General features: G+C 40.0%; 45 protein-coding genes and 4 tRNA genes. 22 read left to right on the top strand and 27 right to left on the bottom strand.

Features of this window, described 5'->3' with window-relative positions; genetic code table 11:
- Positions 1-206 precede the first annotated feature (206 nt).
- The 3 genes from I6F44_RS16840 to I6F44_RS16830 all read right to left on the bottom strand — a co-directional run bounded on the left by I6F44_RS16840 (position 207) and on the right by I6F44_RS16830 (position 4564).
- Positions 207-947: a phosphoadenylyl-sulfate reductase gene (locus tag I6F44_RS16840; RefSeq protein WP_007582191.1), complete on the bottom strand. Its 741-nt coding sequence runs from the start codon at positions 945-947 to the stop codon at positions 207-209.
- Between the two features lie 43 nt (positions 948-990).
- Entirely contained in the window at positions 991-2688 is a 1698-nt protein-coding gene (gene cysI, locus I6F44_RS16835) for an assimilatory sulfite reductase (NADPH) hemoprotein subunit (protein WP_007582193.1), read from the bottom strand.
- A gap of 61 nt (positions 2689-2749) precedes the next feature.
- A complete protein-coding gene (locus I6F44_RS16830) occupies positions 2750-4564 on the bottom strand; it encodes an assimilatory sulfite reductase (NADPH) flavoprotein subunit (protein ID WP_197174231.1) in 1815 nt (604 codons plus the stop codon).
- A gap of 303 nt (positions 4565-4867) precedes the next feature.
- Here I6F44_RS16830 and I6F44_RS16825 point away from each other — a divergent pair, with 303 nt between their 5' ends.
- Positions 4868-6493, top strand: coding sequence for an endonuclease (locus I6F44_RS16825; RefSeq protein ID WP_197174230.1), 1626 nt, complete (start codon positions 4868-4870; stop codon positions 6491-6493).
- 87 nt (positions 6494-6580) lie between these two features.
- Here the strand turns inward: I6F44_RS16825 and I6F44_RS16820 are convergent, their stop codons facing one another.
- Entirely contained in the window at positions 6581-7567 is a 987-nt protein-coding gene (locus I6F44_RS16820) for a hypothetical protein (protein WP_197174229.1), read from the bottom strand.
- A 419-nt stretch (positions 7568-7986) separates the two neighbouring features.
- On the opposite strand from I6F44_RS16820, the gene I6F44_RS16815 reads away from it, so the two are divergent.
- Both I6F44_RS16815 and I6F44_RS16810 read left to right on the top strand, forming a co-directional pair.
- Positions 7987-9486: a DUF3360 family protein gene (locus I6F44_RS16815; protein ID WP_197174228.1), complete on the top strand. Its 1500-nt coding sequence runs from the start codon at positions 7987-7989 to the stop codon at positions 9484-9486.
- 193 nt (positions 9487-9679) lie between these two features.
- Positions 9680-10147: a hypothetical protein gene (locus tag I6F44_RS16810; RefSeq protein ID WP_197174227.1), complete on the top strand. Its 468-nt coding sequence runs from the start codon at positions 9680-9682 to the stop codon at positions 10145-10147.
- A gap of 31 nt (positions 10148-10178) precedes the next feature.
- On the opposite strand, the gene leuD is transcribed toward I6F44_RS16810, so the two are convergent.
- The 5 genes from leuD to fabR form a co-directional block, all read right to left on the bottom strand.
- The gene (gene leuD / locus I6F44_RS16805; protein WP_024610322.1) at positions 10179-10778 is read right to left on the bottom strand and encodes a 3-isopropylmalate dehydratase small subunit; all 600 of its coding nucleotides are present in this window, start codon (positions 10776-10778) and stop codon (positions 10179-10181) included.
- On the bottom strand, positions 10778-12178 hold the full coding sequence (leuC, locus tag I6F44_RS16800) for a 3-isopropylmalate dehydratase large subunit (protein ID WP_121954607.1): 1401 nt from the start codon (positions 12176-12178) through the stop codon (positions 10778-10780). The genes leuD and leuC overlap by 1 nt, the downstream gene beginning before the upstream one ends.
- A gap of 60 nt (positions 12179-12238) precedes the next feature.
- A complete protein-coding gene (gene leuB, locus I6F44_RS16795) occupies positions 12239-13315 on the bottom strand; it encodes a 3-isopropylmalate dehydrogenase (RefSeq protein ID WP_024600010.1) in 1077 nt (358 codons plus the stop codon).
- The gene (gene leuA / locus I6F44_RS16790; RefSeq protein WP_008171909.1) at positions 13312-14865 is read right to left on the bottom strand and encodes a 2-isopropylmalate synthase; all 1554 of its coding nucleotides are present in this window, start codon (positions 14863-14865) and stop codon (positions 13312-13314) included. Before leuA ends, leuB begins: the two co-directional genes overlap by 4 nt.
- Before the next feature lie 406 nt (positions 14866-15271).
- A complete protein-coding gene (gene fabR, locus I6F44_RS16785; protein WP_010555448.1) occupies positions 15272-15895 on the bottom strand; it encodes an HTH-type transcriptional repressor FabR in 624 nt (207 codons plus the stop codon).
- A gap of 126 nt (positions 15896-16021) precedes the next feature.
- Between fabR and I6F44_RS16780 the strand changes: the two genes are divergently transcribed.
- On the top strand, positions 16022-17155 hold the full coding sequence (locus tag I6F44_RS16780) for an acyl-CoA desaturase (protein WP_197174226.1): 1134 nt from the start codon (positions 16022-16024) through the stop codon (positions 17153-17155).
- A gap of 13 nt (positions 17156-17168) precedes the next feature.
- Complete coding sequence (gene sthA / locus I6F44_RS16775) at positions 17169-18599, top strand: Si-specific NAD(P)(+) transhydrogenase (RefSeq protein WP_024600008.1); 1431 nt, start codon at positions 17169-17171, stop codon at positions 18597-18599.
- A 97-nt stretch (positions 18600-18696) separates the two neighbouring features.
- Here sthA and hemE read toward each other — a convergent pair whose 3' ends face one another.
- Positions 18697-19761: a uroporphyrinogen decarboxylase gene (gene hemE / locus I6F44_RS16770; RefSeq protein ID WP_002961084.1), complete on the bottom strand. Its 1065-nt coding sequence runs from the start codon at positions 19759-19761 to the stop codon at positions 18697-18699.
- Between the two features lie 530 nt (positions 19762-20291).
- On the opposite strand from hemE, the gene I6F44_RS16765 reads away from it, so the two are divergent.
- Positions 20292-20762, top strand: coding sequence for an Rsd/AlgQ family anti-sigma factor (locus I6F44_RS16765; protein ID WP_007582240.1), 471 nt, complete (start codon positions 20292-20294; stop codon positions 20760-20762).
- A 65-nt stretch (positions 20763-20827) separates the two neighbouring features.
- Here the strand turns inward: I6F44_RS16765 and fkpA are convergent, their stop codons facing one another.
- Complete coding sequence (gene fkpA, locus I6F44_RS16760; protein WP_024595253.1) at positions 20828-21574, bottom strand: FKBP-type peptidyl-prolyl cis-trans isomerase; 747 nt, start codon at positions 21572-21574, stop codon at positions 20828-20830.
- A 215-nt stretch (positions 21575-21789) separates the two neighbouring features.
- Here fkpA and I6F44_RS16755 point away from each other — a divergent pair, with 215 nt between their 5' ends.
- Entirely contained in the window at positions 21790-22788 is a 999-nt protein-coding gene (locus I6F44_RS16755; RefSeq protein WP_197174225.1) for a WD40 repeat domain-containing protein, read from the top strand.
- Entirely contained in the window at positions 22775-22990 is a 216-nt protein-coding gene (locus I6F44_RS16750; RefSeq protein WP_007378900.1) for a SlyX family protein, read from the top strand. The genes I6F44_RS16755 and I6F44_RS16750 overlap by 14 nt, the downstream gene beginning before the upstream one ends.
- Positions 22991-23022: 32 nt before the next feature.
- On the opposite strand, the gene I6F44_RS16745 is transcribed toward I6F44_RS16750, so the two are convergent.
- Complete coding sequence (locus tag I6F44_RS16745; protein WP_007378899.1) at positions 23023-23226, bottom strand: YheV family putative zinc ribbon protein; 204 nt, start codon at positions 23224-23226, stop codon at positions 23023-23025.
- Positions 23227-23358: 132 nt separating this feature from the next.
- Here I6F44_RS16745 and I6F44_RS16740 point away from each other — a divergent pair, with 132 nt between their 5' ends.
- Together I6F44_RS16740 and I6F44_RS16735 are read left to right on the top strand one after the other, a co-directional pair.
- Positions 23359-25281 (top strand): ATP-binding cassette domain-containing protein, encoded by a 1923-nt coding sequence (locus I6F44_RS16740; protein WP_197174224.1) that lies wholly within the window; start codon positions 23359-23361, stop codon positions 25279-25281.
- Entirely contained in the window at positions 25268-25681 is a 414-nt protein-coding gene (locus tag I6F44_RS16735) for a TIGR02444 family protein (RefSeq protein ID WP_121954605.1), read from the top strand. The genes I6F44_RS16740 and I6F44_RS16735 overlap by 14 nt, the downstream gene beginning before the upstream one ends.
- 136 nt (positions 25682-25817) lie before the next feature.
- Here the strand turns inward: I6F44_RS16735 and I6F44_RS16730 are convergent, their stop codons facing one another.
- The gene (locus tag I6F44_RS16730) at positions 25818-26084 is read right to left on the bottom strand and encodes a hypothetical protein (protein ID WP_121954604.1); all 267 of its coding nucleotides are present in this window, start codon (positions 26082-26084) and stop codon (positions 25818-25820) included.
- Positions 26085-26138: 54 nt separating this feature from the next.
- Positions 26139-26987 (bottom strand): hypothetical protein, encoded by an 849-nt coding sequence (locus tag I6F44_RS16725; RefSeq protein ID WP_145990813.1) that lies wholly within the window; start codon positions 26985-26987, stop codon positions 26139-26141.
- Between the two features lie 613 nt (positions 26988-27600).
- On the opposite strand from I6F44_RS16725, the gene I6F44_RS16720 reads away from it, so the two are divergent.
- The 3 genes from I6F44_RS16720 to I6F44_RS16710 all read left to right on the top strand — a co-directional run bounded on the left by I6F44_RS16720 (position 27601) and on the right by I6F44_RS16710 (position 30093).
- Positions 27601-28581: a hydrolase gene (locus I6F44_RS16720; protein ID WP_197174223.1), complete on the top strand. Its 981-nt coding sequence runs from the start codon at positions 27601-27603 to the stop codon at positions 28579-28581.
- Positions 28578-28832, top strand: a complete 255-nt coding sequence (locus tag I6F44_RS16715; RefSeq protein WP_121954601.1) for a YheU family protein — start codon at positions 28578-28580, stop codon at positions 28830-28832. Before I6F44_RS16720 ends, I6F44_RS16715 begins: the two co-directional genes overlap by 4 nt.
- Before the next feature lie 64 nt (positions 28833-28896).
- Positions 28897-30093 carry a dipeptidase gene (locus I6F44_RS16710; RefSeq protein WP_121954609.1) on the top strand — a complete coding sequence of 399 codons (1197 nt, stop codon included), beginning with the start codon at positions 28897-28899 and terminating at the stop codon, positions 30091-30093.
- A 378-nt stretch (positions 30094-30471) separates the two neighbouring features.
- Here I6F44_RS16710 and tuf read toward each other — a convergent pair whose 3' ends face one another.
- The 8 genes from tuf to murB form a co-directional block, all read right to left on the bottom strand.
- A complete protein-coding gene (gene tuf / locus I6F44_RS16705) occupies positions 30472-31656 on the bottom strand; it encodes an elongation factor Tu (RefSeq protein ID WP_024596766.1) in 1185 nt (394 codons plus the stop codon).
- Between the two features lie 128 nt (positions 31657-31784).
- Positions 31785-31860: transfer RNA gene (locus I6F44_RS16700), tRNA-Thr, on the bottom strand.
- A gap of 11 nt (positions 31861-31871) precedes the next feature.
- Positions 31872-31946, bottom strand: a tRNA-Gly gene (locus I6F44_RS16695).
- 44 nt (positions 31947-31990) lie between these two features.
- A tRNA-Tyr gene (locus tag I6F44_RS16690) sits at positions 31991-32075 on the bottom strand.
- Between the two features lie 40 nt (positions 32076-32115).
- Positions 32116-32191, bottom strand: a tRNA-Thr gene (locus I6F44_RS16685).
- A 126-nt stretch (positions 32192-32317) separates the two neighbouring features.
- Positions 32318-33028, bottom strand: a complete 711-nt coding sequence (locus I6F44_RS16680) for a type III pantothenate kinase (RefSeq protein WP_182197737.1) — start codon at positions 33026-33028, stop codon at positions 32318-32320.
- Positions 33025-34017 carry a bifunctional biotin--[acetyl-CoA-carboxylase] ligase/biotin operon repressor BirA gene (gene birA / locus I6F44_RS16675; RefSeq protein WP_197174222.1) on the bottom strand — a complete coding sequence of 331 codons (993 nt, stop codon included), beginning with the start codon at positions 34015-34017 and terminating at the stop codon, positions 33025-33027. The genes I6F44_RS16680 and birA overlap by 4 nt, the downstream gene beginning before the upstream one ends.
- A complete protein-coding gene (gene murB / locus I6F44_RS16670) occupies positions 34014-35024 on the bottom strand; it encodes a UDP-N-acetylmuramate dehydrogenase (protein WP_197174221.1) in 1011 nt (336 codons plus the stop codon). Before murB ends, birA begins: the two co-directional genes overlap by 4 nt.
- Positions 35025-35168: 144 nt before the next feature.
- On the opposite strand from murB, the gene I6F44_RS16665 reads away from it, so the two are divergent.
- On the top strand, positions 35169-37010 hold the full coding sequence (locus tag I6F44_RS16665; protein ID WP_197174220.1) for a M1 family metallopeptidase: 1842 nt from the start codon (positions 35169-35171) through the stop codon (positions 37008-37010).
- Positions 37011-37069: 59 nt separating this feature from the next.
- Here I6F44_RS16665 and I6F44_RS16660 read toward each other — a convergent pair whose 3' ends face one another.
- On the bottom strand, positions 37070-37669 hold the full coding sequence (locus I6F44_RS16660; protein WP_121955040.1) for a DUF2057 domain-containing protein: 600 nt from the start codon (positions 37667-37669) through the stop codon (positions 37070-37072).
- A 92-nt stretch (positions 37670-37761) separates the two neighbouring features.
- Here I6F44_RS16660 and I6F44_RS16655 point away from each other — a divergent pair, with 92 nt between their 5' ends.
- From I6F44_RS16655 to I6F44_RS16645, 3 genes are all read left to right on the top strand, one after another.
- On the top strand, positions 37762-38130 hold the full coding sequence (locus I6F44_RS16655; RefSeq protein ID WP_007579887.1) for a histidine triad nucleotide-binding protein: 369 nt from the start codon (positions 37762-37764) through the stop codon (positions 38128-38130).
- 220 nt (positions 38131-38350) lie between these two features.
- On the top strand, positions 38351-39007 hold the full coding sequence (locus I6F44_RS16650; protein ID WP_004334929.1) for a helix-turn-helix transcriptional regulator: 657 nt from the start codon (positions 38351-38353) through the stop codon (positions 39005-39007).
- Positions 39008-39173: 166 nt separating this feature from the next.
- Positions 39174-41330: a response regulator gene (locus tag I6F44_RS16645; protein WP_121955039.1), complete on the top strand. Its 2157-nt coding sequence runs from the start codon at positions 39174-39176 to the stop codon at positions 41328-41330.
- Positions 41331-41360: 30 nt separating this feature from the next.
- On the opposite strand, the gene I6F44_RS16640 is transcribed toward I6F44_RS16645, so the two are convergent.
- The 3 genes from I6F44_RS16640 to I6F44_RS16630 all read right to left on the bottom strand — a co-directional run bounded on the left by I6F44_RS16640 (position 41361) and on the right by I6F44_RS16630 (position 44755).
- Entirely contained in the window at positions 41361-42776 is a 1416-nt protein-coding gene (locus tag I6F44_RS16640) for a mannose-1-phosphate guanylyltransferase/mannose-6-phosphate isomerase (protein ID WP_121955038.1), read from the bottom strand.
- A 75-nt stretch (positions 42777-42851) separates the two neighbouring features.
- Positions 42852-43625 carry an amidohydrolase gene (locus tag I6F44_RS16635; protein ID WP_197174219.1) on the bottom strand — a complete coding sequence of 258 codons (774 nt, stop codon included), beginning with the start codon at positions 43623-43625 and terminating at the stop codon, positions 42852-42854.
- Complete coding sequence (locus I6F44_RS16630) at positions 43613-44755, bottom strand: methionine aminotransferase (RefSeq protein WP_197174218.1); 1143 nt, start codon at positions 44753-44755, stop codon at positions 43613-43615. Before I6F44_RS16630 ends, I6F44_RS16635 begins: the two co-directional genes overlap by 13 nt.
- A 108-nt stretch (positions 44756-44863) precedes the next feature.
- Here I6F44_RS16630 and I6F44_RS16625 point away from each other — a divergent pair, with 108 nt between their 5' ends.
- From I6F44_RS16625 to I6F44_RS16610, 4 genes are all read left to right on the top strand, one after another.
- A complete protein-coding gene (locus tag I6F44_RS16625; RefSeq protein ID WP_121955035.1) occupies positions 44864-45493 on the top strand; it encodes a methylthioribulose 1-phosphate dehydratase in 630 nt (209 codons plus the stop codon).
- Complete coding sequence (gene mtnC / locus I6F44_RS16620) at positions 45490-46176, top strand: acireductone synthase (RefSeq protein ID WP_121955034.1); 687 nt, start codon at positions 45490-45492, stop codon at positions 46174-46176. Before I6F44_RS16625 ends, mtnC begins: the two co-directional genes overlap by 4 nt.
- Positions 46173-46715 (top strand): 1,2-dihydroxy-3-keto-5-methylthiopentene dioxygenase, encoded by a 543-nt coding sequence (locus I6F44_RS16615; RefSeq protein ID WP_121955033.1) that lies wholly within the window; start codon positions 46173-46175, stop codon positions 46713-46715. The genes mtnC and I6F44_RS16615 overlap by 4 nt, the downstream gene beginning before the upstream one ends.
- 129 nt (positions 46716-46844) lie before the next feature.
- Positions 46845-47909, top strand: coding sequence for a RelA/SpoT domain-containing protein (locus tag I6F44_RS16610; protein ID WP_121955032.1), 1065 nt, complete (start codon positions 46845-46847; stop codon positions 47907-47909).
- Here I6F44_RS16610 and mtnA read toward each other — a convergent pair.
- Positions 47898-48926, bottom strand: coding sequence for an S-methyl-5-thioribose-1-phosphate isomerase (mtnA, locus tag I6F44_RS16605; RefSeq protein ID WP_121955031.1), 1029 nt, complete (start codon positions 48924-48926; stop codon positions 47898-47900). The genes I6F44_RS16610 and mtnA overlap by 12 nt on opposite strands.
- Before the next feature lie 129 nt (positions 48927-49055).
- Here mtnA and mtnK point away from each other — a divergent pair, with 129 nt between their 5' ends.
- On the top strand, positions 49056-50273 hold the full coding sequence (gene mtnK / locus I6F44_RS16600) for an S-methyl-5-thioribose kinase (RefSeq protein WP_197174217.1): 1218 nt from the start codon (positions 49056-49058) through the stop codon (positions 50271-50273).
- Positions 50274-50417: the final 144 nt, after the last annotated feature.

The raw sequence follows: 50417 nt of genomic DNA, 5'->3' as shown, positions 1-50417 counted from the left end.
GCGAGTGTTTCAACGTCATTAGGTTTGATGTTGTTAATAATATCGAGAGCATTAGAAAGTTGCATAAAAAAATCCGAATTCTACAAAAGAATTCGGATTCTTACATACCTAGAAGATCGTTGAAGTGCTATTAACTAATTCTTAAATGATCGGCATTACAGCCGAAGCTGCGTTTTTATTTGCAATTTAACTACACCGTAGTCGCGTTAAATACCGTCACCATCCATGTGTAGTCCGCATTCTCGGTTTAAACCAAAAAAGCGAGTTTCTTCCTCTGTCATTCCTGGTTCTAACTTACGTGTTGTATGTACGTCTCCCATAGACACATAACCTTGCTCCCATAATGGGTGGTAAGGTAAATCGTGCTTAGTAAGATACTGATACACGTCGCGGTTAGACCATTCAATAATCGGGTACACTTTAACGGTACCACGGCTAATTTCTACAAACTGTTTATCAGCACGTGTAGATGATTGATCGCGGCGCAAACCACTAAACCACGTGCCCGCTTCTATTTCTTTTAACGCACGGGTCATCGGCTCTACTTTATTAAGCTGATTATATTGCTTAATGCCGTCTTCGCCTTTCTCCCATAGTTTACCAAATTTAGCCTCTTGCCATGCTGGGCTAAGCGGCGCTCTATACACCTTTAAGTTAAGTGATAAACGCTCACTCATTTGCTCAATAAACTGATACGTTTCAGGAAACAAATAGCCTGTATCGGTTAATACAACGGGAATATCTGGACGTTGTGAGGTCATTAAATGCAGCATTACTGCCGCTTGAATACCAAAGCTAGATGATAAAAAAGCCGTATTAGGCAAGTTATCAAGCGCCCATGCAACACGCTGTTCTGCGCTCATATTCGCTAGTAAACCATTAGCATCAGCTAACATAGCCGTTTGGCTTTGTTTATCTAGCTGTAAAATGTTTTTAAATTCACTCATGGTAAATTCCAAACCTCACCAGCGGCAAAGCGCTGGTATTTAATTAAGCGTGAAAATCGGTTACTGATACTTTTACTTCAGCAACAATGCCTTTGCGTATAACAAAGTCACCAAAACACTCACCGTCATTGCGCTCGCTTGCCCATTGGCCAATGAGCTTATCGAATGCTTCTAGGTAAACGTCTTCGCCTACGTTCTCAAGGTACAATTTAGGAATACGTGTGCCTTCTAAATTACCACCTAAGTAAACGTTGTACTTACCTGGGCCTTTACCTACTAAACCTGCTTCTGCAAGCATTGCGCGGCCACAGCCGTTCGGGCAACCTACAACGCGCATAATAATGCTGTCATCGGGTATACCGTGCTTAGCAAGTAATGCTTCAGTTTTTTCTACTAGGCTTGGTAAGTAACGCTCTGCTTCGGCCATTGCAAGCGGGCACGTTGGCAGTGAAACACACGCCATAGAATTTTTACGCTGCTGCGAATCTGTGTCATCAATCAGGCCATGGCTACGAGCAATTTCTTCAATCACGGCTTTTTGATCTGCAGGTACGCCAGCAATAATTAAGTTTTGGTTTGCCGTCATACGCATGTCACCTTGGTGAACTTCTGCAATTTTACGACAACCAGTTTTAAGCGGTTTGCCTGGGTAGTCTAAAATACGACCACTTTGAATAAATAGCGTTAAGTGGTGCTTACCATCAATGCCTTCAACCCAACCAATGCGGTCGCCACGATGAGTAAACTCAAACGGACGGCTTGGTGCAAACGTAACGCCTGAGCGTTTTTCTACTTCGGCTTTAAATACATCAACGCCTACACGGTCTAATGTGTATTTAGTTTTTGCATTTTTACGGTTTGAACGATTACCCCAATCGCGCTGCACAGATACAACATGCTCTGCAATTTTTAAGGTATCTTCTAGCGTAATAAAGCCAAAGTCATCAGCCTTACGCGGATAAGTTGCTGTATCGCCGTGCGTCATGGCAAGGCCACCGCCCACTAATACGTTAAAACCAACAAGTTTGCCGTTATCAGCAATTGCCACAAAGTTTAAATCGTTAGCGTGTACATCAACTTCGTTGTTAGGTGGAATAGTCACCGTGGTTTTAAACTTACGCGGTAAGTAATTAGATCCTAAAATTGGCTCTTCTGTGGTTTCTGCTTTTTCGCCATTTAACCAAATTTCGGCATACGCTTTCGTTTTTGGTAATAAATGTTCAGAAATTTTTGCAGCCCAGTCGTAAGCTTCTTGATGTAGCTCAGACTCAACGGGATTAGTGGTACAAAGCACATTACGGTTAACGTCACCCGCTGTAGCAATAGAGTCTATACCTACGCTATCAAGCATTTGGTGCATGCCTTTAATATTAGGCTTTAACACTCCATGAAACTGAAACGTTTGACGCGTTGTTAAACGAATGCTGCCGTAGCTTGTTTTGTCATCTGCAAACTTGTCGATTGCTAACCACTGCTCTGGCTTAATAATACCGCCAGGCATACGTGCACGTAACATTACATTATGTAGCGGCTCTAGCTTTTGCTTAGCGCGCTCACCACGTATATCGCGGTCATCTTGTTGGTACATACCGTGAAAACGAATTAGCTGAAAGTTATCGGCTGTAAAGCCACCGGTAATTTCGTCTGTTAAATCTTTTTCTATGGTGCCACGTAAAAAGTTACTTTCTCTTTTCAAACGTTCGTTATCAGAAAGTTTTACGTTTTTATCTTGTTCGCTCATTTTAAATCCTAAATTTGTTACAGTGACGGCTGCTAGCTGTTAAATAAAATAAGAAACGTGATTAATACACGTCTTTCTGATAGCGGTTTGCGCTACGCAAATCTTTTAAATATTGCTCTGCGTCTTCATTGCTCTTGCCTGTGTTTTCTTTAACAATATCAAGCAAGGCGTTGTGTACATCTTTTGCCATGCGATTTGCATCGCCACAAATATAAAAGTGAGCGCCAGCTTCTAACCATTCAAACACGTCTTTACTGTTACTGCGTAACTTATCTTGTACGTATACTTTTTCTGCTTGGTCGCGGCTAAATGCAACATCTACTTTGTTAAGTAAACCCGATTTTAAATAACCCTGTATTTCTACTTGGTATAAAAAGTCTTGAGTGAAATGTGGGTTACCAAAAAACAACCAGTTTTTGCCTTGCGCTTCACGCGAATCACGCTCTTGTAAAAATGCACGGAACGGCGCAATACCCGTACCTGGGCCTACCATAATCACCGGTGTATCATCGTTAGTGGGTAGGCGGAAATTGTCGTTGTGTTCGCTAAATACTTTAACTTTACAACCTTCTTCTGCACGACGAGTTAAGTAACCAGTACAGCCACCTAAATGCTCGCTATCAAATGCATCAAACTGCACTAGACCTAGTGTTAAATGTACTTCGTCTTCAACCTCAGCTTGGCTAGATGCAATTGAGTACAAACGAGCTTGTAGTTTACGTAGGCAATCTACTAATGTTTGCGCATCAATTTTTGCAGGGTTTTGGCGAATCACATCAAATATTTGGCGAGGTTCAATATACGCACGCATTGCGGCTTTATCTTCTACAAGCTTTAATAATTCAGGCGTACCAGTTGCTATTGCGTATTTTTCTACAAAACCTGGGTATGACTGAGTCAGCTCTAGTTTTTCAATAAGTGCATCACGTACGCTTAGCTCTTCATCACCTACTTTTACAATGCTTGTTGCATCTATTTGAGTAAGTGTAAGTACTTCATCAACTAGTACATCGTCATTTAAAAAGTACACACCTAACGAATCACCTGGTGTGTAAGTAATGTCTGAACCTTCAAGCGAAATTTCAACGTGGCGTACATCTTTAGTTGAGTCGCGACCGGTAATTTTTTGAACTGTTAATAGCTCTGCTTCAAATGGATTTTGTTTTGTATATTGGCTTGCTGCAGAGGTTGGAGCGCCAAATGGCATTGATACAACTTGACCACCAGCGGCTTCTTGCTGCGCTTTTAAATCAGGTTCGAATGCATCAACTGCACCGGCAATCCATGTTGCAGCTTCATCTTCGTAATCTACATCTAAATCAGCACGTTGATATATGGTTTGCGCACCGAGTTTATTTAAACGCTCTTCAAAATCTTTTGCTGTTTGGCAGAAAAACTCATAGCTAGAATCACCTAAGCCAATAACCGCTATTTTTACATCGTCTAGTTTTGGCGCTTTTTTAGTGGCTAAAAATTCGTAGAGTGTTTCTGCGTCTTCTGGTGGCTCACCTTCGCCGTAAGTAGATACAACGATAGTTAAAAACTTTTCTTTTTTCAGGGCTGTTGGTTTGTAATCTGACATGCTAACAAGCTTAACGGCTAAGCCTCGCGATTCAGCCTGCTCTTTCATTTTGGTAGCTACACCTTTTGCGTTACCTGTTTGCGAACCATATAGAATAGTTAGCGCTGCTGCATCACCCGCAGCCGGTACGCCTGCCGTAGGTGCACCTAACGCAGCCGAATTAGCATTTGCAGCTAAGTAACCACTTACCCATGCTTGTTGAATTGGATTAAGTTCAGCCACTAAACCTTGCAGCTTTTGTACTTGATCTTGCGATAGCGGGCTTGCCGCAGCATTTAGTTGACCTAACAACATGAATCGATTCCCCATAACCCTGAAAATTAAACACAACACACTTTGTGTATTGTTAAAAATGAGTTTTACCTCATCCAGAGCGTATCTGTTGAGGTTTTCTAAGTATGTAGGATAACGGGCTCTGCATAGATAAAAAAAGAATAGAATCTGCTTTGATATTCCATTTAGTTATTAATTTATAAAAATACCTTCAAAAACAGATTAAAGGACGATTATTGCCTTTTGCAGCACTTTAAATTAACAATTTTGCAACCTAACTAATGTAGGGTATATTCCTCATTCAAAATAAAAATAGGAACAACTATGTTACACGGGAAATATAAAAATAAACTACTTAGTACCGCATTGTTACTTGGCTCATTACCTGTAATGGCCAATGTAGCTAATGGCGGCTTTGAACAATGGACTGGCAATACACCTAGTTCTTGGAGCACTATTGATAGCGGAATCAGCTTAACGCGCTCAACCAATACAATTAAAAGTGGTAGTAGCTCTGCTGCTGTAAATGTAACAACAGGATCGCAAAGTAACACTGATTTACTACAACAAGTTGCTGTAAAATCAGGTAAAACCTATAACTTTTCGGCTGATGTTTACCACACCGAAGGTAAAATTAAAGCTCGCTTGTATGTAGATGGTTATCAAGGCTATTCAAATCAAGCACAAACTAACCAATGGCAAACAGTTAGCCATAGCTATCCAGCAAGCAGTAATAAAACAATTAGTGTTGGCCTAAGGTTTTACGATGTAAGTGGATTTGATGGCAGCGAAACCGTATACGTAGATAACTTTTTACCAAACGCTGATGGCAGCGCATCAACAAGCTGTACCGACAATAGCCTTACCTTAACGCTTAGTACCGATAATTACGGTAGCGAAACTAGCTGGGCCGTTAATAACAATCAAGGTAGTGCTGTTGCTAACGGCAGTGGTTACGCATCAAACACACAATATGATGAGCAAATATGCCTAACTGATGGAACTTACACACTTGTTATTAACGACAGCTACGGCGATGGCATGTGTTGTTCAACAGGTAATGGCAGTTATGCGCTTAAGCAAGGCTCTACCACACTTGCTAGCGGTGCAAGTTTTAATAATACAGACAGCACGGCATTTACTTTAGGCAGTGGCTCTGGTGATGGCGGCGGGAGCAACCCAACACCCACTGGCTACTATGTTACAGCTCAAGGGCTATCGGGTTATTCACTAAAAACTGAGCTTTATAATATTATTAAAGATCATAATGCACAGGGTTACTCGGCTATTTGGAATTTTTACGACTCATCAGCACGTGATAAATACTTTGAAAACGATAACAGCATTTTAGATATGTATAGCGAAAAACCAAACGGTTCAGATAGCTACAATTATACTGCTGTGAGCGATCAATGTGGTAACTATAGTGGAGAAGGCGGCTGTTACAACCGTGAGCATTCATTCCCTAAAAGCTGGTTTGGCGGCAATATTGAGCCAATGAACTCAGATGTGCATCATATTTACGCAACCGACGGTTATGTAAACTCAAAACGTAGTAATTTCCCATTTGGTGAAGTAGCAAGCGCTTCATTTACATCAACTAACGGAAGTAAATTAGGTTCTGCCGCAAGTTCATTAAATTACTCAGGTACTGTATTTGAGCCAATTGACGAATTTAAAGGTGACTTTGCTCGCGCTTATTTTTACATGGCAACGCGCTACGAAAATGTAATAGGCACTTGGCAAACCAAAACGACCTCAAGTAATGCGGTACTTAATGGTTCAAGCAATCAAGTATTCGAGAACTGGGTTGTAGCCATGCTGCTTAACTGGCATAACAGCGATCCTGTGAGCCAAATGGAACTTGACCGTAACCAAGCAGCGTTTGAATTTCAAGGTAATCGTAACCCGTATATCGACCACCCTGAATTTGTAGAAATGATTTGGTAAAAGTTAGCAGTTAAAACAAAAGCCTTTGCAAATGCAAAGGCTTTACCTTTTAGCGTGTAATATTTTTTAAAAATATGATGGTTTAAGCTAATTATAAGAAACAGCTGCGATAAGTGATTTTTCAGCTCTGTTTTTCATCAACGTTAAAAGTGAATGATGAAAATCTTGAAATATCACCTCACCCCATATTCGCGAATAAACACCAAAATTTGTATTATCTTGCACGGTCGTTTTTAACGTTAAAATCGTATTGCCGCTTTTATCTTCACTTAACTCATATCCACCGTAAAGAGGTGAAAAGTATTCACCGCCTAGTTTTACGTGTTTATCGAGTGCGTCATCGGGGATAGCATCTGGGTCTATATCAAATCTATAATGCATCTGTTTATTTGGTTGCCAGTCGGTTATTACTTCTTTAAACACAACGCCTTTTTGCCAAGTACTTGTGCGAACAGCGCCTATACCGCTAGCATTCATATTTGCCTTTAATGGCTTTGGTACACCAATTAATTGAGTGAGTGAAAAAGGCACTTCCTGTGGTTTTATGTCACTCACATTAGCTAACTGCTGCCACACAACATTGATGGGCGCGTTAATAGCTATTGAATTTGTTACTTCGTATGTTTTTGATAAATGTAAAAAATTAACTTCAATAGGTGAGAGTAATATAGGTAACAACGCGATTGATAATAAAGAACTATTCGCTTTTTTTATTTTACGTTTTCTAACAAAGCCCGCAAGTAACCCACCAATGCTGGCAAAAAACATAAAAGCAGGCAAAGCCATTGCCACACAAATGCTCCCTTCAAGCAAAGTAATTACACTTACAAATAAAAAAACAAAAATAGGCTGCCAAGCAATCGTGATCATTTGCCTTTTAGTTAATGTTTTTGATTCGTTGTACTCAAAGTGAATACGAATATAGCCAATAGCAACAGGCACTAAAAACATAAATGATATAGAGACTAAGCTACCTAAATTATAAGCATTGACTAGCTCTACAAACAGCCGCATAAATATGCCGTAAAGCGTACCAAGTAAAATACCAATTGATTTAGGGGAGTTGAGTTGCATCTCTATTCTTTATTGTTGTTATTAACAATCCGAAAGTAACAGAAGTATTATTTCACCACAAATAAAACGAAAGTAGCGGCTCCTGCAAACAAATAGCTTGAAATAAAACGGCTTTAACAACCACTAAGACTAAAGGATAATAACCTGCTATTAACACGATACTATTTGGTAAGCAGTCCTCCGGCCCTTAAAAACAAAACCCAATCACTTGATTTATAGTGACTTTTAATCACACTCTGTAATTCCATAATTTTTAACGTAAAGCAGTTTTTTAAATTAACTGTATTAAAAACAACCATGCACGACCTTTTGCCTATACATCCCAGCCTAAGAGCTGATTTACCCTGCATGTTCAATATTCATTTGCTTTAACAAAAGCCGTATTTATTTGATTAAGCAACAATGTTGCAGGAGAGCGCATGCAAACTACACCACCCGGTGATGCACCATCAAACACGCACAAGGATGCTCAAAGCTACGAGCAACTTCACAAGCCGAGTTCAGAGTTTAATACTCGCGACGAGTATCTCGAACATGAATTACAAATTATGCAGCCTAAGCGCTGGCGTCCTAATTTACCGTTTAGAGATTACCGATTTGAATTTGAAGACACCATTCCAGCAATGGCGGGCACAATTGGTAAAGTCGTTATGGTGGGTGCTATTGCGGCAACATTTGCAGCGCCTCTTGGTTTAAGCGATGCATTTGTTTTAGAAAATGTACGTTACGAATTACTCATTGTTTCTATTTTTATCATCTTATTCTCAGGCTTTATTTTACCAACAGCCAACTTGGCTGGTACTCACGGCCCACTTATTCCGTTAATTCCTATTGTTGTTGCTGCTGGCGGTCACCCTATGGCGTTTGGCTTACTCATTGGTGCCTTTGGTTTTATTTTGGCCATAACCAAGGGAGGAAGTATGCTCGCGCGCCTAACCAGTAAAGGTGTATGTGGCGGGCTACTTATTTATTTAGGCTTTATTGGTACTATTTCGCAAGTTAAAAAGCTGTTTGCTTGGGCTGAAGCCATTGATATGGCACACATTGCGTTTATTGTTATTTTAGCCACCATTTTATTGTATGCGCTATTAGAGCACTTTAAAAAGCGTTGGTTAGCCGTGCCGTTAAGTTGCCTTATTGGTGGCGTGGTTGCCTTTGCCTTAGGCGCACCGTTTGAGTTTCATACTGCACCGGGTTTACCAAATATGAACCCAGCTTACTGGTGGGGCGAAAACACGGGCTGGATGCTTGGCCTACCAACGCTTGAAAGCTTTGTTGTTGTACTCCCATTTGCAGTGCTCGCCGTTGCTATGTGGTCGCCAGATTTTTTAGGCCATCAAGTATTTCAAAAAATAAGCTATCCGCAACGCACTGAAAAAGTACAAATGGATATCGACGATACCATGCTAAGTGCATCGGTTAGACAAACATTTGGCTCACTTGCTGGTGGTGCTAACTTTGCTTCCTCTTGGGGTACTTATATTGTGCCTGCTGCTATAGCTAAACGCCCTATCCCTGCTGGCGCTATTTTAACTGCATTATTTTGTATAATTGCTGGTTTATGGGGTTACCCTATGGATTTAGCCATTTGGCAACCTGTGCTTTGTGTTGCGCTTATTGTTGGTGTGTTTATCCCGTTACTTGAGGCTGGCATGGAAATGACGCGCGAAGGTAAAACGACGCAATCAGCCGCTATTGTGGTATTTGCTTCGACCTTAGTTAATCCTGCTTTTGGTTGGTCACTTACTATGTTACTTGATAACTTAGGGCTGATTGGCTGTAAAGAGCGCAGTGCTGAGCTATCTAAAATGAGCCGCTGGGTAATTCCACTTATCATGTTTGTGCTACTTACCACTGTAATGGCAATTGTAGGTATGTTACCTGGTATACCGGCGTTAATGGCTGACTTTAGGCATTAACCTTTAGCTACCACATCTAATATTTACCCACAAAAAAGCACGGCAATTGCCGTGCTTTTTTACGTGTAATTAGTGTTCTAAAAGAACTTTGATCAAACTCCTTTTTACTGATCATTACTTTGGCTACTAGATTACTCGTCATTATTAATAGTGTAATGTATATCTAAAATTTTTAAGGATGAAAGTAGGTCTCATGAATAAATTAAACAATCAAAATAATTATATTAAAAATACAGAAGTTGAAGGTAATAAACGCCTAGTTACAATTAATGTTAGTAGAAATAATATAATTATAAAAAATGGTATAGGGCGCTTTAAACGAGGTCCCTATAAAGGAGTTTCCTTATCATTAAGCCCAGAAGAGGTAGCAACACTTTATCAAGTTGGCGCCGCTGTTGGTGGCTATGTTATTGGAACAATCACTAATAACTATTTCACAAACAAAGGATCTCGGGCATCAAGAGGAACAAGTAAAATATGCAACTTCATGAAGCCAGTACGTAAAATGGCTTGCGGAAAACCTCTTTATTACAGAGATAGAACCCTAGGTTCTGATGGAAGAGCAATTGAAGTATATACATGTGATGACGGTCACGAGTTTATACAACCAACTATATCAACATCTAAACTGAATCATAAAAAAGCGCGGTCTATTGACTAAGCCGCGCTTTGTTTTCATATGTAATTCAGTATTACTGCCAAGAACGCTCAGTAGCCAGTTGCTTTTCAAACGCATCTATTTGTGAGTTTAGCGTTTCGGTTACACCAATAAAGTCTAAACCACTTAACAAACGCTCTTTTACCTCTTTACTAATATCAAAACTAATTGGTGCAAACTTACTGCTTGTTAGTGTTTGATTTTCAAGATCGATTTCAATGTTAATATCGTCGTGCTGCTCGCTAAGTACAAACAATTGCTCAAGCGTATCGGCAGGTAACGCAATGGCTAACATTTGGTTGTTACCACAGTTATTAAAGAAAATATCTGCAAAGCTTTCAGCCAAAATCACTTCAAAACCATATTGCTTAAGCGCCCATGGAGCGTGCTCACGAGATGAGCCACAACCAAAGTTATCGCGCGTTAATAATATTTTTGCACCTTGGTAACAAGGGCGATTTAAAATAAAGTCAGGGTTTGGCTCGTCGTTATCTAGGTAACGCCAATCATAAAATAATGCAGCATCAAAACCTTCACGGCTAGTTGATGTTAAAAACTGCTTAGGAATAATTTGGTCAGTATCTACATTGTTTTTATCAAGTGGGGCCATTAAGCCACTAAAAAATACGCTCATTAGGCTTCTCCTCTAATATCAACAAAGTGACCATGTATTGCAGCAGCTGCGGCCATTGCAGGGCTAACTAAATGGGTACGCCCGCCACGACCTTGGCGACCTTCAAAGTTACGGTTAGAAGTAGATGCACAACGCTTGCCTGCTCCTAGGCGGTCATCGTTCATCGCTAAACACATAGAACAACCCGGTTCGCGCCATTCAAAGCCAGCGGCTTTAAAAATATCGGCTAAGCCTTCGTCTTCGGCTTGTTTTTTAACTAAGCCAGAGCCCGGTACAATTAACGCTTCAATGCCGGCTACCACATGTTTGCCTTCAACAATTTTTGCAGCTGCGCGTAAATCTTCAATGCGGCTATTTGTACATGAGCCAATAAATACCGTGTCTACTTTCGCGCTTGATAATTTATCGCCCGCTTTTAAATCCATGTATTTAAGCGCGCTGCGAATAGCATCGGCTTTAATTAAATCTGGTTCTTGGTCTGGATCGGGTATGCACTCATCAACACCAATTACTTGCTCTGGGCTTGTACCCCAGGTAATTTGTGGTTGAATGTCGTCAGCATTTAGCTCAACAACTAAATCAAAGTGTGCGCCTTCGTCTGTTTTTAATGTTTCCCAATATTCAACGGCTGCATCAAAATCTGCGCCTTTAGGTGCAAACGGACGACCTTTTAAGTAATCATAAGTAATTTGGTCAGATGCAATTAAACCCGCTTTTGCACCCATTTCTATGCTCATATTACATAGCGTCATACGGGCTTCCATTGAAAGCGCTTCAATGCCTTCACCACAAAACTCTGCTACATAACCTGTGCCACCAGCGGTACCTAACTTGCCAATTACCGCCATAATTAAATCTTTAGCCGTAACCGTTGGACGCAATACACCGTTAATTTGAATTTTTAACGATTTCGCCTTTTTTTGCTGTAGCGTTTGCGTTGCTAATACGTGCTCAACTTCAGAGGTACCAATACCATGCGCTAATGCGCCAAACGCACCATGCGTAGAGGTATGGCTATCGCCACATACAATGGTTGTGCCAGGCAAAGTAATCCCTTGCTCTGGGCCCATTACGTGCACAATACCTTGATTAATTGAGTTTAAATCGTAAAGCACAATACCAAACTCTTTACAGTTTTTATCAAGCGCCATTAATTGATTTTTAGATACTTCGCTTGCGGCATCAAGTGATCGGCTTTTAGTCGATACGTTATGATCCATCGTTGCAAAGGTTTTTTCTGGGCAACGTACAGTACGGTTTTTTTCACGTAGACCTGCAAAGGCCTGCGGAGAAGTAACTTCATGCACTAAATGGCGGTCAATATAAAGTAAGTCGGTTTGCTCGTTTATGCTGGCAACGGTATGTGATTGCCAAATTTTTTCGTATAACGTTTGGGCCACTTGCTAATTCCCTAATCTGTTTGAGTTGCAGCATAACGGTGCTGCAACTTTAATATGTTATTAAATGCGTGAAACGATGGCTGCTGCCACATCGCTTGTGCTGTAACCTGCATTTGGATATATATCTGGTGTGCCAACGCCTGCTTCTACGGCTTCTGCTACTGCTTTTTCAATCGTGCGAGCAGCTTCGTCTTGCCCTAGCGAGTAACGTAGCATTAATGCGGCACTTAAAATTTGTGCTATTGGGTTTGCAACGCCTTTACCTGCAATATCTGGTGCTGAACCGCCTGCTGGCTCGTACAATCCAAAACCTGATTGATTCAAACTTGCCGATGGTAATAAGCCCATTGAACCTGTGATCATGGCGCACTCATCTGACAAAATATCGCCAAATAAGTTATCGCAAAGTAATACATCAAATTGGCTAGGCTGCTTAACTAACTGCATAGCGGCGTTATCTACGTAAATGTAATCTAAGCTTACTTCTGGGTAGTCTTTGCTTACTTCGGTTACTACTTCGCGCCATAATACGCTTGATGCTAATACATTGGCTTTATCAACAGAGGTAACATGGTTACTACGTAGTTTTGCAGCTTCAAAAGCAAAGCGTGCAATACGTTCAATTTCTTTTCGTGAATATGTTTGCGTATCAAATGCAAACTCTTCTGCGCCTTCACCACTGCGGCCTTTTTCACCAAAGTAAATGCCGCCAGTTAGTTCGCGCACACATAAAATATCAAAACCTTTTTCACTAATATCAGCGCGAAGTGGCGATGCTGCACTTAATGCAGGTAATAACTGTGCAGGGCGTAAATTACAAAACAAACCAAAGTGCTTACGAAGAGGCAATAACGATGCGCGCTCAGGCTGCTCGTTTGGTGGTAAGTTTTCCCATTTAGGACCACCTACCGAACCAAATAAAATGGCATCGGCACTTTCACAAGCACTTAGTGTTTTTGGTGGTAAGGCTTCACCAAATTCATCAATGGCTGCGCCACCAATAGCATGATGCTGACGGTTTAATGTAAAACCAAACTTATTGCTCACAGCATCAAGTACTTGCTCTGCTGCCGCCATTACTTCTGGGCCAATACCGTCGCCAGCTAATACTGCAACGCTGTAGTTTGTTTTACTCATCCTGCTTTCCTTTGTTGTTTTAAATCAGACACTTTCTGTGCACGATAAATTAAGTTATAAACACGGATCATGGCGCGTACCGACGCTTCAACCACATCCGCTGCAATGCCCGCACCGTGGTAAGGGCGACCATCGTATTTAGCAATAATGTTTACTTGGCCTAATGAACTTGCACCTTGGCCTGTTGCTTCTAAGTTATATTCAATCATTTCAACGCTCATACCGGTTAAGCGCTCAATAGCTGCAAACGAAGCTTCAACTGGGCCATTACCTGTCGCGGCTTCTTGTTTAGCTTCGCCATCAATTCGCATTCCAATCGTAGAGCTTGCTACCGATTGTGAGTTAGAGGCTGAGTTAACAAATTCTAATTGGTATTTTTCATCTTTGTCGTTAATTTGATTAAAGTAAATCATCGCCTCAAGGTCGTAATCGTATACAGTGCCTTTTTGGTCAGCCAATTCAATGAAGCTTTTGTATAAGCCATCCATATCGTAATCAGATTTTTGATAGCCTAACTCTTCTAAGCGATGCTCAATAACATGACGACCCGAACGCGAAGTCATATTTAATTGGTTGCTTGGCACACCAACGCTTTCTGGCGACATAATCTCATAAGTATTTTGCGCTTTTAATACACCGTCTTGGTGAATGCCAGAACTATGTGCAAAGGCGTTTTCGCCAACAATCGCTTTATTTGGTTGTACTGGCATATTACAAATTTTAGCCACTTGGCGAGAAGCGCGGTAAATTTCTTCACTTTTAATATCGGTGTATACTTTTAAGTGGTCGTGGCGCATTTTCATGATCATCGCCACTTCTTCAAGCGAGCAGTTACCAGCACGCTCACCAATGCCATTAATAGTACACTCAATTTGGCGCGCACCGGCTTGCACTGCGGCTACCGAGTTTGCTACTGCTAAACCTAAATCGTTATGGCAATGCACACTTAAGCGCGCTTTATCAATATTTGGCACGTTATTCATTAAATGGCGGATCATCGCGGCGTATTCGTCTGGCGTTACAAAACCAACGGTATCTGGCAAGTTAATAGTTGAAGCCCCGGCATTAATTGCCTGCTCAACAATTTTACATAAATCCCAATGCGGCGTACGACCAGCATCTTCACACGAAAACTCAACATCATCAGTATAGTTACGTGCCAATTTAATTGATTTAACAGCCATTGCCGTTGCATCGTCTAAGCTCATGCGTAATTTATGTTCAAGGTGCAAAGGGCTTGTAGCAATAAAAGTATGAATACGGCTTTGCTGTGCTGTGCGAAGTGCTTCGCCGCAGGCTTCAATGTCTTTAGCAACTGAGCGTGCTAAACCACAAATAATTGGACCTTTTACTTCGGTTGCAATACGTTGCACCGAGCGAAAATCAGCAGGGCTTGAAACCGGAAAGCCAACTTCCATCACATCCACATTCAAGCGGCTAATTGTATGTGCTAATTGAATTTTATCATCTTCAGTAAGGCTTGCTTTAAGTGCCTGTTCGCCATCACGTAAGGTGGTATCAAAAATCCATACTTTATCTTGCTCTTGCATAACTGCCCCTCATTCCTATGTTACCCAAATTTCAATTAATCCCAGCCGCGAGATAAAAAAAACCCCGCAATTGCGGGGTTTTTTAGTGTTCAACTCGATGCAAACACACTAATCCCCGCTTACTTGCCATAGCAGTAAGAGGTTAAGTTTTAGTGTAATTAAACGAATAATATGCATCTTGTTTTCTTATGTGTGTGTTCAGTGAAGCCTATTTTTAACATTCATAGCCGCACCAAGCAAGCATAAATATTCTACACAATAGATTTAAAAACGATTCAATTGGGTTTTTTAATTCAACATAGGTCTACATTGGGAATTAAAACAACAAATACGTAACTAGCGACGCTTAAATTAATAAGCACTGCAATATACCGTGCTTATATTAACTTTTTACAATTTTTTTAAGCTATGCTTCTTTATTCGTTTCTCTTACGTAATGCCCGGCTCCACGAGTAATATAACGCAGCTGCCAAATAACACGCTCAATTAATTCGTCGCGTTGCAATCCTTCTATATCGAGCGCTTCTGCACCCGCATTAAATACGAGCGTTACCATAGATTCCGCCTGAATATAGGCATGCATGGCATTACACTTAGTTTCACTTTCTAAATAATGAGCCAGCTCTAAAATAAAATGTTTTACTTCGCGGGCTACAGCGGCTCTAAATGCTTTAGAAGTCCCAGAGCGTTCTCGCAGCAACAACCTAAATTGGTTACTTGAGTTATCAATAAACTCCATAAAAGTAACCACTGAGGTATTTATAACACTGCCGCCATCGTTAGCTATTCGTCTGCGTGCTTGACGCATTAGTTGACGAAGGGTTAAACCGGCTTCGTCTACCATGGTTAAACCTAGCTCATCCATGTCTTTAAAATGACGATAAAAAGAAGTTGGGGCAATACCGGCTTCTCGTGCTACTTCGCGTAAACTTAAATTCGAAAAACTATGATCAGCACTCAGCTGATTAAATGCCGCTTGAATTAACGCCTGTCGTGTTTTTTGTTTCTGTTGCGCTCTAACACCCGACATCAACTGCTCCCTGAATTATTTTATATGAATATTTAGTGATATTAGCTCAATTGTACAGTCTAATACTTGACGACGAGAGTTTGAAATACTATTTTAGCTTACAGTTGTACGCTGAGATTGAGAATTATGAATAAACCACCGATTATTTGGACAAACGTCCTATTTTTTAGCCTAACCTTTTTGGCGGCTGCCACACTTGTACCTTGGTACGCGATTAGCTACGGATTTACCAGCGCGCATTGGATTGCTTTTGTTGGCTGCATGTTTTATGCAGGCTTATCAATTACTGCCGGCTACCATCGATTATGGGCACATAAAACCTATAACGCACACCCTGCTGTTGAATTTATTTTTGCGCTTGGCGGTTCTTTTGCACTACAAAACAGTGCTTTGCATTGGAGTAGCGATCACCGTATACATCACGGTCAAGTTGACGACCCAATAAAAGACCCTTACGCGGCTACCAATGGTTTTTGGTATAGCCATATCGGCTGGATGCTACGTGACTACCAAGGCGATAGCTACAACGACTATAGTAATTGTCGTGATTTACAACGAAATAAAGTCGTTATGTGGCAACATAAGCACTACTTAAAACTAGCTATTGCTATGAACGTAGGTTTGCCTCTTGCACTTGGTTTATTAGTTGGTGATGTGTGGGGTATGTTAATTCTTGCAGGTTTACTACGCTTAGTACTAAGCCAACACTTTACCTTTTTTATAAATTCGGTTGCACATATTTGGGGCTCTCGCCCATACACCGAAAAAAATACGGCACGTGATAACGGCTTTTTAGCGTTATTTACATACGGTGAGGGGTATCACAACTTCCACCATATTTTTGCAAGCGACTACCGTAACGGTATTAAATGGTTTCATTACGATCCAACAAAATGGATGATTCGCTCTTTAGCAGCTGTTGGTTTAGCTAATAAATTGAAGCGTACACCTGTTGAACGTATCGAAAAAGCAAAGGCCGAAACGCTAATGAGCAAAACGCAAACGCGTCTTGCAAAATTGCCTTTAGCACAAGATAAGATTACATTATTACAACAAGAGTACGATTTACTGCTGAAAAAACTGCAAAATTATTGTTCACTACAAAAACAAGTGTTAGAAGTTAAAAAAAATAACATGGCAAAGCAGTGTGAACGCTCAGCATTAATGGCACAATACCATGAGTTGGAAGCCGCCTGGGAAAATCAAAAACAGGCATGGCTAGCACTTAATGCGAGGTTATTAAAAGCCTCTTTTAATTAATTTAGGAGTGGCTGTGGCCAAACAACCAGAACAAAAAAAAGTACCCGTGACATACCAATATGATGCAATAATTATTGGCACGGGTCCTGGCGGTGAAGGCACCGCCATGAACCTTTCAAAAAACGACAAAAAAGTAGCGGTTATTGAACGCCAAGAAGCTGTTGGTGGCGGTTGTGTACATTGGGGAACAATTCCTTCAAAAGCGCTTCGCCATTCTGTTAGCCGCTATATTGAATACAAAGCAAACCCGTTATTTAATATTGGTGAGCGCCCTAGCCGCTTAACTTTTCCTGATATTTTACGTCACGCCAGTTCGGTTATTTCTAAGCAATCTAATTTACGTAGTAGCTTTTACGACCGTAACCGCATTCATATGTTTCAAGGTGATGCGAGCTTTGTAGATAAGCACACGATTGAAGTAAAAAGAAATGACGGCTCAACCGAGCGACTAACGGCTAAAACGATTGTTATAGCAACGGGTTCACGCCCTTATCGCCCACCAGAAGTCGATTTTACGCATTCTCGTATTTACGAAAGTGATACAATACTTGGCCTTAAACACGACCCTCACCGCGTACTTATATACGGCGCTGGTGTAATTGGTTGTGAGTATGCTTCTATATTTAAAGGTTTAGGCGCTAAAGTTGATTTGGTTAATACACGCGACCGACTACTTGCTTTTATGGATGCTGAAATATCTGACGCGCTTAGCTATCACTTTTGGAACAGCGGTATTGTTATTCGTCATAACGAAGAGTTTGACCGAATAGAGACCCGTGACGACTGCGTTATTATGCATTTAAAATCAGGCAAACGCGTAAAAGCTGACTGTATTTTATTTGCTAATGGCCGTACTGGTAATACAGATACATTAAACCTTGAAGCCATTGGTTTAAAAGCCGATAGCCGTGGCCAATTAAAAGTTAACGAAACATATCAAACAGAAGTTGATAACGTTTACGCTGTAGGTGATGTAATTGGCTACCCAAGCCTTGCTAGTGCTGCGTTTGACCAAGGTCGTATAGCTGCTGATGCAATTGCATGTGGTAACTGTGACGACCGCCTGATTGTTGATATTCCGGCCGGTATTTATACCATTCCAGAAATGAGCTCAGTAGGTAAAACAGAGCAAGAACTTACAGCCGCTAAAGTACCGTATGAAGTTGGCCGTGCTCAGTTTAAGCATTTGGCTCGCGCGCAAATTGCTGGTACTGAAGTAGGTAGTTTAAAAATATTATTCCACACTGAAACCAAAGAAGTACTTGGCGTACATTGTTTTGGCGAGCGTGCATCTGAAATTGTTCACATTGGCCAAGCCATTATGGAACAAAAAAATGGTGGCAATAATATCGACTACTTTGTAAATACCACATTTAACTACCCTACCATGGCTGAAGCCTACCGTGTTGCGGCATTAAATGGTTTAAATCGCTTATTTAAGTAGGTTATTAAATAAGGTTTTTTTAAAGCCCTTTATAAATAGATAACAAAAAGCCCGCTAATTAGCGGGCTTTTTACTTTTAAACAGTTTTAAACCATTATTACTTATGGTACTTAGCACTTAGCTCATGTACCGCATTAATAAATACACCGGCATTTTCAGGGTCTACATCTGGTGTAATACCGTGGCCTAAGTTAAACACGTGGCCATTGCCCGTACCAAAATCTTCTAAAATAGTGCCTACTTCTTGACGAATACGCTCTGGTGTACCGTGTAACATAGATGGGTCCATATTACCTTGTAGAGCAACTTTATCACCCACACGGCGCTTAGCGTCGCTAATATTAATAGTCCAATCAAGGCCTATTGCATCACAACCTGTTGCTGCAATAGCTTCAATCCATTGACCACCATTTTTAGTGAACAAAGTAACCGGTACTTTACGACCATCGTATTCACGAATTAAGCCATCAACAATTTTATGCATGTATTGCAGTGAAAATTCGTTGTAATCGCGCGGGCTTAATACACCACCCCATGAGTCAAATACCATTAACGATTGCGCGCCAGCTTTAATTTGAGCATTTAAGTAATCGATTACTGAATCAGCTAACTTATCTAGTAATAAATGAAGTGTTTGCGGCTCTGCAAACGCCATTTTTTTGATTTTACCAAATACTTTGCTGCTACCGCCTTCAACCATATAAGTTGCTAGTGTCCAAGGTGAACCAGAAAAACCAATAAGTGGTACTTCACCTTTAAGTTCACGACGAATAGTGCTTACTGCATTCATTACGTAGCCAAGCTCGTCTGTAGGGTCTAACTTTGGAATTTTTTTAACATCAGCAAGTGATGAAATAGGGCGTTCAAACTTAGGGCCTTCGCCAGTTTCAAAGTACAAGCCTAAACCCATCGCATCTGGAATTGTTAAAATATCACTAAATAATATAGCGGCATCTAACGGGTAGCGACGTAATGGTTGCAGTGTTACTTCACATGCAAGCTCTGCATTGCGGCACAGGCTCATAAAATCGCCCGCTTGTGCACGTGTTGCACGGTACTCTGGTAAATAGCGTCCTGCTTGGCGCATCATCCATACCGGAGTTACATCAACAGGTTGTTTTGCAAGTGCACGTAAATAACGGTCGTTTTTTAATTCGCTCATGGCGTAAATGATCCTAAGACTTGTATAAATTGTGCAAGATTGTACCACCATATTCCCCGACCCTCTATTGCTTAGGGACGAAAACAGCTTTACCTAGAGGCAGATCAATATAATGGAGTGTTTTAATCCATTTTGACTATAAAATAAGCAAAAAAGAATAACATTTAAAACTTTTTGTTAATATGTTTGCAACATACTAAAAACCTTGTTATTGTTTGTCCCGCGTTAACAAAAACAACAATAAAAATCTTAAAACAATAAAAATAAAAGTTTTAAAATAATAACAATAAAAATCATCTCATAAAAATAAGAAAGCTTGTTATAACAAGTCACTGAAAGAAATTAGACCACCGTAACTGGTGGTTTTTTCTTGCCTGCAATAAAACTCCCCCATCTTAATTAATATAAAAAGATACAACTCACAACTGGGTTACTTTACTTGTTGATATACGCTCAAATTAAATATATCTTGATGTACAGTGAGTTATTATATTTTTAATTAAAAACCAACCCAGCCTAGGAGAATAATTATGCTGACGCGTGTAGAAAAAGCTCAACAGAAATGGGGTGGTAGCCACACAGTAATTGATAAATGGCTAAACGAACGCCAAGACCTTATTGTACTTTATTGCAAAATTGCAGGCTTTACGCCGTACGAAAAGCAAGATCAGGCATTACCAGAGCCAAAGCTAATTGAATCATTTTGCCAACTTTTAATGGATTACCTATCTGCAGGCCATTTTGAAGTGTATGACGATATAGCAAAAGCATGTGAAAAAAAGGGCTTACAAAGCCAAGAGTTAGCAAACTCTATTTACCCGCGTATTTCTAGTACAACCGACATAGCGCTTGATTTTAATGATAAATACGCTGAAGTAGACAAAGAAGACTTGTTAAAGGGCTTTGATGATGACTTATCTGTTATTGGCGAGGCATTAGAAGCACGCTTTGCACTTGAAGATGAGCTTATTGATAACTTGTTTTCTAATCACGCAAACTAATATGTTATTTACGCACATTAAAAAAGGGACCTAAGGTCCCTTTTTGCATTTACACAATAAGCTTATTATTGTGCTGGTGCTTCTTCATTTTGAATTTCAAGTAATTCAACTTCAAATACAAGTGTTGAATTAGCTGGAATCTTACCTAAGTCACGGTCGCCGTAAGCAAGTTCTGAAGGAATAGTGAACTTGTACTTAGAACCCACTGACATAAGTTGTAAACCTTCAGTCCAACCCGCAATTACGCGGTTAAGAGGGAAAGTTGTCGGTTCGTTACGTGCATATGAGCTATCAAACTCAGTACCGTCTAATAAAGTACCTTTGTAGTGTACTTTAACTACATCAGTTGCTACTGGCTTTTCGCCATCGCCTTCGCTAAGTACTTCGTACTGTAGGCCAGACTCAGTTACTGTAACGCCTTCTTTTTTAGCGTTGTCAGCTAGGTATTTAACACCCGCTTCTTTGCTTTTTTCAGACTCTACTTTTGCTTTTTCTTCTTGCTTAGTACGTACTGATGTATCTAATTCAGTTAATACTTCACGAATTTTTTCTTCGTCAAGCTTTGCATTGCCAGCAAGTGCATCTTCAAAACCACGGATTAAAAGTGCTTGGTCTAGTTCAATACCAATTTCTGTTTTGTCTGCTAGGTCTTTATTTAAAAAGTTACCTACAGATGCACCAATACCGTATGCTTGTTGCTGTTCAACAGTGTCTAATTTAACTTCAGCTTGTTCTTTTTTTGCTTCTTGATTACAAGCTGTAAGCGCTAAAACTGACGCTGCAATCAATGACAATCTAATCGTCTTTTTCATTTTAAATCTCCGACACACTTTGCAGTTGTCATTTTAATGTATTATTACTAGTTAAAGATTAACGGCCCACATGATAGGCTGCTTGTTTAATGACTAAATTCCACATTGTTAGCTAAACTAAAAACATATCCAGTGATTAGACAAACAACCTAGGCATTTAACGCGTCCTAGTCTAACCTCTCAGTCACTAAGAGTTAAGGGGAAATACCTGTAATATGTCGATATTTCGTACTTTTTTAATCGTATTTAGCTGTTTTTTAGCCATCGCCTGTACCGATAAAAAACAACACGCTGTAGCAAGTTACGAACATGCTGCACAAGGTGCGTTTTCATCAACACTGTCAAACGATGGTAAATACAGTTTGATCTCCTCTATCAACCATGGGGTCGCCCTGTGGGATAATCAACAGCAGGTACTAAAATACCAATGGTTTCAGCAGCAAGATCAAGACAGTTTGGTATACGCCGTTGCTATTGCTTTTGATAACAGCGTGGCTGTTACCGCCGAAAAAACCACGTTTGCTGTGTGGGATATAGCCACAGGCAAAAATAGAGGTTATTACAAAATACAAAAAGCCAGCATTCGCGATATTGCCATTAGCAATCAAGGCCGTAGTGTTTTATACGGCCGTAGCGACGGCGTTGTCGTATTTGTAAACCTAGAAACCGGACGTCGTATTGAGTTTTTAGGTCATCAAGATAAAGTTAACACTGTTGACCTATCACCTAACGGACGCTTTGCTTTGAGTGGCTCTAACGATTATGTTGCTTACTTTTGGGATACACGTACAGGGCAAGTAATTCATCGTTTTAATCACCCAACGCGTGTTACCAAAGTAACGCTCGATCCACAAGGTCGCTATGCGTTTACGGCCGACAGTATGGCACAAGCAAATGTATGGAAGCTGACTACAGGTGATCTTGTGAGTAAACTGAAGTATATTGCGCGTCAGAAAATTTTTACTGCTGTGCGTTTTAACGAACAAGGCACTTTGCTTGCAACCGGCTCGCCAAATAAGCGCGTAGATTTATGGCAAATACCAAGCGGTGAAAAAATTCAAACTTGGCAGGTTACCCCGCGCGAAGGCAGTAAGCCTAAATCGGCGGTGGTGCTAGATGTGACATTTACAGATAACGGTAAGTCGTTGTTAACCGAAAGCTCCAGCGGTATCGCAGAGCGATTTATTATACGAGAGAATAATGAACACAATTGAACATCGCTTAATGGAACTTGAAGCCAAAGTGGCTTTTCAAGACGAAACAATTGAAGTCTTAAATGATGAAATAAAAGTGCACCAGCAACTGTTAGCAAAAATGAAACGCCAAACTGAGCTGCTAGCAGAAAAAATTAAAGAGTCGCAGTCATCATCGTCTATGATGTCTGAAGCACCTGAGCCGCCTCCACCGCATTACTAAAACCGGTAAAAATTAGGCAATAAAAAACCGGGTTAGTCGCCCGGTTTAAATACACCAATTACTTGTTCAAATTGGCGAGTAGACGCCTGAACAGCGTTATCTGGTTGCGCCATTTTATGACCACACTCAACACACTCTACTTTTTCAACATCATGTTCTCTGTATAGCATCATAGTATCCATGGCTTTGCAGTCAGGGCACGATGCACCAGCAATAAAACGCTTCTTTTGTCTCACAACATTTTTCCTGTGGTTTGAACTACTGCTATTTTATCGTATAACTTCACTTGTTGATACGCTTGATAAGAGCATTAAGTTCTATGTTATGATAGCGCCAACTTAACAAGGGCACAGCAAAGTAACGCATTCATGATCCAAATTTCAGAAATAGAACTACTTCGTGGCGGTAAAGCCTTATTAAAAAATGCATCTGCTACGTTATTCCCAGAACATAAAGTAGGCCTTGTTGGCGCTAATGGCTGTGGAAAATCAACGTTATTTGGTTTACTAAAATCTGAATTGCAACTCGATGCTGGTAATTGCAGTATTCCCAAAGATTGGTCTATTGCCTCAGTAAAACAAGAAACCCCCGCCCTTGAAATAAGCGCAATTGATTATGTACTTCAAGGCCACCCAGAATACTACGCAATGCGTATAGCACTGCGTGAGGCCGAGCAAAACAACGATGGCGACACACAAGCCAAAGTACATATTCAGCTTGAAAACATTAAAGGCTACAGCATTGAATCAACCGCCGGTGAGCTATTACACGGCTTAGGCTTTGCCAATAACCTTATAGAAAACCCTGTAAGCTCTTTTTCGGGTGGTTGGCGCATGCGTTTAAACCTTGCCCAAGCATTGATACGCGACGCCGATTTACTATTACTCGATGAGCCAACAAACCACCTTGATTTAGATGCCGTTTATTGGCTTGAACGCTTTTTACGTGCTTACACTGGCACCCTTGTACTTATATCGCATGACCGTGAGTTTTTAGATGCGGTGGTTGATCAAATTTGGCATGTAGATAAGCAACTTATCAACGTGTACAAAGGTAACTACTCGCAGTTTGAACGCCAAAAAGCAGAGCGCTTGCTACAACAACAAGCAATGTTTGATAAACAGCAAGATCAAATTGCTCACCTTGAGCAGTTTATAACGCGCTTTAAAGCAAAAGCCAGTAAAGCTAAACAAGCACAAAGCCGTGTAAAAGCGCTTGAACGCATGGAAAAACTAGCGCCGGCACATGCCGACTCGCCGTTTAACTTTGAGTTTGCAGAGCCAAAAGCATTACCAAATCCACTAATGACAATAGATAAAGCCAAAGCGGGTTATGGTGACGTCACTATTTTAAATAATATAGAGCTAAACCTTGTACCAGGTAGCCGAATTGCTTTACTTGGTAGAAATGGTGCGGGTAAATCAACGTTAATTAAACTCCTTTCTGGTGATTTAGAGCCACAAGCTGGCGAAGTTATTCAGCATCACGGTTTAAATATTGGTTACTTTGCGCAGCATCAGCTTGAATCCCTTGATTTAAAAGCCAGTGCAATAATGCATTTACAACGCCTCGACCCAAAAGCTACTGAGCAATCACTACGTGACTTTTTAGGTGGTTTTGCCTTTATTGGCGATAAAGCCCTTGAGCCTGTAGCCCCATTTTCAGGCGGCGAAAAAGCACGTTTAGTACTTGCTATGTTGGTATATCAAAAACCAAACTTATTACTACTCGATGAGCCAACTAACCACCTTGATTTAGAAATGCGCCATGCACTGGTTATGGCACTGCAAGGCTTTGAAGGCGCGATGGTAACGGTATCTCATGATCGTCACATGCTAAAAAACACCGCCGACGAATACTACTTAGTCGATAACGGTGAAGTAACTCAATTTGGCTACGACTTAGACGAATACTATCAATGGCTACTCAACGCCAACAAAGAAGCGGCAAAAGCCACTCAAGCTGATGATGAACCAAAAGCAAACTCACAAGTAAATCGTAAAGAGCAAAAGCGCCTCGAAGCCGAGTTTAGAAAAGCTGTTCAACCACTTAAGAAGCAAATTGAAAAGCTTGAAAAACAACTTGATAAACACTCAGCAGAACTTAGCGAAGTGGAAGTTGCACTTGGCGATAACGAGCTTTATAACGATGACAACAAAGCAACGTTAAAAGAGCTAATAGCAAAACAAGCGACATTAACACCCAAAGTAAACGACATCGAAGAAGAGCTACTCATGGCCCTTGAAGAGATGGAAGAAAAAGAACAGGCCTTTGCCGATGAACTTGCTTAACAGCAACGATTTTTGGCAATTTGCATGTCAGCTTTATAGCGAAGGTGGCATGCAAGCACGCCTGTTGGATTATCAAAACCAGCAAGGTAAAAACGTTAACCTGTGCTTGCTGCTTTATTACCTAGATTCTCTCAATCTAGTAATTAGCCAAGCCCAGCTAAACAAGCTTGAACAATCAATTAGTGAGTTTGACCAACAGCTATTAAAGCCCCTACGCGCCACCCGCGGCTATTTAAAAACCAATCAAACCGAAATTGCAGATTATGCTGCAATTCGTAAAGAACTGCTCAGTGCCGAGCTTAAGCTAGAAAAACAACAACAACAGATGTTAATAACCACAATTAATAGCTTTGCCCTAACACCTTGCAGCACGCCAAATAACACATCGTTATATTTGTAAAAGCTCTCATGTAGGTCGTGCTTTAGCGCGTTAATTTTTATAACGAGATAATTCATGGCTAAAAAGCCATTTCCTACGGGTAACCAAATCTTGTAGGAGCCAGTTTTAGCTGCGAATAAATTTTAAATTAAATAATTCATACGTTTTCACGGAAATATTTAAATGATATATTTACAATAAAAGAAATAATTAATAAAACGATTCCACTTACTATGGTAGATACAATAAAAAATGGATCAACATAACCTAAATATATATACCCTAGAAACTGAAAGGTAACACAACCTAATAATACTGGAAGAAGTAACGCTCCTACTTTTTTCTTGATAAAAAAATTAGTAGCAATTGAGGTTGTCAATCCTATAAGAATTAATACAATAATTCCTAAAACACCATCATTCATGATTTAACTCCCTATATTCAGGTTATTATTTTACCTATTTATTCAAGTACGAATTTATGGAGTGTAGCTCCATGTACAATTCAGCTCCAAGTAGTAATATCCTCCAGCTCCGTTGGGGAACTGCCATAACTCGCAACTAGAATGCAAACTTCCTGATTCACCATGCAAAATAGGGTCATAGTTTCCTTCTTCAGCAATACGAAGCAAAACGCCTTCAGGAGGGCTTGCGTCATGACCACATATATCGCTTGTAGTGTTTTGAGTTGAACTACAATAAGCAGTATCTCCAAACTTAACAACTCCTAGATAGTATAATTCAGCTCTTTCTTGCAAAAGGGCTCGAATTATGACAGAACCAAAAAGTGTCTTAATTTCAATTTTATCTGCTAAGTTATCTATGTCCCTATACATGTTCTGAATAAATTGTATATCGCAAGCATATTTACTTGAGCTTCCTGAGTAGCATAGGTCATGTTGATTACAAGAGTTTTCAAATGGATAATCTGGAACTAGGTAAGTATTCCAACCAGTCCCACAACCATTAGCACTGACAGAATTGGCGATCACATTTGTACTTAAAGCATTAAGATTTCCAGACGAAACAGAGCTAAAATTTTCCACTCCACTTATAAAGCTTTCAGTTTCATTAAAAGCATTTTTTAGAGCATTATAAGTTGAAATATCTTCTAATGTACCATTAGGCAATGCTCTTCTTGTCGCCAAAAGCTCATATACTTCATCCCTAACCACGTAGCGTTCAGCTTTAGATGTTTTTAAGTTGACAATTATATAATCCCCCTCACCACTGTATAAAGCTAAAGACTCGAACTGAGATGAAGAGCTACAAGAATCACAAGTTAATACAGAATACTCGGAAGCAGCATCACTATTCAGTGGAACCAAAGCAAAGCAAAGCAGGAAGAATTATTTTATAAATGTTACGCAACATAAAGTCCCTTTCGATTCATTATTAATGTTTATATTGATATCAATTTTTTAACATAAAAAATAAAGAAGCTAAAGTCAACTATTGAACATAAAGAAAACTTACCCAAAATATGGAAGCCTGACACCAAATAAACAGTGGACTAATATATTTTAACAACTTTACCCTTATTATATTTCCCATCACTAACTTCACTTAACTTTGTTGATCCAAATCAACTTCTCAATCACGCTTTTTATAATCAACAAAGTAGCTTGATCTGGATCATATCAGCCTCTGCCAACTCGCACTATGATGAACCCATAGACATTAGGAGGCATTTATGGACGTATTCTTCAGAGACTTTTTTAGTGACCCAGTACTATTTTTATCATTTGGTTTTCTGGGAGTCGTGATCAGTTTATGCCTTTTCTTTGTGTACTTTTTTATCAAGAAAGTGCATGACGACCAAACACCCAATTAGAATTAAGCACGACGCGCAAAGCCCCTTATCAACTTGTTTGATTAGGGGCTTTTTATTGCCAAAAATTTGTTACACTAATACTTCAATTAGCTGGGTAGTTATAAATAATGCTTACAAATTTCAAGCCTGCGTGGTGGATGAGTAACCGTCACGTACAAACAATTATGCCGCGTTTCTTTCGTCCTTTTCATAATACGCGTTATCAATTAGAGCTGCTTGATACCCCTGACGGTGATTTTTTAGAGCTTGCCTGGTCACTACCAAAAAATGACGATGCCCCGCTGGCTATTGTATTACATGGCCTTGAAGGCAATATTAATAGCTTTTATGCCAAGGGTATGATGAAAGCATTAAAAAAGCAGGGCTTTAACGTTGTATTAATGCACTTTCGTAATTGTTCAACTGAAGTTAACCGCTTACCCCGTGCTTATCACAGTGGTGAAACTGGCGATCTAGATTTTTTTATCAAACAACTCAAGCTGCAATTTCCAAACCGGGCTTTACTGGCGGTTGGTTTTTCACTCGGTGGTAATGTGCTCGCTAAATATCTAGGAGAGCAAGGCGAGCAATGTTTACTTGATGGCGCTGCGGTTGTGTCTGCACCTTATGATTTGTCAGCATCATGCCAAGTAATACGTAAAAGCTTAGCAAAAATTTATCAGAAGTATTTGCTCGATCGGATGAAGAAGTCCATGCACCGTAAACTGCCGCAAATCAAGCAACAAATTAATTTAACGCCAGAGCAATTACTGGCCATTGATGATTTATGGCTGTTTGATGAGCAACTCACCGCACCGTTGCATGGTTTTAACGGCGCTGAAGATTATTACCAACAAGCCAGTGCCAAGGCCTATTTAAAACACATCACCACACCGACTTTAATTATTCACGCCAAAGATGACCCTATGCTATCGATTAAAGCAGTACCTATTAGGCAAGATGTGAGTGAGCATGTTACGCTGCGTATCTCAGAAAAAGGCGGCCATGTTGGTTTTATTACGGGTAATAACCCATTAAAACCGGTTTACTGGTTAGAGCAAATCGTGCCTGAGTACTTCAATCAGGTAGTTAAAAAAGAGCCACTATGATCATTCCACTCCAACAACTCGATAAAGACACACTCTACAATTTAATTGAAAGCTATGTTTTGCGTGAAGGCACCGATTACGGTGAAGTAGAAGCAAGCATTGAATCTAAAGTTAACCAAGTTAAGCTACAGCTTAAAAATGGCGAAGCCATGGTATTTTTCTCAGAATTACATGAGTCAGTAACTATTATTTCGAAGGGCGAATTTAAAGCGCTGCAAAGTGAAGAGCATCAAGCACAGTCGTTTGATTAAGGCGTAGTACTTGTAACTTTTGAGTTGAACGTACACAATGGCTTTTTACCCAAAGAGCCAAAACATGATAAAACTCAGCACTCTAGTGGTAGCCATATCACTAGCATTAACTAGCCAAGCCCAAGCAGAACAAACAATAACAGCATCTGAAAAGGCAATTAAGCTCGCTAAAGACACTATTTTAATTGATACCCATATCGACGTACCTTACCGAATTCATAAAAACTGGGTTGATGTAACTAAAGCGACAACTGATGGCGACTTTGACTACCCTCGCGCTGTAAAAGGCGGTTTAAACGCACCGTTTATGTCGATTTATATTCCTGCGCATTTGGAGTTTGAAGGTAAAGGTAAAAGCTATCAGCTAGCCAATCAAATGATTGATAGTATGGAAGCCGTAGCCCAGCGCGCGCCCGATAAGTTTGCTATTGCTAGCTCAAGCAGTGATATAGAGGAGCAATTTAAACAAGGTAAGCTCTCTATCGCAATGGGTATGGAAAATGGCTCTCCAATCGAAGGGGATATGAAGAATCTTCAGCATTTTTACGAGCGTGGCATTCGCTACATCACGCTAGCGCACTCGCAAAGCAACCATATTTCGGACTCGTCTTACGATATACGCCGTAAATGGAAAGGCTTAAGCCCATTTGGTAAAAAGCTTGTCACTGAAATGAATAATATTGGTATGTTAATCGATGTATCACACATCTCTGATGATGCGTTTTATCAGGTTATGGATCTATCTAAAACGCCGGTAATTGCCTCACATTCATCACTTCGTAAATACACACCAGGCTTTGAGCGTAATATGAATGACGATATGCTATTGGCACTTAAAGAAAATGGCGGCGTTATTCAAATCAACTTTGGCTCAAGCTTTGTTACTGCTAAAGCAGGCAGTTGGGGCAAGCAATTAAAAAGCACAAAAGAGTCTGCTAAAAAAGAAGGCACTAAGTTAAGCAACGATTTTGATGCTGCGTACCGTGCTAAAAATCCATACCCATTTGCAAGCCTTGAACAGGTGCTTGATCATATTGATCACGTAGTTGAGCTAATTGGTATTGATTATGTAGGTATTGGCTCTGATTATGATGGAGTTGGTGATTCATTACCTATCGGCTTAAAAGATGTATCTAGCTACCCTAATCTTGTTCAAGGTTTAATGGACAGAGATTACAGCGACAAAGATATTAAAAAGATTTTAAGCGGTAATTTATTAAGAGTTTTAAAACAAGCTGAAGAATATGCTAAAAAGCATTAAAGCTTTTATCATATATTAGTAATTGGCTAAAATACCAAAAGCTAACTCAATATAAGCGCGGCCTAGCCGTGCTTTTTTATATTTAAGAGCTCAGTTATTTTCAGCAGCCTTTTCCCTCGGGTTTCGTAAAACTCAACCCAAGCTACGACAAGAAAGTTATAACTCAAAGCTAATCACTTTTCTATAGGCATTAAAAAAGGCCACCTAAGTGACCTTTTTCTAACAATTAACTTTAACGTTAATTATTACGCTTTGAACGTTGCTACAAAGCACCTACGCCTAAGGTAAGAGCGCCACCTTCATATGACACTTTTCTTCAGGCATTAAAAAAGGCCACCTAAGTGACCTTTTTCTAACAATTAACTTTAACGTTAATTATTACGCTACGATAGTTGCTACAACACCAGCACCTACAGTACGACCACCTTCACGGATAGCAAAACGAAGACCTTCATCCATCGCGATTGGTGCGATTAGAGTTACTGTCATCTTGATGTTATCACCAGGCATTACCATTTCTACGCCTTCTGGTAACTGTACGTCACCCGTTACGTCAGTTGTACGGAAGTAGAACTGTGGACGGTAACCTTTGAAGAATGGAGTATGACGACCACCTTCATCTTTCGAAAGTACGTATACTTCTGAAGTGAATGTAGTATGTGGATTGATTGAACCAGGCTTAGCTAGTACTTGACCACGTTCAACGTCTTCACGTTTAGTACCACGTAGAAGTGCGCCGATGTTTTCGCCAGCACGACCTTCGTCTAGAAGCTTACGGAACATTTCAACACCAGTACAAGTAGAACGAGTTGTATCATTGATACCAACAATTTCTACTTCGTCATTGATGCGGATGATACCAGCTTCAACACGACCAGTTACAACTGTACCACGACCCTGGATTGAGAAAACGTCTTCGATAGGCATGATGAATGGCTTATCGATGTCACGCTCTGGCTCTGGGATGTAAGAATCAAGTGCATTTGCAAGCTCAACAATCTTATCTTCCCACTCTTTCTCGCCTTCTAACGCTTTAAGCGCAGAACCCGCGATTAGAGGTAAGTCATCACCTGGGAAATCGTATTCTGAAAGAAGTTCACGAACTTCCATTTCTACTAGTTCAAGTAGCTCTTCGTCATCAACCATGTCACATTTGTTCATGAACACGATGATGTAAGGAACGCCAACTTGACGAGAAAGAAGGATGTGCTCACGCGTTTGTGGCATAGGGCCATCTGTCGCAGCAACTACTAAGATCGCGCCGTCCATTTGAGCAGCACCAGTGATCATGTTTTTAACATAATCGGCGTGACCAGGACAATCTACGTGTGCGTAGTGACGTGTAGGTGTATCGTATTCAACGTGAGACGTTGAAATAGTGATACCACGTTCGCGCTCTTCTGGAGCGTTATCGATTGATGCGAAATCTTTAGCAACACCGCCGTATACTTTTGCAAGTACGTTAGTGATTGCTGCAGTTAGTGTAGTTTTACCGTGGTCAACGTGGCCGATTGTACCAACGTTTACGTGCGGTTTTACGCGTTCAAACTTTTCTTTTGCCATGACGGAACCTATCAGTTTTGTGTATCTAAATTACATATGAAAATAATCCACCAGAGGTAGATTAAGTTAATTTTTTCAAATAGTATTTTCTGACAGATAAAGGAAGTAATCAAGGAGATTCTTAGGACTGGTGCTGATAGGCAGAGTCGAACTGCCGACCTCACCCTTACCAAGGGTGCGCTCTACCAACTGAGCTATATCAGCAACACAAGAACTGGAGCGGGCAGCGGGAATCGAACCCGCATCATCAGCTTGGAAGGCTGAGGTAATAGCCATTATACGATGCCCGCATAAAAATCTGTTCTTAAACTACCTCTAACCGTCAAGAATAAAGTGGTGGAGGGAGCTGGATTCGAACCAGCGAAGGCTGAGCCGTCAGATTTACAGTCTGATCCCTTTGGCCGCTCGGGAACCCCTCCACGATAATTCTCTACTAATTCACTTCCGGTAAAAGGAAAGTGGTGCCGACTAACCGAGTCGAACGGTTGACCTACTGATTACAAGTCAGTTGCTCTACCAGCTGAGCTAAGTCGGCACTGCTTTAGTACGGGGCGAGATATTAGAGTAAGGTTTATTGGGATGCAACAATAAAATTAAAAAAAGTGTAAATTTTTAGTTTAAATGCTCAATATTCACGCGAAAACACGTTTTTTGCACTTTTTTATACTGTTTCGGTTAATTCATACCAATAATTTAAGCCCTTCATTACTAACAATGAATCAAAAATACTTCCTGCAAATTGCTGTTGCAATAGCGAGCCATAGCCGCCAGCAAAAATAATTTGTGGTGCTTGTTCTGTTTTTTGAGCCGTTAAATTCAGCTTAGCTTGCTCAATTGCACCGATGGTTGCCACTAAAGCACCATTTTTTAAACCATTTGGCGTGTTTTTACCCAATTCATTAGTAAATGGTGTTTTACCGTCATCAAAAACACGTTGGGTGTTTTGTGTAAGCGATGAGGTCATTAAATCAAGCCCAGGTAAAATCCAGCCACCCAAATGTAGGCCTTCACTATCAAGCACGTCAATTGTGGTGGCAGTACCTGCATCAATAACAATACATGCTTTATGTGGGTATAATGTAAAGCCTGCAATAAGCGCAAGCCACCTATCGATACCTAAGTTACCTACGTGCTCGTAAGCGCATACAAGATCTCCAAGCGTTTTGGTTACTTTGGCTTCAAAGCAAGTAATATTATTGCTAGCCGCTTGCATTAGAATATCGTTTAATAAATCACTGCGCCCTACGCACGCATAAATCACTTCGGTTATTTGCAACCAAGGTAGGTTATTTATATCTGCTGGTTGTGCTTGCTCGTTACCCCACAGCACAGCTTTTAGTGATGTATTTCCTACGTCGATCAGTAATCTCATACTTGCGCCTTTCTGAGGGAGACTTCCCCACCGTAATAACTTTTTACTTCACCATCTTGGCGAATTCGTATTCCACCTTGTGGGTCAATACCTTCACATATTCCACGCCAGCTTCGGTGCCCTGTATTAAGCTCAACATAATCACCAGCAAATGCATTGAGTGAATTCCATTGCTCATACATATTTTGCAAACCTGTTTGACTATACTGCACTAAACGCTGCTCTAAATGATGAGTAAGCGATGCCACCAGCTGGTTTTTATCTAGCTGTTGGGTATGTTGATTTAAGTCGGTCCACGCTTGGTCTATATGTTGGCTAAAACTCTCAGGCATCTGTAAATTAATACCTATACCAATCACTAACTGACAAGGTCCTTGCGGTTGCCCATCTAATTCAACCAATACACCTGCAAGTTTTTGTTTATTTATATAAATATCGTTAGGCCATTTAAGCTCTACGTCAATTTGGTATAACGCTTTAATTGCATCATAAACAGCAAGGCCTACCGCAATTGATACACCCATTGCAGCTTGAAGCCCGTCATCTAAACGCCAAAAATAACTGTAATACAAATTAGCGCCAAATGGGGATTGCCAAACACGGCCGCGTCTGCCACGTCCTGCTTGCTGCATTTCAGCAACAATAACAGTGCCAGACTCAAGCGCTGTTTTGGCCTGTATACGGCGCATAAGCTCGCTGTTGGTCGAATCAATAATAGGGTGTACTTCTACATCGGCAGTATTTGCACCTAGCGCTCTGTAGTGCTGATCAATTTGTGTTTTATTTAAAAGGCCCACTTGGTTATTTAAGCAATAGCCTTTGCCAGTCACTTTAAAAATATCCAAGCCCATTTCTTGTAACGTTTTGATATGTTTACTCACCGCAGCTCGGCTAATTCCTAGCTTTTCACCCAAGGCTTGGCCAGATACAAAGCCCCCTTGGTTAAGTGCATTTAAAATAGCGAGTTTGTTTCCATCAGGTGCTTTCATTGCTCAGGCTCCGCGTTAATATGGCATTCGCTGCGCGCATCTATTAAACGTACCTCGTGTTCTAGCATAATGTTGTAACGTGTATAAACCACTTGCTGAATGTGTTTAATCATATTTATTAGGTCACCACCTTCACTATTTCCGTGATTAACAAGTACTAATGCTTGTTGTTGATGCACTTCTATACCGGCCTCGCGGTGCCCTTTTAAACCACTTTGATCGATTAGCCAACCTGCCGCGACCTTGTGATGACTTTGCCCATATTCGTAATGAGGTAAATCTGCAAATTGCTTTAATAGTTCAGCTAACTGCTGGTTGGTTATTATTGGGTTTTTAAAAAAGCTACCCGCATTGGCAAGTGTATATGGGTTAGGTAATTTGCTATTGCGCGTTTTTATAACCTGATCGAATACTGCTTGCGGGGTAATGCTTGAGAGCTGTTGCAGGGGGCCATAACTTAATACTGGTTGCCATTTTTTTGGGAGCGCTAAATGCACTTGCGTGATCACCGCTTTATTTTTGAGAGCATTTTTAAATATTGAGTCTCTGTAAGCAAATTCACATTGCTCGTTATTTAGTGAATGCATAGTTTTAGTGGTTATATCAAAGTACTCTACCAACTCAACAAATTTAGCTATCTCAACGCCATAAGCACCAATATTTTGTACCGGTGATGCGCCAACAGTGCCCGGTATAAGTGCTAGATTTTCAAGCCCGGGTATATTTTTCTCTAATAAATAACTGACTAGTTGATGCCAGTTTTCGCCTGCAGCAATACTTATTAGTGTGTCGCTCTCACGCTCGGTGATTTTAATACCTTTTAAGGCTATTTTTATAACCGTGCCCATGTAGTCATTTAAAAACACGGTATTACTGCCCTTGCCTAGCAAACAAAACGGTGCACTAAAACTTTGCGTTTTAAGTTGCTCAAGCTGAGTAATTTCAACAAAATTTTGGCATTGGCTGTTTAATGCGAATGTATGTAAGGAGTGTAATGAATGCGCCACAAAGCTCTCTAAAAAATACCGGTAACTAATCGCAATAGTTTACCTCATCGTCGCAAATGTGGCACTAGATTGTAAAAATCACTCAACCCACCGTGTCAATCGTGATATAAAACCAGCACTTTTTTATTTGTGTTCAGAGTAATGATGAAAATTAAACCTCTTTTTTTAAGCCTCGCTATGGCGGGTATGTGTTCGCAAGCAATGGCTAATGCGATTGACCAAAACTCGTATGCTAACCTTGATGATGTTGTTACTACTCACTTAAACCTTGATTTAGATGTCGACTTTGCCGACAAGCAGTTAGAAGGTTTTGTTGAGCATACTCTTCAGTGGAACAACAGCAAAAGTAGAACTCTCGTACTTGATACCCGCGACTTAGACATTGATAAAGTAATGTACAAAGACCAAAGTGGTAACTGGAAAAAGGCGACTTTTGATTTAGCTAAGCGAGATGACGTTAAAGGTTCAAAGCTTACTATTGTGTTTAAAAACCAAGCTGAAGTAGTTCGTATTTACTACAACAGTCGTCCAGAAGCATCTGGCCTGCAATGGTTAACACCAGAGCAAACGGCAAGTAAAACGCATCCATTTATGTACAGCCAATCGCAAGCAATTCATGCACGTAGTTGGATCCCAGTGCAAGATACACCCGCAATGCGTGTAACTTACTCTGCACGAATTCATACACCAAAAGATATACGTGCTGTAATGAGTGCCGACAACAAAGATGCGCTTTATAAAGATGGCGACTACATTTTTGATATGCCACAAGCAATTTCACCTTACCTAATTGCTATTGGCGCAGGTAACTTAGAATTTAAAGCAATGTCGCATCAAACAGGCATATTTGCTGAACCGACAATTTTAGATGCCTCAGTTGCTGAATTTGACGACACCCAAGCCATGATCGACAAAACAAACGCGATGTACGGCGAATATGCATGGGGTCGCTACGACTTATTAATGCTACCACCAAGTTTTCCGTTTGGTGGCATGGAAAACCCACGCTTATCATTTATTACTCCAACGGTTGTTGCTGGTGATAAAAGCTTAGTTAACCTTATTGCCCATGAGCTTGCTCATTCTTGGTCAGGTAACTTAGTAACTAACGCAACGTGGGAAGATTTATGGTTAAACGAAGGTTTTACCTCGTACGTTGAAAACCGCATTATGGAAGAAGTATTTGGTCGTGACCGTGCGGTTATGGAACAAGCACTTGATTCAGCGTCTTTACGCGCACAAATTAAAACAATTGATGCACCAGATACACGCCTTAATTTAAAACTTAATGGCCGCGACCCAGACGATGCGTTTAGCTCAGTGCCTTACACTAAAGGTCAGTTATTTTTAATCTATCTAGAAAACAAATATGGCCGCGATAAGTTTGACCCGTTCGTAAAAGCGTACTTTAAAGAGTTTTCATTTAAATCACTTACTACCGCGCAATTTGTTACTTACTTAAAAGCTAACTTAATTGAGAAGTACCCTGGTGTTGTAAGTATGGATAAAGTAAACGAATGGATTTTTGAGCCTGGCTTACCAAGTGATGCGCCAAACCCTACGTCTGATGCATTTGATAAAGTAGATGCTGCAACAGCAGCATGGTTGAAAGGCGACACAACAGCAGCTCAACTACCAACGACTGATTGGTCTGTGCATGAGTGGCTACACTTTTTAAATAACTTACCACGCGATTTAAGCATAGAGAAAATGAGCGAGCTTGATAGTGAATTTAACCTAACGCAATCAACTAACGCTGAACGTGCGTTTGCTTGGTTTATGCTAGCAGTAGGTAATGGTTATCAACCAATTTATCCTGCGCTTAATAAGCACTTATCAGGTATTGGCCGTCGTAAGTTAATTGTGCCGTTATATAAATCACTTATCACTAACGGTAAAAAAGACTGGGCACAAAGCGTGTACTTAAAAGCACGCCCTGGGTATCACCCTCTTGCGCAAGGTACTATTGACGCATTATTTGAATAAATAGCGTTAACTAGAAACTAAAAAGGGCCAAATTTGGCCCTTTTTGTTTTTCTGTTATTTTACTTTGTTACTTTTTCTAAAAAAGCTTTACGCTCTGCAGTTGTGGCTTGTTGCCACCAAAAATCAAGCATTTGCGGCGCACTTGGCATGCCTTTACCTGTAATTGGTGCTATCGGCTTTATTGGCTGACTAGGACGTGAAGGTCCTGCAGGCAATGTATTTTGCATTACCGGTTTATTGCTTGCTAGTTGCGTGTTAGAAATAACACTTAAAGGCTTAGCAACAGCGCTACTTTTTGCTTTTAAACTCACTTGAGGGGCTTCTGCAAACACTTTTGCAGATACTGCATTTTCAGCACGATTAAAAACTAAGGTATAATCTTTACCTGCTTCAACAGTTACACTTACCCAAAATGGTTCCGACTCCACAACTTCATGCGTGTCATAATCATCTTCATATAAATCGGTGTACTTTAGCCTAAGCTGATAAGTTCCGGGGGCAAGCTCTACATCATCAATACGACTAAACAAAGAGCTTTCTAGCATTTTATCGCCCACTTGCAGTGGTACAAATTCTTCTGGAAAGTGAATATTCTCAGCATTAGCCGAAAAACTAAGTAGTAATGCAACTGCACTACTTATTAAAATTGGTTTAAGCATATTAACTCCTTTATTTGATTTCAGTTTGACACTGCTTTGAAAGTTTGTCATTAGTGAGCTTAAAATTCACAACACTTAATTAGGAACACACTATGAGCCAAGAAACTATTTTTACCAAAATCATTAATCGTGAAATTCCAGCAGATATTATTTACGAAGATGAAAACACTCTCGCATTTAAAGATATAAACCCACAAGCGCCATTTCATGTGTTAATTATCCCAAAAAAAGCAATTGCTACTATAAATGATATAAATCCTGAAAACTCACATTTAGTAGGCAACTTATACGTAGTTGCAGCTAAATTAGCTAAGCAACATAATTTTGCTGAAGACGGATACCGCGTAGTTATGAACTGTAACGAACATGGTGGGCAAACTGTTTATCACATACATTTACACATGCTTGGCGGTAAAGAAATGGGCTGGCCACCTTATCAAAATGTAAAAAAAGTAAAATAATTAAAAGTTTTTATTAAATTGTTCCACTCAATTAATTAGTTACAAATGTTATGATTTTTCATAGTTATAAAGAATAAATAGTTACTTATTTGCAACATTTTGTGTTTAAATAATCGTAATATCGTATTTGTTATTGAGTACATCAGCGATTTTCTAATACAAAAGGTGTGGAAGTCGTGGTAAACTTAGTCAGTCAGCTTTATAAAAGAGTATAAAAAACATGAGCAGTTCAGCCTTTTTGTTATTAGATCAAGAGCCAATTAACACTATTGGTATTAACGTTTTAGAACCTTTGTTAAAAACGCAAGGTCTTGACGTAACCACAGGTACTAATATTTTAGACATACCTGAAGGGACTCGACTTTTGTTTATTGAAACATCAAGCAAGGATGCATGGGGAAAACTAAAAGAACAACTAGTAAACCTACGTATTAAATGCGATATCATATTATTTAATCTAGACGAAAACCCTGAGCTTGCTAATCGTGCATTGTTGAGCGGTATTCGTGGCGTATTTTACACAACAGATAACGCCGATGTATTAATGAAAGGTATTCGCTTACTACTTGAAGATCAGCTTTGGTACCGTCGCGATATTATGTGTAATGCATTAAATCGTATGCTGCAATTTAATAAAGATGCGCTGCATAAACTAACCGAAGGGGATATTGAGCCTGTTAAACTTACTAAGCGAGAAAAAGCAATAATCTCACTAATGAGTAAAGGTTCGAAGAATAAAGAAATCGCAGAAGATTTAAGTATCAGTCCACACACAGTTAAAACACATTTATATAGCGCATTTAGAAAAACTAAATGTCGTAACCGTATTGAGCTCCTATCTTGGGCACAACAAAATATCCCTGATGAAATTCGTTAATCATATATTTAGTTTAAAATTAAAAACAGACACTTAGGTGTCTGTTTTTGTATGTGCTATATACTTATCTAATAACAATTAGCTTAATTAAGTAATCTGTTTTGATAATTGGTATAAGTGTATACTTTTGATAATCTTAGTTTAAAACTACTTTGCTGGAATATTAATGCTCGACTCTTTCACTCTTTATTTTGCCAGCATCGCCATCATGGTCGTAATGACCTTACTTAACTTTTTGACATGGCGAACAAACAAACAAATATCGGGCACGCTGCTATACATTTTTTATCCCATATTGCTATTAGGCTCTGTTATTGGCTTTACTCTTGTTGGTGATACACATAATTTAGTAATTATTAGCGCTGCCAGTAGCATGATGTTTGCCGCATCAATAGTGCACTGCCTTTCACTTAGTCAGTTTTTAAATTATCGCGGTATTGGTTTTAAATTACTCTGCTCAGTGACCGCTTTTTGCACTGTAATGCTTGGCTATTACACCTTTTTTGACCCATCTTTACACGAAAGAGTGATTGCATCCGATATACAACACATAGCAGAAGCCGGTTTTTTACTGTTTATATTTATTAAGTGTGCACGCAAACCCTATCCTAATGGCAGTATTGTATACATAACCATTTTAACGCTTGTTGCTTTAAGCTTTATTGGCCGCTCGTTATTTATGGATAACATTGAACAAAAAAATCTTTTAGTAAACGGCTGGTTTAGCTCTTTGCTATTTTTAAATGGCGTAATTGCACCTATGTTTTATGCTGCAGGTATGGCGTTATTATGTAATGAGCGCAGAGAGCAGCACCTCAATAAATTAGCCGATAAAGCACAAAAAGATTTAGAAATACGCGGGCTCTTTTTATCAACTATAAGCCACGAAATTCGCACCCCGCTAAACGGTATTTTAGGCAGCGCCCAACTTGTTATGAACCAAACAAGTGATACTCGCAATAAAGCCTATTGCGAGGCGATTATAAATTCTGCCGAATCACTTAACTTATTGGTAGATAAGGTCCTTGATTACGCGAGCCTAGATCAAAGTGACGAAGCGCTTTATGAAGAAGATGTAGAGTTTAAAACATGGCTTAATAATTTATGCTTATTACTCAGTCCTCTCGCGGAGCAAAAGCAACTCAAGTTTGAACTAATATGTAATATTCCTGAGCAAGCCTGTTATTACTGCGACCAGCAAAAACTTAGGCAAATAATTATTAATTTAGTAGGTAATGCCATTAAGTTTACAGACCACGGAACCGTTAAAATTCAGGTTGATTTAGTATTAGAAAAGCAACTTGAGCACACTATAAAAATTAGTGTAAAAGATTCAGGGCCAGGTATAGAAAATGATGAGATAGCCTACTTAACAGAACCTTATGTACAAAGTAGTGCAGGAAAAGAGAAAGGCGGAACCGGCCTTGGTTTAGCTATTACCAGTCGCCTGCTTGAAAAGCTCAGTAGCCGACTCGAAATAGCCAGCCAGCTTGGTACTGGTAGTGTATTTAGCTTTACCGTTACTTTTACTTTAGGTGAATTAAGCCTTGTAGAGCAGCGCCATCAAACTAAAGATTACTTAACAGGTCTTGATGTACTACTGGTTGAAGATTTAGATTTAAATCAAAAAATTGCTATAGAATTTATGGCCGACGATGAGCACAAAATTAAGCTCGCAAAAGATGGGAAAAGCGCCATAGAGCTCATGCAAGCTCACCACTTCGATGTTGTTTTGCTTGATATGAACCTACCTGATTTAACAGGCCAAGAAGTACTTAAACGGCTAAAACGCATTGATCATAAAAACCAACGAACGCCAGTACTCGCATTTACTGCAAGCCTTAGCCCTGACGAAGTAAAAGAGTATTTAGAATTAGGTATAAAAGACATTGTAGGTAAACCTATTAAGCACGAGAAGCTTCGCCAAGCACTTAGCGACTCTCAATCTAATCAAACTGCGAGTATTGCAGTAGAGCTTATTGATACCTTGTATGACAAAACAGCGGCCGAAACACTCACCAGCTCGTTTAGTGAAGATGAAGTGTCGTCGATTTATAATGAGTTTGTGCTTTCGGCGCGTAACAAGCTAATTCGCTGTCAAAAGCTTATTGATCAACAACCAGAGCAATGCATTAAGCTTTTACATCGACAAGCAAGCACTGCTCTGCAACTTGGCTTTAATCGCTATGGTATTGAGCTTAAAAAAATAGAGCGCCGTTTACTCGATAAAAAACCACACAACGATCTGCTTGATGAAGCGTTAGATCTGTGGCAACGAAGCTTAGAGCAATATTTAAAGTTTGTGCGTGGGCAGTTAGAGTAATAGTGAATTAGCTTTAAAAACAGCTAATTATTAGCCTCTTCCATATTTATCATCAAATCGCTCTATGTCGCTTTCATCAAGTACAGCACCGGTTTGCACTTCAATGACTATTAACGGCTCTTTTTGATTATTAGCCAAGTTATGAATTTGTTTTGCGGCGATATAACACGATTGGTCATGCGTTAGCGTATACGCCTGCTCATCAATGCATACATCTGCAATGCCCGAAACCACAACCCAATGTTCAGCGCGATGCTGATGGCGCTGCGTCGAAAGCTTAGCACCGCTGTTAACAGTAATTTTTTTAACTTTAAAGCCAGTACCCTCAACCAAAGTACGGTAATTCCCCCACGGGCGAAAAACCACTTGATGATGATTAAGTTTATCGGCCTGTTTTGTCGCAATTTGCTTGAGCAACAAAGGCAGAGAATCCAGCTCATTTTGATTTGCGATTAACGTGGCATCATGAGTATGAATAATCGCTAAATTACTCACCCCAAGCGTGGCTATTGTATGCTCAGCCTCGTTAATAACTAAGTTATTAGTGCTTTTTTGAGCCATATAATTAGTATTTAAACTATTACCGTTTTCATCTTTTTTTGTAAGCGCATCAAGGGATGAAAAACTGCCTACATCACTCCATTTTAAATCAACAGGCATAACAACTACGTTATCGCTTCGCTCTAAAATAGCGTAATCTATTGAATCGCTTGGGCAGTGCTCAAGCGCACTGTTGCTTGGACGGGTAAACTCTAAATCTTTAGTAAATTGTGCCGCTGCAGCGACACTCATTGCTATTTTTGGCGCAAACCGCTCGAGCTCTTTTAAATAAGCCGCAGGGGTAAATAAAAACATTCCGCTATTCCAGCTATAACCCCCTTGAGCTAAATAACGGTTCGCTGTATCTAAGTCAGGCTTTTCTTTAAATTGTGCAACATCGTAACAACCTGTTCCAGCAATAGCCGCGCCTTGTTTTATGTAGCCATAACCAGTATGCGGCTCTGTAGGTGTAATCGAAAACGTCACTAACTTACCTTGCTCGGCAAGTTTTACGGCTTCTGGGAGCTTAGCCGTTAATACATCAAAGTTTTCAATATGATGATCGGCAGGCATCACTAGTAGCGGACCAGTAACACCATTTTGTAGTGCGTAGTGCGCCGCTAATCCGATAGCAGGCGCGGTATTTTTACCGTTAGGCTCAAGTAATAATGCACTAGGGGCTAAGCTTGCAACTTGCTCGGCGGCAATAAATCGGTGCTGTTCGTTACACACTAAAATAGCATTATCGTACAACCCATCAGAAACACGCGCCAACGTACTTTGTAGCAATGACGTGTTTTCATTTAGTAGTGGTAAAAATTGTTTAGGCATTGCTTGGCGAGAAAGCGGCCACAAGCGAGAGCCTATGCCACCTGCTAAAATTACAGGAGTGATTAAAGTGTTCATTACGAAATTTGCCGCCAACAAAAAATATCAGCGGCCATTTTAACACTTTATTGGCTCTGCGCTAAATTAACGTGTTTATATTAATGTAAAAGAGTCTGCATCTAAATAGGCAGGAAACGCCGCTTTAAACTCATCCAGTGGTGCTTTTTCAAGTGTTATAGTAACTAGTTGTTCGGTGTCATCTTGCGCTTTAGTCAAGGCATCGCCTTTAAAGTCGTATACCGCTGTACCACCATTGTGCGCGGCACCATTACCATCATCCCCTACGCGATTAACGCCTACTACGTAACACAGGTTTTCCATGGCACGTGCCATAAGTAACGTATCCCAAATATGGCGGCGCACAGCAGGCCAATTTGCTACGTTTATCATTACATCGTAGTCGTTATTATTACGTTGAAATACCGGAAAGCGCAGGTCGTAACATACCTGCGGTAATAGTTTAAAACCGTTGATTTCAAAAACTTTGCGCTCTTGCCCTGCTACAACGTAGTCGCCCTCACTGCCTAAGCGAAATAAATGGCGCTTATCGTAATAACTCACCTCTCCATCGGGTTTTACCCAATAAAACCGATTTGCTTTTTTATCGCCTTGTGCAACAAGTACCGAACCCGCAATAACCGCATTATGTTTATGAGCCTGCGCTTTTAACCAAGTCAGTACTTTATCATTTTCGGGCTCTGCACAATCTAAATTAATAGCAAAGCCAGTCGAGAATGTTTCGGGCAGTAAAATAAGATCGGGCTGATGCGTAATTGCGTCAAGCTGTTTATTAAACATGGCTAAATTAGCGTCTTTATCAAGCCAATAAAGCGAGCTTTGCAATGCTGTAATGGTTAAAGTTGACATAATATTTGCGCAGCCTCTATGAGAGTGTTGTCGTTTTTAGCAAAGCATAAACGAATTACCTTATCGGTCGGTGGTTTTTGATAAAATACACTTAACGGAATAGCCGCAACACCTGCTTGCTCAACTAACCAATGGCAAAAATCAACATCGTTTAAATCCGATACATCGCTGTAATCTAACAATAAAAAGTAAGTGCCCTGGCTAGGTAAAATTTTAAAACGGCTGTTACTTAAATGACTCGCTAATAAGTCGCGTTTTTGCTGATAAAACCCGCTTAGCTCATCTATATGCTCGCCTTGCTGCTCTAGCATATCGGCAAGCGCATGCTGTGCAGGAGTAAAACTTGAAAACGTAACGTACTGATGAATTTTTCTAAATTCAACAGCTAAATCGGCAGGTGCAATACAGTAACCCATTTTCCAGCCCGTGCTGTGAAACGTTTTACCAAAACTCGATATAACAAAGCTTTTGGCAAATAATTCATCATCGCGTAATGCGCTTAAATGCGGTTGTTCATCAAACGTAATGTGCTCATATACCTCATCGCTTATTACATACAAATTGTGAGTACCAACTAACTCTTTAAGCTCTTTTATATCTTGTGGCTGTAATATTTTACCGCTTGGGTTATGAGGCGTATTAATAATAATTGCACGGGTATTTTTAGTAATTGCTTGGCTTACTACTTGCCAATCAATAGTGTAATTTGGCGCACTTAAAGCAATGTGTACTGACTTTCCACCAGCGAGTTCAATTGCCGGTTGGTAAGAGTCATATGCAGGGTCAAATACAATCACTTCATCACTGGGGCGCACAATTGTTTGAATAGCCACAAACAATGCCTCTGTTGCACCCGAGGTGACAGTCACTTGATCAGCCGTGTTTATATCAGTTGCATATTTGCGCTTTGCTAAATCAGCAATTTGTTGCTGTAATCGTGGTAGACCACTTGAAGGTGAATATTGATTAACGCCCTGCTGCACATAATAATTTAACTGCGTTTTTAAAAGATCAGGAGCATCAAACTCAGGAAAGCCTTGAGAGAGATTAATTGCCGAAAACTCATTAGCCAACCCGCTCATTTGGCTAAATATACTAACGCCTAAATTTGGTAATTTACTTTCAAACACGTGATGCCCTTAATGATGGTTTTGCGCTTACAGCGATGCTATCATTGCTTGAAACAGAAGTATAGCCGTCTAAAAACAATTAACTTTACGCTCATTAGTGAGGAATGTATGCAAAACAATACCGCTATTTCACAACTTATTGAAGCCGGAAAATGGGTTAGCCAAAAAGGCTGGGTACCCGCAACAGGTGGAAATTTTTCAGCTCGTACTAGCACTGGCTTTGTTGTTACGGCAAGTGGGCACGATAAAGGCTTACTTACGCAAGAGCATTTTTTGCAATTAGATCACCGAGGCGAGCGCCTAGCTGGAGCTGTAAAGCCATCGGCAGAAACACAATTACACCTAAGTTTGTATCAGCTTATACCTAATGCACAGTGTGTTTTGCATACTCACTCTGTAGCCGCCACCGTACTGTCGCAAATTACCCAAAGGCATCAGCTTGATTTAACAGGCTATGAAATGCAAAAAGCACTGAGCGGCTTTACTTCGCATTTAGAAACGCTGAGCATTCCTATTTTCGATAACGATCAAGATATTGACCGATTAAGCCTGCTGGTCAGTGACCATCATTTACATACGCCGATAGAGCACGGCGTACTGATACGTGGTCATGGCTTATATGCAGTAGGGCGCAATATTGATGAAGTTCGCCGCCACCTAGAAGCCTTAGAATTTTTATTTAGCTGCGAACTAGAGCGCCTAAAAATAATAGGTATTCAAGCGGGAGTAACTAAATGATTAAAGCTATTTTAACCGATATTGAAGGCACAATAACCCGCATCTCATTTGTTAAAGAGGTGTTGTTTCCTTACGCGGCAAAACAATTACCGACCTTTGTACGTGCCAATGCTAATAAGCCTAATGTAGCCGAGCAAATTAGTGCCGTAAAAGCGCTTATCGAAAAGCCAAACGCCGATATAGAAGAAGTCATTAGCACTTTACTTACCTGGATTGATGAAGATAAAAAAATCACTCCACTTAAGCAGTTACAAGGCTTAATTTGGCAAACAGGGTATGAACACGGTGATTTTAAAGGTCATTTATACCCAGATGCATTTGATTTTTTACAAGCTCAACACAACAACGATATTACTTTATATGTGTACTCGTCAGGGTCGGTAAAAGCGCAGCAGCTACTTTTTAAATACAGTGATTATGGCGACATTCGCAGCTTATTTACTGACTTTTTTGACACCAAAGTTGGCGCAAAACAAGAGCAAATAGCCTATAACACTATTGTTGATCTGTTACCGTTTAAAGCAGCAGAAATACTCTTTCTAAGTGATGTAACCGGCGAGCTTGATGCCGCGCAAGCTGCGGGCATAAAAACATTACATTTAATTCGTGATGGGCAAGCAAGCACTAAAGCACACCCTTACATTAATGACTTTAGCCAATTTAAATTGGAGCAATTAGTATGAGCCAATTAACGGTGTATGCCGACAACAATGCAAACAAAGCACTTGTAAGCACATCAAATGCTGATGATATTGTAAATCAACTAGCTAAAGTAAACGTACGCTTTGAACAGTGGCAAGCAAATGCAGATATTAATGAGCACACCACCCATGAGCAAATTATTAGTGCGTACAAAAACGATATAGATCGATTAAAAATCGAAAATGGCTATCAAACAGTAGACGTTATATCTCTAGCTAAAGGCAACCCTGCCGCATCAGAGCTGCGCAAAAAGTTTTTATTTGAACATACTCATAGTGAAGACGAAGTGCGTTTTTTTGTAAAAGGCCAAGGGCTATTTTGCCTGCATTTAGGCAATAAGGTTTATCAGGTACTTTGCCAACAAGGCGATTTAATTTCAGTGCCTGAACTTACCCCGCATTGGTTTGATATGGGAAGCGACCCTGAATTTACTGCCATTCGCTTATTTAACAATACAGAGGGCTGGGTAGCAAAAAGTACTGACTCGTCTATTGCAGAGCAATTTCCCTTACTCGATTAATAAAGCTCAGTGCACGCATGCCTAAACTATATTTTCTATAAGCGTATTTATGCTATTTGCAGGATGACTTCAATCACTTAACTCTGTAATATTATTTTAGCAATGCAGCTGATAAAGAGTAACTTTCTAATGGTGAACGAACAATATCAAAAGTCTAAACAACAACTAGCCTACTCACGTAAGCAAGTTGAAAAGGCTGGTCGTATTTTTCGTAAAAATGAAGGTGATTTTGACTTTGCAATAGAGGTTGTACAAAACTATCGTGCAGCACATTTATATCCGCTGACTATTATTAAAAACCTCGTATGGAAACATGTAAAAAAGCTTTATTTGCTAGAATCGGCGACCATAGTTAGACGCTTAAAGCGCTTGCCAACTATTATAGATAAGTTACAAAGAGCCTCGTTGGATGGTAAAAGTGAAAACGCAATAAATCTGAAGCGAATGCACGATATAGGTGGCTGCCGAGTAATCTTAGATAATCTAGAGCATCTATATCAACTCAACGCCAGTTTAGATTCGAGTAGAGCAGTTCATAGCGTTAAATCATATGATTATATTGAAAACCCAAAAGCGACAGGCTATAGAGGTATTCATCGTGTTTATAAAAGTTATAACAATTTAAAATCTCACGATTATAAAGGCTTTCAAATTGAAGTTCAGTTACGCACTAGGCTTCAGCACCTTTGGGCTACTACTGTTGAAATTGTAGATATTATTGAAAAAGAAACACTAAAAACCAATCCCCAAGCAGCCGACACAGATTGGAAGCGATTATTTTTTATCATGGGTGAGTTTCTTGCAGTCAAAGATGGTTCAAATCAATTAAGTTCACAACAATCGCAGGCCTTTGTTGATGAGCTTTCGGCACTAAATAAAAAGCTAGCCGCATTTCATAAGCTTGATGCATTTAATCGCGCATTCCAAGTTGACGAAATTAAAAATAAATCGAAAGATACGGGCTTTGCTTTACTCGTTCACAACACTGAAACACAAATGGGTCGAGTCTTTTTATATGCAGAGAATAAAAAGCAAGAAGCTCTAACACATTACGCCGAACAAGAAAAACAAACTCACAATAACGTGCTTCTGGTAGCGGGGAGCGACTTGAAATCAATAGAAAAAGCCTACCCCAACTACCTAAATAGTACCTCTGAGTTTCTTTCAGAATTCAGTCGCATATTATTGAGTTAGCTCTTTAAGTTTACCCATTAATACTTGTTGCTGGTTATACACACCCGTGTCTAACACCCACCCTGTGACCAGTTTTGCCGGCGTTATATCAAATGCAGGGTTATACACATTAGCATTAGTGGGCGCCCATAAAGCCTCACCAAAGCTACCGCTAACTCCGCGCACTTCTTGAGGATTACGTTGCTCTATTTCTATATCATTACCGCACGCGGTGTTGGTATCAAGCGTGGTAATAGGCGCAACTACATAAAATGGAATGTTATGGAAATACGCAAGTACGGCTAAATTATAGGTGCCCACTTTATTGGCAAAATCACCATTGGCAGCAATACGATCAGCCCCTACCACTATTTTATCCACCTTACCTGCAGCCATTAAACTCGCCGCCATATTATCGCAAATTAGAGTGTAAGGTATTTTCCAGCGCTCAAGCTCAAAGGCAGTTAAGCGACCGCCTTGTAATAATGGTCGTGTTTCATCAACCCACACATGTACGTTGCCATATTTTTGCTGCGCTTTGTAAATAACACCTAGTGCAGTACCAATACCAGCGGTTGCAAGCGCCCCTGTATTACAATGGGTTAATATGTTGTCGCCACTATTTATAAGTTCGGCGCCACGGCTTGCCATTCGCTCACACAGCTCAATATCTTCAATAAACAACCGCTCAGCTGTGGTAACAATACCGGCAACATAATCGCTTTGCGTTAAAGCTTTACGCAATGCAGCCATACAATGCATTAAATTAACCGCCGTTGGGCGAGTGGCTTCTAGCTCATTGATTGCTTTTTCAAGCTCACCTTTAACTACCCCTTGCTCAGCTAAATACGCCACTAACAAGCTCGCGCTTAAACCAATAAGTGGAGCTCCACGTACTTTTAAACTAATGATCAGCTCTTTCATGGTTTCTACATCATGGCATTGATGCCATACCTGCTGGTGAGGTAGTAAATATTGGTCGAGCACACTAAGCGACCCGTTTTCATATTTTAAACTGCTTGCGATTAAATTTTGCATAATGCTTAAGGTATTAAAAATGCGTAACGTTATTTTACACCACTTTGAATAACTCTCAAGTTAGACTTGTAGACATCTAAACATTTAAAGGTATAGAATGCTTAAAAGCTGATTTTTGAGATTTAAACCATGACTAACTATGTTGCTTTTAATGCACAGCGCGCTATCGATTATGTATCGACATTAATTGAATCTAAACAATGTAATTTTTTTGCTCCCGGACAAGCCTTATCGGCATATGAGTTTGGTGATGGCAATCTTAATTTAGTATTTAGAATTACTGATGAGCAAAACAATAGTGTTATTTTAAAGCAAGCTCTGCCTTATGCGCGTTGCGTGGGTGAGTCGTGGCCATTAACGCTTGATAGAGCTCGTATAGAAGCACAAGTTTTGCTTAATCATGGCGCTATTTGCCCAACTTATACTGCTAGGGTTTTACATTATAGTGAAATGCAAGCACTGACTATTTTAGAAGATTTAGGTAATTTACAAATACTGCGAACTGCACAAAATAATGCTGAGCAATTTCCTAAATTAGCGCAGCACGTAGCGACCTACTTAAGCCATACTGGTTTTTATAATTCAGATTTTTATTTAACCGCACAAACTAAAAAAGCGCTCGTTAGCCAATTTACTAACCCTGAGCTTTGCCAAATCACTGAAGACTTATTTTTTAGCGATCCGTACATTGAGCACGAACGCAATAACTACCCAAAGCAACTACAAAGCGAAGTTGATGCAATACACAAAAACAGCGCATTAAAGTTAGAAATAGCAAAACTAAAAGCTAATTTTTTATCTAACCCGCAAACATTACTTCATGGTGATATGCATAGCGGCAGTATTTTTGTTGATTGTAATAATACAAAGATGATTGACCCTGAGTTTGGCTTTTTTGGTCCTATTGGGTTCGATATTGGCTCTTTTATTGGCAATTTACTTTTAAATTACTGCGCACAATACGGGCATATTGAAGATTTTGTAGCTCGTCGTAATTACCAAACCCACTTATTAAGCACCCTTGTTGAATGCTATACCTTATTTGAACAGCATTGGCTTACGCTTATAAATGAGCACACTACTGAAGGTGCGCTAAAGGTTACAGGCTACAGTGAATACTTTATAAAAGGCGTATTACAAGACGCCATTGGTTACTGTGGTGCTGAGTTAATTAGGCGCACCATAGGACTAGCACATGTAACCGATATAGATAGTATTGGTGATGATAAGGCGCGTCTTATAGTGCAAAAACAAACATTAGCACTAGGCGAGCAACTTATTTTGAATGCCCAAACATGCAACAACAAAGAAGCATTTTTTAGTTTATTAATAAGCCAATTAAATTAAAAAACATTAAAAAAGGCGCTTTAAGCTGTCTCTTATACACAAATCCCTGCTAAGAAATTAGCGGGGATTTTTTTGAACTAAATCTCAATGTCATGATCAGATCTTCAAATCTTGTTTGAGGGCACATTATGATTAACGAACATA

It is taken from the genome of Pseudoalteromonas sp. NZS11_1, from assembly GCF_015864275.1.
Classification (GTDB): Bacteria; Pseudomonadota; Gammaproteobacteria; order Enterobacterales; family Alteromonadaceae; genus Pseudoalteromonas; species Pseudoalteromonas arctica.
This window is presented reverse-complemented; position numbering and strand designations above follow the sequence as displayed.

Bases quoted from the DNA above. Each gene is read 5' to 3' on its own strand.
- I6F44_RS16840 (WP_007582191.1), bottom strand. From the start codon at position 947: ATGAGTGAATTTAAAAACATTTTACAGCTAGATAAACAAAGCCAAACG.
- cysI (WP_007582193.1), bottom strand. From the start codon at position 2,688: ATGAGCGAACAAGATAAAAACGTAAAACTTTCTGATAACGAACGTTTG.
- I6F44_RS16830 (WP_197174231.1), bottom strand. From the start codon at position 4,564: ATGTTGTTAGGTCAACTAAATGCTGCGGCAAGCCCGCTATCGCAAGAT.
- I6F44_RS16825 (WP_197174230.1), top strand. From the start codon at position 4,868: ATGTTACACGGGAAATATAAAAATAAACTACTTAGTACCGCATTGTTA.
- I6F44_RS16820 (WP_197174229.1), bottom strand. From the start codon at position 7,567: ATGCAACTCAACTCCCCTAAATCAATTGGTATTTTACTTGGTACGCTT.
- I6F44_RS16815 (WP_197174228.1), top strand. From the start codon at position 7,987: ATGCAAACTACACCACCCGGTGATGCACCATCAAACACGCACAAGGAT.
- I6F44_RS16810 (WP_197174227.1), top strand. From the start codon at position 9,680: ATGAATAAATTAAACAATCAAAATAATTATATTAAAAATACAGAAGTT.
- leuD (WP_024610322.1), bottom strand. From the start codon at position 10,778: ATGAGCGTATTTTTTAGTGGCTTAATGGCCCCACTTGATAAAAACAAT.
- leuB (WP_024600010.1), bottom strand. From the start codon at position 13,315: ATGAGTAAAACAAACTACAGCGTTGCAGTATTAGCTGGCGACGGTATT.
- leuA (WP_008171909.1), bottom strand. From the start codon at position 14,865: ATGCAAGAGCAAGATAAAGTATGGATTTTTGATACCACCTTACGTGAT.
- fabR (WP_010555448.1), bottom strand. From the start codon at position 15,895: ATGTCGGGTGTTAGAGCGCAACAGAAACAAAAAACACGACAGGCGTTA.
- I6F44_RS16780 (WP_197174226.1), top strand. From the start codon at position 16,022: ATGAATAAACCACCGATTATTTGGACAAACGTCCTATTTTTTAGCCTA.
- hemE (WP_002961084.1), bottom strand. From the start codon at position 19,761: ATGAGCGAATTAAAAAACGACCGTTATTTACGTGCACTTGCAAAACAA.
- I6F44_RS16765 (WP_007582240.1), top strand. From the start codon at position 20,292: ATGCTGACGCGTGTAGAAAAAGCTCAACAGAAATGGGGTGGTAGCCAC.
- fkpA (WP_024595253.1), bottom strand. From the start codon at position 21,574: ATGAAAAAGACGATTAGATTGTCATTGATTGCAGCGTCAGTTTTAGCG.
- I6F44_RS16755 (WP_197174225.1), top strand. From the start codon at position 21,790: ATGTCGATATTTCGTACTTTTTTAATCGTATTTAGCTGTTTTTTAGCC.
- I6F44_RS16750 (WP_007378900.1), top strand. From the start codon at position 22,775: ATGAACACAATTGAACATCGCTTAATGGAACTTGAAGCCAAAGTGGCT.
- I6F44_RS16740 (WP_197174224.1), top strand. From the start codon at position 23,359: ATGATCCAAATTTCAGAAATAGAACTACTTCGTGGCGGTAAAGCCTTA.
- I6F44_RS16735 (WP_121954605.1), top strand. From the start codon at position 25,268: ATGAACTTGCTTAACAGCAACGATTTTTGGCAATTTGCATGTCAGCTT.
- I6F44_RS16730 (WP_121954604.1), bottom strand. From the start codon at position 26,084: ATGAATGATGGTGTTTTAGGAATTATTGTATTAATTCTTATAGGATTG.
- I6F44_RS16720 (WP_197174223.1), top strand. From the start codon at position 27,601: ATGCTTACAAATTTCAAGCCTGCGTGGTGGATGAGTAACCGTCACGTA.
- I6F44_RS16715 (WP_121954601.1), top strand. From the start codon at position 28,578: ATGATCATTCCACTCCAACAACTCGATAAAGACACACTCTACAATTTA.
- I6F44_RS16710 (WP_121954609.1), top strand. From the start codon at position 28,897: ATGATAAAACTCAGCACTCTAGTGGTAGCCATATCACTAGCATTAACT.
- tuf (WP_024596766.1), bottom strand. From the start codon at position 31,656: ATGGCAAAAGAAAAGTTTGAACGCGTAAAACCGCACGTAAACGTTGGT.
- I6F44_RS16680 (WP_182197737.1), bottom strand. From the start codon at position 33,028: ATGAGATTACTGATCGACGTAGGAAATACATCACTAAAAGCTGTGCTG.
- birA (WP_197174222.1), bottom strand. From the start codon at position 34,017: ATGAAAGCACCTGATGGAAACAAACTCGCTATTTTAAATGCACTTAAC.
- I6F44_RS16665 (WP_197174220.1), top strand. From the start codon at position 35,169: ATGAAAATTAAACCTCTTTTTTTAAGCCTCGCTATGGCGGGTATGTGT.
- I6F44_RS16660 (WP_121955040.1), bottom strand. From the start codon at position 37,669: ATGCTTAAACCAATTTTAATAAGTAGTGCAGTTGCATTACTACTTAGT.
- I6F44_RS16655 (WP_007579887.1), top strand. From the start codon at position 37,762: ATGAGCCAAGAAACTATTTTTACCAAAATCATTAATCGTGAAATTCCA.
- I6F44_RS16650 (WP_004334929.1), top strand. From the start codon at position 38,351: ATGAGCAGTTCAGCCTTTTTGTTATTAGATCAAGAGCCAATTAACACT.
- I6F44_RS16645 (WP_121955039.1), top strand. From the start codon at position 39,174: ATGCTCGACTCTTTCACTCTTTATTTTGCCAGCATCGCCATCATGGTC.
- I6F44_RS16640 (WP_121955038.1), bottom strand. From the start codon at position 42,776: ATGAACACTTTAATCACTCCTGTAATTTTAGCAGGTGGCATAGGCTCT.
- I6F44_RS16635 (WP_197174219.1), bottom strand. From the start codon at position 43,625: ATGTCAACTTTAACCATTACAGCATTGCAAAGCTCGCTTTATTGGCTT.
- I6F44_RS16625 (WP_121955035.1), top strand. From the start codon at position 44,864: ATGCAAAACAATACCGCTATTTCACAACTTATTGAAGCCGGAAAATGG.
- mtnC (WP_121955034.1), top strand. From the start codon at position 45,490: ATGATTAAAGCTATTTTAACCGATATTGAAGGCACAATAACCCGCATC.
- I6F44_RS16615 (WP_121955033.1), top strand. From the start codon at position 46,173: ATGAGCCAATTAACGGTGTATGCCGACAACAATGCAAACAAAGCACTT.
- I6F44_RS16610 (WP_121955032.1), top strand. From the start codon at position 46,845: ATGGTGAACGAACAATATCAAAAGTCTAAACAACAACTAGCCTACTCA.
- mtnA (WP_121955031.1), bottom strand. From the start codon at position 48,926: ATGCAAAATTTAATCGCAAGCAGTTTAAAATATGAAAACGGGTCGCTT.
- mtnK (WP_197174217.1), top strand. From the start codon at position 49,056: ATGACTAACTATGTTGCTTTTAATGCACAGCGCGCTATCGATTATGTA.